The 57671-nt window shown below is 36.1% G+C and carries 47 protein-coding genes and 1 other RNA gene (2 of these 48 running past the window's edge); 17 read left to right on the top strand and 31 right to left on the bottom strand.

The annotated features are described in order from the left end of the window. The 3 genes from O4O04_RS06705 to O4O04_RS06695 all read left to right on the top strand — a co-directional run. Positions 1-1761: the 3' portion of a heavy metal translocating P-type ATPase gene (locus O4O04_RS06705; RefSeq protein WP_272535003.1), read on the top strand. Its footprint begins 705 nt before the window's first position; 1761 of the gene's 2466 nt are visible here — the last part of the coding sequence; its start codon lies off the left edge, out of view; its stop codon occupies positions 1759-1761. A 105-nt stretch (positions 1762-1866) separates the two neighbouring features. Further along, entirely contained in the window at positions 1867-2028 is a 162-nt protein-coding gene (ccoS, locus tag O4O04_RS06700) for a cbb3-type cytochrome oxidase assembly protein CcoS (protein WP_272535002.1), read from the top strand. Positions 2029-2036: 8 nt separating this feature from the next. Then, positions 2037-3704, top strand: a complete 1668-nt coding sequence (locus O4O04_RS06695) for a DUF342 domain-containing protein (protein ID WP_272535001.1) — start codon at positions 2037-2039, stop codon at positions 3702-3704. Between the two features lie 27 nt (positions 3705-3731). Here the strand turns inward: O4O04_RS06695 and O4O04_RS06690 are convergent, their stop codons facing one another. From O4O04_RS06690 to O4O04_RS06645, 10 genes are all read right to left on the bottom strand, one after another. After that, positions 3732-4310, bottom strand: coding sequence for an OmpA family protein (locus O4O04_RS06690; protein ID WP_272534999.1), 579 nt, complete (start codon positions 4308-4310; stop codon positions 3732-3734). A 37-nt stretch (positions 4311-4347) separates the two neighbouring features. Then, the gene (locus O4O04_RS06685; protein WP_272534997.1) at positions 4348-7194 is read right to left on the bottom strand and encodes a SpoIIE family protein phosphatase; all 2847 of its coding nucleotides are present in this window, start codon (positions 7192-7194) and stop codon (positions 4348-4350) included. Next, positions 7191-7613, bottom strand: coding sequence for an ATP-binding protein (locus O4O04_RS06680; RefSeq protein ID WP_272534996.1), 423 nt, complete (start codon positions 7611-7613; stop codon positions 7191-7193). Before O4O04_RS06680 ends, O4O04_RS06685 begins: the two co-directional genes overlap by 4 nt. A gap of 3 nt (positions 7614-7616) precedes the next feature. Continuing rightward, positions 7617-7964, bottom strand: coding sequence for an STAS domain-containing protein (locus O4O04_RS06675; protein ID WP_272534995.1), 348 nt, complete (start codon positions 7962-7964; stop codon positions 7617-7619). A 10-nt stretch (positions 7965-7974) separates the two neighbouring features. Continuing rightward, positions 7975-8886, bottom strand: a complete 912-nt coding sequence (locus tag O4O04_RS06670; protein WP_272534994.1) for a hypothetical protein — start codon at positions 8884-8886, stop codon at positions 7975-7977. Between the two features lies 1 nt (position 8887). Continuing rightward, on the bottom strand, positions 8888-9985 hold the full coding sequence (ychF, locus tag O4O04_RS06665) for a redox-regulated ATPase YchF (RefSeq protein ID WP_272534993.1): 1098 nt from the start codon (positions 9983-9985) through the stop codon (positions 8888-8890). Positions 9986-10338: 353 nt separating this feature from the next. After that, positions 10339-11004 (bottom strand): RluA family pseudouridine synthase, encoded by a 666-nt coding sequence (locus O4O04_RS06660; RefSeq protein WP_272534991.1) that lies wholly within the window; start codon positions 11002-11004, stop codon positions 10339-10341. A 9-nt stretch (positions 11005-11013) separates the two neighbouring features. Continuing rightward, entirely contained in the window at positions 11014-11952 is a 939-nt protein-coding gene (locus tag O4O04_RS06655) for a DUF2797 domain-containing protein (RefSeq protein WP_272534990.1), read from the bottom strand. Positions 11953-11999: 47 nt separating this feature from the next. Next, positions 12000-12650 (bottom strand): hypothetical protein, encoded by a 651-nt coding sequence (locus tag O4O04_RS06650; RefSeq protein WP_272534988.1) that lies wholly within the window; start codon positions 12648-12650, stop codon positions 12000-12002. A gap of 10 nt (positions 12651-12660) precedes the next feature. Continuing rightward, entirely contained in the window at positions 12661-13911 is a 1251-nt protein-coding gene (locus O4O04_RS06645; RefSeq protein ID WP_272534986.1) for an exo-beta-N-acetylmuramidase NamZ family protein, read from the bottom strand. Positions 13912-13933: 22 nt separating this feature from the next. Between O4O04_RS06645 and O4O04_RS06640 the strand changes: the two genes are divergently transcribed. Both O4O04_RS06640 and O4O04_RS06635 read left to right on the top strand, forming a co-directional pair. Continuing rightward, complete coding sequence (locus tag O4O04_RS06640) at positions 13934-15175, top strand: lipoprotein LipL46 (protein WP_442915950.1); 1242 nt, start codon at positions 13934-13936, stop codon at positions 15173-15175. 62 nt (positions 15176-15237) lie between these two features. Further along, positions 15238-15849: a hypothetical protein gene (locus tag O4O04_RS06635; protein ID WP_272534984.1), complete on the top strand. Its 612-nt coding sequence runs from the start codon at positions 15238-15240 to the stop codon at positions 15847-15849. 55 nt (positions 15850-15904) lie between these two features. On the opposite strand, the gene trpC is transcribed toward O4O04_RS06635, so the two are convergent. Next, on the bottom strand, positions 15905-16675 hold the full coding sequence (gene trpC / locus O4O04_RS06630) for an indole-3-glycerol phosphate synthase TrpC (protein WP_272536033.1): 771 nt from the start codon (positions 16673-16675) through the stop codon (positions 15905-15907). Beyond that, positions 16676-17008 (bottom strand): STAS domain-containing protein, encoded by a 333-nt coding sequence (locus O4O04_RS06625; protein WP_272534982.1) that lies wholly within the window; start codon positions 17006-17008, stop codon positions 16676-16678. 81 nt (positions 17009-17089) lie between these two features. On the opposite strand from O4O04_RS06625, the gene murD reads away from it, so the two are divergent. After that, complete coding sequence (murD, locus tag O4O04_RS06620; RefSeq protein ID WP_272534980.1) at positions 17090-18424, top strand: UDP-N-acetylmuramoyl-L-alanine--D-glutamate ligase; 1335 nt, start codon at positions 17090-17092, stop codon at positions 18422-18424. A gap of 96 nt (positions 18425-18520) precedes the next feature. Here murD and O4O04_RS06615 read toward each other — a convergent pair whose 3' ends face one another. Genes O4O04_RS06615 through O4O04_RS06590 form a run of 6 tightly spaced genes read right to left on the bottom strand, consistent with a single transcriptional unit; the run spans position 18521 to position 27045 of the window. Beyond that, positions 18521-19639: a hypothetical protein gene (locus O4O04_RS06615; protein WP_272534978.1), complete on the bottom strand. Its 1119-nt coding sequence runs from the start codon at positions 19637-19639 to the stop codon at positions 18521-18523. 2 nt (positions 19640-19641) lie between these two features. After that, positions 19642-22188, bottom strand: coding sequence for a tetratricopeptide repeat protein (locus tag O4O04_RS06610; protein ID WP_272534977.1), 2547 nt, complete (start codon positions 22186-22188; stop codon positions 19642-19644). 48 nt (positions 22189-22236) lie between these two features. Continuing rightward, entirely contained in the window at positions 22237-23631 is a 1395-nt protein-coding gene (flgE, locus tag O4O04_RS06605; RefSeq protein WP_272534975.1) for a flagellar hook protein FlgE, read from the bottom strand. A gap of 51 nt (positions 23632-23682) precedes the next feature. After that, on the bottom strand, positions 23683-24519 hold the full coding sequence (locus O4O04_RS20405) for a flagellar hook capping FlgD N-terminal domain-containing protein (protein ID WP_336297495.1): 837 nt from the start codon (positions 24517-24519) through the stop codon (positions 23683-23685). Between the two features lie 9 nt (positions 24520-24528). Continuing rightward, the gene (locus O4O04_RS06595; protein WP_272534974.1) at positions 24529-26334 is read right to left on the bottom strand and encodes a flagellar hook-length control protein FliK; all 1806 of its coding nucleotides are present in this window, start codon (positions 26332-26334) and stop codon (positions 24529-24531) included. Positions 26335-26394: 60 nt separating this feature from the next. Beyond that, entirely contained in the window at positions 26395-27045 is a 651-nt protein-coding gene (locus tag O4O04_RS06590) for a hypothetical protein (RefSeq protein WP_272534973.1), read from the bottom strand. 82 nt (positions 27046-27127) lie between these two features. Here O4O04_RS06590 and O4O04_RS06585 point away from each other — a divergent pair, with 82 nt between their 5' ends. After that, entirely contained in the window at positions 27128-28750 is a 1623-nt protein-coding gene (locus tag O4O04_RS06585; protein WP_272534972.1) for a nuclease-related domain-containing DEAD/DEAH box helicase, read from the top strand. A gap of 10 nt (positions 28751-28760) precedes the next feature. On the opposite strand, the gene rnpB is transcribed toward O4O04_RS06585, so the two are convergent. Then, an RNA gene (gene rnpB / locus O4O04_RS06580) (RNase P RNA component class A) lies at positions 28761-29232 on the bottom strand. A 68-nt stretch (positions 29233-29300) separates the two neighbouring features. On the opposite strand from rnpB, the gene O4O04_RS06575 reads away from it, so the two are divergent. After that, entirely contained in the window at positions 29301-29768 is a 468-nt protein-coding gene (locus O4O04_RS06575; RefSeq protein WP_272534971.1) for a hypothetical protein, read from the top strand. Here O4O04_RS06575 and O4O04_RS06570 read toward each other — a convergent pair. After that, complete coding sequence (locus O4O04_RS06570) at positions 29752-31338, bottom strand: glycoside hydrolase family 57 protein (RefSeq protein ID WP_272534970.1); 1587 nt, start codon at positions 31336-31338, stop codon at positions 29752-29754. The two genes, O4O04_RS06575 and O4O04_RS06570, sit on opposite strands and share 17 nt — an antisense overlap. Next, positions 31335-32207: a DUF4912 domain-containing protein gene (locus O4O04_RS06565; RefSeq protein WP_272534969.1), complete on the bottom strand. Its 873-nt coding sequence runs from the start codon at positions 32205-32207 to the stop codon at positions 31335-31337. Before O4O04_RS06565 ends, O4O04_RS06570 begins: the two co-directional genes overlap by 4 nt. A 234-nt stretch (positions 32208-32441) precedes the next feature. On the opposite strand from O4O04_RS06565, the gene O4O04_RS06560 reads away from it, so the two are divergent. Then, positions 32442-33365, top strand: coding sequence for a tetratricopeptide repeat protein (locus O4O04_RS06560; protein WP_272534968.1), 924 nt, complete (start codon positions 32442-32444; stop codon positions 33363-33365). Here the strand turns inward: O4O04_RS06560 and O4O04_RS06555 are convergent. The 4 genes from O4O04_RS06555 to O4O04_RS06540 form a co-directional block, all read right to left on the bottom strand. Continuing rightward, on the bottom strand, positions 33343-33900 hold the full coding sequence (locus O4O04_RS06555) for a hypothetical protein (protein WP_272534967.1): 558 nt from the start codon (positions 33898-33900) through the stop codon (positions 33343-33345). The genes O4O04_RS06560 and O4O04_RS06555 overlap by 23 nt on opposite strands. Further along, positions 33890-34498, bottom strand: coding sequence for an RNA polymerase sigma factor (locus O4O04_RS06550; RefSeq protein ID WP_272534966.1), 609 nt, complete (start codon positions 34496-34498; stop codon positions 33890-33892). The genes O4O04_RS06555 and O4O04_RS06550 overlap by 11 nt, the downstream gene beginning before the upstream one ends. Positions 34499-34592: 94 nt before the next feature. Continuing rightward, the gene (gene mutL, locus O4O04_RS06545; RefSeq protein WP_272534964.1) at positions 34593-36422 is read right to left on the bottom strand and encodes a DNA mismatch repair endonuclease MutL; all 1830 of its coding nucleotides are present in this window, start codon (positions 36420-36422) and stop codon (positions 34593-34595) included. Between the two features lie 47 nt (positions 36423-36469). After that, positions 36470-37585 (bottom strand): SGNH/GDSL hydrolase family protein, encoded by a 1116-nt coding sequence (locus O4O04_RS06540; protein ID WP_272534963.1) that lies wholly within the window; start codon positions 37583-37585, stop codon positions 36470-36472. Between the two features lie 162 nt (positions 37586-37747). Between O4O04_RS06540 and O4O04_RS06535 the strand changes: the two genes are divergently transcribed. After that, complete coding sequence (locus O4O04_RS06535; protein WP_272534962.1) at positions 37748-39316, top strand: hypothetical protein; 1569 nt, start codon at positions 37748-37750, stop codon at positions 39314-39316. A gap of 111 nt (positions 39317-39427) precedes the next feature. On the opposite strand, the gene O4O04_RS06530 is transcribed toward O4O04_RS06535, so the two are convergent. Continuing rightward, the gene (locus tag O4O04_RS06530) at positions 39428-39802 is read right to left on the bottom strand and encodes a Fur family transcriptional regulator (RefSeq protein WP_272534961.1); all 375 of its coding nucleotides are present in this window, start codon (positions 39800-39802) and stop codon (positions 39428-39430) included. Between the two features lie 342 nt (positions 39803-40144). Between O4O04_RS06530 and O4O04_RS06525 the strand changes: the two genes are divergently transcribed. The 7 genes from O4O04_RS06525 to O4O04_RS06495 all read left to right on the top strand — a co-directional run bounded on the left by O4O04_RS06525 (position 40145) and on the right by O4O04_RS06495 (position 51112). Further along, positions 40145-40633 (top strand): flavin reductase family protein, encoded by a 489-nt coding sequence (locus tag O4O04_RS06525; protein ID WP_272534960.1) that lies wholly within the window; start codon positions 40145-40147, stop codon positions 40631-40633. A gap of 18 nt (positions 40634-40651) precedes the next feature. Beyond that, positions 40652-42880, top strand: coding sequence for a phosphoribosylformylglycinamidine synthase subunit PurL (gene purL / locus O4O04_RS06520; protein WP_272534959.1), 2229 nt, complete (start codon positions 40652-40654; stop codon positions 42878-42880). A gap of 127 nt (positions 42881-43007) precedes the next feature. Next, positions 43008-44816: a sensor histidine kinase gene (locus O4O04_RS06515; RefSeq protein WP_272534958.1), complete on the top strand. Its 1809-nt coding sequence runs from the start codon at positions 43008-43010 to the stop codon at positions 44814-44816. A 112-nt stretch (positions 44817-44928) separates the two neighbouring features. Then, positions 44929-45384 carry a hypothetical protein gene (locus tag O4O04_RS06510; RefSeq protein ID WP_272534956.1) on the top strand — a complete coding sequence of 152 codons (456 nt, stop codon included), beginning with the start codon at positions 44929-44931 and terminating at the stop codon, positions 45382-45384. 51 nt (positions 45385-45435) lie between these two features. Beyond that, a complete protein-coding gene (locus O4O04_RS06505; protein ID WP_272534954.1) occupies positions 45436-46761 on the top strand; it encodes a TolC family protein in 1326 nt (441 codons plus the stop codon). After that, complete coding sequence (locus tag O4O04_RS06500; RefSeq protein WP_272534953.1) at positions 46758-47822, top strand: heavy metal-binding domain-containing protein; 1065 nt, start codon at positions 46758-46760, stop codon at positions 47820-47822. Before O4O04_RS06505 ends, O4O04_RS06500 begins: the two co-directional genes overlap by 4 nt. A 2-nt stretch (positions 47823-47824) precedes the next feature. Then, positions 47825-51112, top strand: coding sequence for an efflux RND transporter permease subunit (locus O4O04_RS06495; protein WP_272534952.1), 3288 nt, complete (start codon positions 47825-47827; stop codon positions 51110-51112). A gap of 76 nt (positions 51113-51188) precedes the next feature. Here the strand turns inward: O4O04_RS06495 and ahpC are convergent, their stop codons facing one another. The 5 genes from ahpC to O4O04_RS06470 form a co-directional block, all read right to left on the bottom strand. Beyond that, complete coding sequence (gene ahpC, locus O4O04_RS06490) at positions 51189-51752, bottom strand: alkyl hydroperoxide reductase subunit C (protein WP_272534951.1); 564 nt, start codon at positions 51750-51752, stop codon at positions 51189-51191. Between the two features lie 142 nt (positions 51753-51894). Then, positions 51895-54444 (bottom strand): methyl-accepting chemotaxis protein, encoded by a 2550-nt coding sequence (locus tag O4O04_RS06485; protein WP_272534950.1) that lies wholly within the window; start codon positions 54442-54444, stop codon positions 51895-51897. Positions 54445-54517: 73 nt separating this feature from the next. Next, positions 54518-55504, bottom strand: coding sequence for an alpha/beta fold hydrolase (locus O4O04_RS06480; protein WP_272534949.1), 987 nt, complete (start codon positions 55502-55504; stop codon positions 54518-54520). A gap of 23 nt (positions 55505-55527) precedes the next feature. After that, complete coding sequence (locus tag O4O04_RS06475; RefSeq protein WP_272534948.1) at positions 55528-56103, bottom strand: MXAN_6521/LA_1396 family lipoprotein; 576 nt, start codon at positions 56101-56103, stop codon at positions 55528-55530. A 40-nt stretch (positions 56104-56143) separates the two neighbouring features. Continuing rightward, positions 56144-57671, bottom strand: partial view of an efflux RND transporter permease subunit gene (locus O4O04_RS06470; protein ID WP_272534947.1) — the 3' portion only. The gene runs 1448 nt beyond the window's last position; only the last 1528 of its 2976 coding nucleotides appear in the window; its start codon lies off the right edge, out of view; it ends in the stop codon at positions 56144-56146.

Below are 57671 nucleotides of genomic sequence, written 5' to 3'. Positions count from 1 at the left end.
CCTGTTTACTTGTATTCTGGATATCCATTCTTGCGTGGAGCTTGGCAAGCGATTAAGCGCGGTAAATTCAGTATGGATTTTCTTCTGGTAACAGGTATCTCCCTCGCATATTTCTATAGCATCTTTGTTACACTGACGGACATAGGTGAAGTGTATTTTGATTCAGTCTGCATGATCTATTTTTTTATACTTTTAGGTAAATATTTAGAAGAAAATGCCAGAAGAAGAGCGAATGATAAACTCAATCAATTATTGACAAGTCTTCCCGAAGTTGCAACTGTATTAGGTGATAATGGAGAGATCAACTATATAAGAACCAGTGAAGTTATCAAGGGACAAAAACTCTTAATCAAAAATGGAGAACGTGTTCCTGTTGATGGAACTTTAATTAGTGACATCGGTGAACTGAATGAATCATTTCTTACAGGAGAATCTTCATCGATCCAAAAGAAAAAGGATGACTCAATACTTGCGGGGTCTATTGCAATCAATAGACCGATAGAAATATTAGCAGAATCAAATGCAAAGAATTCAACGCTTTCTCGATTAAAAATTATGATTGATCGAGCACTAGGACAGAAACCAAATTTAGAGAGGATCACTGATAAAATATCTGGATACTTTATAGCTGTGATTTTCTCAGTCGCGATAGCAACTTTTCTCTTCTGGTTTCTTTCAGATGCAGGAATCGAAACTGCGATCATCAATACAATTGCAGTATTGATTGTTGCTTGTCCTTGTGCCTTAGGGCTAGCAGTACCAACAGCACTTGTAATGAATCATATCAGGAATTCTAAAGATGGTATTGTAATAAAGAATCCAGATATTATTGAACCACTATCTAAACTTCAGACTATTTTTTTTGATAAGACTGGGACATTGACGCAGGGAAAACTAGAACTTTCCAGCCATAATTTTTCAAATCCAAATTTAGCGGGTGCAATAACTTATTGCATTGAATCAAAATCCAATCATCCAGTTGCCATTAACCTACGACGGACAATGGAAGAAAATCACTGGATCGATCCTGCAATTCAATTGATTGACGTAATCGAAAATCCTGGACTCGGAATGAGTGGCAAAATATCTATCTCTGATTCAATTCATAATTTCAAATTAGGATCAGCAAAATTCTTGGATATATCGGAAAATCCAAAACACACACGTGTTCATTTATCTTTGGATGAGAATTATCTTGGTTACTGGGAATTGTCAGACCAACTTAGAAATGATAGTCTTGATGCGATAAGATCACTCAAAAAAATTGTTAAAAATATTTTCATTCTTTCTGGAGATAATATTTCAGTCGTAAAAAATATTGCGAATAAACTGAATATTTCCCAATATCTAGGATCAGTCAGTCCAGAAAATAAATTGACCGCGATTAGTGAAGCGCAGAACCGCAATGAAGTTGTGGCAATGGTTGGAGATGGAATCAATGATAGTGCGGCAATGGCTAAGGCAGACATTGGAGTCTCAATGGGAGTCGCATCGGATATCAGCTTGGATCGCTCGGATATCATTTTGGTTAACAACAATATACGAGGAATTTATCTCGCGGCATGTTATGCAAAAGAAACATCCAGAAAAATTAAACAAAACATAGCTATTTCGTTTTTTTATAATTCACTAATGGTTCCTCTGGCTGCTATGGGTTTTATGGCTCCTGTACTATGTGCAGTATTTATGGCAACGTCATCGCTTACGGTTGTGGGAAATTCCTTATTATTGAGAAAGAAAATATTTGTTGATGAATCATAAATAATTTGGATAGAAATGTGGTTTTTGCGAAGCGCGAATCAACCACTAGTTATCTGCTTATTTTTATTCTTGAAAATCTCAAGACTCTAGGCAGTCTAAGTAAAGATGGAATTTCTCTATATTACTATACCAATTACCTTGCTGATTGCACTTGGCAGCTTGGCTGCTTTTCTTTGGTCTGCTAAATCAGGTCAATTGAACGATTTAGAAGGACCCAAATACAGAATGCTTTTTGAAGATAAAGACGACCTACCCAAGGAATCGTAATATAATCTATGAGTGATACCTTTACAGCAAAAGTATTAAAAGATCTAGAAGATATGGAAAACGGCTTTTTCCATATCGCCAACCAACATGGCAAAGCAATTTTAAAAGTAACCCCAGGGGGAAAACTAGGCTCATCTGTAGAACCAATTCAAGTAATAACGAGAGTTAAAATTTTTGGAGTGGAAGGTTTTGACGAAAGAGAAATTCGAAGAATTGTCAAAGAAGCAGATGGAAAAGAGCATATTATTGGAAAATGGACTGGCGGAGAACCAGAAGATTCACGTGCAGAAATCACCACAACAGAAGATCGGATGGAAGCAAATATTGTTATTAATCCTCCAAAACATGGAGGCAAATCTCTAGACGAAAGTGCAATTCGTACGGCTTTGGATCAATCGGGAATCAAATTTGGAATCATAGAAGAAATAATAAAAGAGCTAGCTTTAGATCCAGAATACTTTGTGCAATACACGATTGCGGAAGGAACACGCCCCTTATCTGGTGGAGACGGCGGAATTGAAATGGTATTCGATACCTCTGATAATCCAAACTTGAAAGAAAACGAGAAAGGTCAGATGGACTTTCGCGAGATTGGAATTATTAAGTCTATACCTGCGGGTCAGATACTTGCAAAGAAAATTGATCCAAAACCTGGAAAGAACGGGATGAATGTCTATGGCGATCCAATTCCATTTGAACCTGGGAAAGAAATGGAATGGAAACTTGGAAGCAATGTAAAGTTATCGGATGATAAAAAATCAGTAATTGCTATGATTACCGGCCGGCCCGTTATGGATCGATCTGGATTTATACGAGTCGATGAAGTTGTTCACTTAGAAAACGTAGACTTCTCTACTGGCAATGTCGATTTTCCGGGAACCATAATCGTAGAAGAAAAAATTGCCGATGGTTTTAGCTTAACAACTCAAGGTTCCTTGATTATAAAAAAATCAGTCGGAAAGGTTTTCTTAAAAGCTAAAGGCGACGTTGTATTGTCAGGTGGTTTTATGGGAAGGGGTGGTGGAACCATACAATCTGACGGTGAGATCTATGCTAAATTTGTTGAACAAGGCAAGATGATATCTGGTAAATCAGTCTATATCGAAGAAGCAGCAATGCATTCCGAAATTACAGCTGAACTCGATGTAGTAGTATCTGGCGGGCGAGGCGAAATCATCGGTGGAGATATCATTGCCGGACGTTCTGTAACATGCAATAAACTTGGTGCAGTTGTCGAGACTAAAACGACATTAACCGTTGGAACACCACCTGACTTTATTGAAGAACTCGAAAAAATGCGTGCTGATATCAATTCCAGAAAGGAAGTACTTCTCAAAGTTGAGCAGACCATGAATAGAATGGTTGAAGATGCATCCAAACGTGACTTAACGCAAGAAGAACAGAATATGCTAATAAAGCTCAAAGAAGTAGAAAGTAAATACAAAGGATTGCTCAACACTTCTATGACACAGTTTAACTCCGCTGTCAATTCTTATGAACCGACAAAAGACTCATTTGTTCTGGTTGAGCGCGAGATTCATCCTGGCGTAGAAATCAATTTGGGTAAAGGAAAATACTATAAAGTTGGACTCAATTCGATTGTTGGAAAAAGTAGAATCAGTCTTGGAGTTGATGGCAACGTTCACAATGAACGATCTCAACTTAAGAGAAGATAAACAGCTTTTCAAAAATCTGAAAGAATTTTATAGCTCAATCATAACTTGAACAGATCGAGCTTGCATCCTATCTTTTGAATCTCGACCAAATATAGATTCCATCGTTTCTATTTGGATCAACTCTTGTTTTCTGAAATATTTACTCTGAATGTACTTTGAGACAGTAGCAGCTCTCTCTTTGGCAAGTTTCCTATTTCTACTAGGATTTCCCGTATGATCTGATTTACCAATGATTCGAATCTTTTTTATTGAAGAAATTTCTAGATTATTAAAACTTGAATCGATTTTTGACTCTAGGTCATGCGATAGATCTGACTCACCGGCATCCCAATAGACTACAATCGAGATAATTGATTCACCTTTTTTTTGTTTGATTATTCTATCTTCAGTAGATTTGGAAATATTTAAAGATCTTGAAATGTCATATTTTTGATTTGAATCGGAAGAATCGGAAGAATCAGAAGAATCAGAAGATTTAGCGAATTGAGAAGACTTGGCAGATTTAGTACGATTTTGAATTTTGAACTTGGATTTCCGAATTCTTAGCGAGAGATAAACCAAAGACACGAATATAAAAAATAATATTCCATAAACAAAAAACATCATTGTTCTTTACTTGTATCAACTAGATAGAATTCGATAATTACAACCTTCGAATTCCAACCATTGCAATATCATCATTCAATTCACTTGGACCTTCACAGAAGATTTTTTTTCCGGAAAATTCTTCAACATCTCTTGCTATCTTTTCAATAAGATCTTGGGGTTTCAAATTTTGATTATTTTTAATTATATTATAAAGCTTTTCATTACCAAACTGTTCCCTTGAATCATTCATTGCTTCCGTCACACCATCGGTAAATTGAAAAAAGAAGTCGCCTAGTTCTAGAGTTGTCTTTCGAAGCTCGATCGTAGTTTCGAAAAATTCATTGTCATCCATGCCAAGTGGAAGCCCTCCCCCCTTGAGCAATTTGACACTATCATCTTTTTTTCTATAGATGATAGGTTTGTTATGACCAGCTGATGAATAAATTATATCATGATTTCTTTTGTCATACATAGCAAGAAAAAATGTAACAAAAATTGTATCAGGAGTATCAGCATACAAAAACGCATTGAGATCGAGCAGAATCTTCTTAGGATCTTGAATTCCTCTTCGGATAAGACTATGAAGTTGTGATCGAAGTAGCGCCATAACCAAAGCTGGCCCAACACCATGATTCGAAACATCGCCAACACAGAAATAAATTCTGTTGTTCAGTTCTATAAAATCATAATAATCTCCACCTACTCCATTCATGGCTTTATAAAAAGCACCAAATTCTAGTCCTTCAATGGCGGGCAATTTGTCCGGGAGTAAGCGCTTTTGGATCTCTTCTGCAGCTTCTAGCTCTCCACGTAATTCTTCTCTCTCACGAAGTCCTTTCACCATCGTGTTCAAGGTTCTTCCTAAACTTGCAATCTCATCCCAACCCTTTTGAGGAAAGTCCACCTCTAGATCGCCTTCACCGACTTTTTCTGTATTTTCTGTAATTTTTCTGATTCTCTTAACCGCATAATTTGAGGAGACTATAGCGATTATCAAAAATATAAATCCAAGTAGTCCACTAACTTGCATCAAACGAACTAGGCTGTCCTGAATTTGTTTAACATTCTCCGAACGATCAATCAATATAATGTTGTAACCAGCTAGGTTACGAGACAATAGAATATGAGATAGCGAACGACCCGTATCCGGATATGAATAGATTGGAGTTGAGTCTATAAACCATTGATATTCCTCAGCTTCCATTCTACTACGGGACAAAATTCCATTTTCTATAGTTTGAACTTTTTTTCGACCAGGCAAATACAAATCAGGAATAGATGTTTCTGATTGTCCGTCCATAATCCAATTTCTGATATGCTTCCAACGACGGTGTTCGCCATTGAATATTTCATTATCACGCAAGAACTTGTTGTATTCAAGGCTATCATTTTGATATGGAAGAACTATATAAGATTTAAGAGCAGCTTCTCGTAAATTCTGAAATGACTCTGCCAATTTTAAACGAGGATATTCATTCCAACTGGTAATTGTATATTGTAATTGAGCAATTTCTTCTCTAAGATTCTCAAGATCTGAGCCTAAATTCTCAGCTTCTTTTTCCAATCGAATAGATTGTTCTTCTTCATTTCTCTGTAATGCGAGTTTACTTTCATCAAGTAAGTTTCGAATATTCTTTTCTACTAAAATAGCTGAATCTTCCAATTTCTTGATAGATTCTTGGATATCTTCCCTTCTTTTTTTATTCTCATTAGGGTAAGGGTGAAGTCTCTGAAATGTAGATTCTCTTTTCTTTAGTAACTCACGATATTCTTTATATAAATCTTTATATACTTTGTCTTTATAAGGTGGAGTATTGGATGCAATCAATTCATCTCGCCTTTCTCTTATTCTATCAATCAATTCAGAAAAAGCAAAAGTTAATGTCTGATCGTCCCGAACTAGTTCTAGCCATTCTGAATCATCAGCAGCCATCTCTGATAGAATAATTGCTGATCTGGATGTAAGAACTGGATTTTTATAAAATGGACGAGAGATAACATCGAAAAAATTTCTTCCGATCTCATAAGATCTCGTTTTTTCTGGTTTCGATTGAACCAGTTCCTCATCGGAAAATTTAAATAGATCAGACTTTTCGGATTCATATTCGGGAAGAGTAAGCAATCTCCTTGATGAGAAAGAAGATCCTTGAATCAATCTACCAGTATCCAAGAAAAGATTTTGTTCTCTGTCATAAGATTGGATTCTAACATTCCTTGGATTGAATCCCAATTCTTCTATGTTATCTCTATTCCTATCTCGGAAGAAATTTTGAATTCTCTCTCTAAGATATTTATTTTGCCTAGATAATAAATTTCGATCACGAGAAAGAATATTCTCTTCTCTATTAGTCTTAGTAGATTTGGATTCTAAATTTTCAATTCGAGACTGAATGATCGCAACATTTCTAGCAATTGTAAGAATTGAGCCAAAAGTAGAATCATCGATTTCTACACCATTCTCATCTCGAAATTGATTTTTAATTTTTTCTGTAAGCTCAAGAATTTCTTTCTCGGATAGATACTGCGAGAAGTAACTATCTTTATACATGACTTTTCTGTCGCTGCTTGAGAAAATTCCAAATAGCGCAGAATTATTATTGCTTACTATTTTGGTTTTAAATTTTTGAAGTTCTTTCTCTTTAGATTTAATCCGGTTCTTCATATCTTCAACGAGCACAAGAGTATATGCCAAATTATCCATCTCAAGTGAAAGTGAATTTATATAACTGAGTGGTGCCTGGATTTCTTTTTCAAAAATTCCAGCAATCCATTCTCTCTGCTTAAAATTGAAATACAATACACTCAAAAAACCAAATATAAATAGTAAAATGACAGTAAACACAATGAGCTTGGCTCTAATTCCAGGCTTGAAAAATTGTTTTAATTTTTTTAGATTTTTCATTCCTTAGGATAGGATAGAAATAAACGATTTCCACCTTCCTTCCTCTCTTCATATATAACATTCATTAGCTTTCTATAATTATGTATCCCCATTCCACCATCCTTACCCGTTTCAATGAATTCATTGGGATCGGCAATTGGATTCTCTAAAGGATTGAATCTTGGACAATCATCGATAATTTCTGCAGTAAATTGATTTGGATTTTTATGTATGGAAATTTTGATTATCGCTTCACGATTCTCGGGATATCCATGCTCAACAATATTGGCAAGAGCCTCATCAACGGAGAGTACAATTCTATTAACTTCAATATTATCAAAACTTGTATCAGCAAGAAAACTCTTTAGTTCTTGTCGAAAGTTGGAAATGGATGAATAGTCATTTCCAATTGTATAAGTTTTTTCCACAAGGGAAGACATGGTTTAGCCTAAGGCTGCAATGGCCTCATCCACCGTTCCAAGTAAACGCACCTTTTTCGTAAAATACATCAACTCCATCGTATCACGAATTTCTTTTTGAACACCAACCAGTATCATCTCTCCGGATTTGCCCATCGCGTTCTTTTGGATCGCATTCATAACGCCAATTCCAGCTGAGGCAACATAAGTCAATTCTTGACATTCACACACAATCTTAACCGATCCAGCTGCTATTAGATTATCTAATGTTGTTCGAAAGTCGGGAGCGGTTTTTGCGTCCAATTCCCCAGATAAACTAAGTATTGTTATATTATTTTTCTTTGTTTCTGTGATTTTCAGTGTTGCTGCCATGATTATTCCCTTAAACCGATTTTTTCAATTCATCCATCAGACCTTTGTCTGATATTATTTTATACAGAGTTCTCTCCATCTTGTCAATCTCTAAAAAGTACGGAGTGGACGGATCTCCTTCAAATATATGTGCATATTTTCGAATCTGTATTATGGACCTTTTCAAATTTTTCTCTAGAATTGATTTGGTAAGTTGATAGTAAATTTCGATTGCCATACTATTTCTTAATTCTTCAATAAAACCGGCTTCTCTTTTCTCTAACGCTTGACAAAGTTTATCTACTTCATCCTCACTATAAGAATCTTGATCTCTGTATTTTATAATATAGGAAGAAAGTAACTTTTTGCAACGTTGGAGATTTCCCGATTTACTAGCTGCAAGAATTTGCTGGTACAACAAATGAACTTCAGATTCTAATTTTACTTTTTCTTGATGAGCATCTAAACGAATTGGTTTGAAAACTTCTTTTAATTCTTCTGGAGAAAAATTCTCTACACTTTCTTCAAAAAGTTTCTCACTTCGATTGGAATGAATATCTCGGAATTCTTTTAAAGGCTTTTCAATAATTTTTACAAAATCAATTGATTCTACCGAACTTGCAACAATGGGTTCTGCTTGCATCATATCTAAAAACAAAAGACAGGAATCTCCAAGCGCAGTGGGATTCTCTGTCATAGCTTGACAAATCATCTTTTTACAATGTGGTGCAATTCCATTCAATCGACTGATGTCTTTATGTTCTTCTCGAATCCTTTCCATATATTTTCGCGATGTCCAGGATTGTTTTGGACCTTCCCAGCTCGCATAAGAAATGGGTTGATATAAATATTTATGAAAAGCCTTTTTTCCTGTCATGGCAAGTAAACGTATAAGTCGTGCTAACTCGACCGCAGTAACCGCTGGGACAGGAAGATTTTTCATCTCAGGCGTTCACCTTGAAATAGATAACGTCGCCATCTTCGACAATATATTCCTTGCCTTCGATTCTCAGTTTTCCTTCTTCTTTTACTTTAGCTGGATCACCTAAACGATCAATATCGGAAAACTTCATTACTTCAGCTTTTATATATCCTTTTTCGAAGTCAGAGTGAATAACACTTGCAGCTTGAGGTCCGGTGCTTCCCTTCAGAGTTGTCCAAGCGCGAACTTCAACTTCGCCTGCCGTAAGAAATGTAACCAATCCAAGCAATTCATAAGATGCGCGAATCATTCGAGTAAGTCCGCTTTCTTTCTCACCAATTTCTTGCAAAAATTCAAGCTGCTCATCACGGTTTAGTCCAGAAATTTCTTCCTCGAACTTACCGCATAGGCTAACCATTTTCTCACCTTCTCTCTCAGCCAATTCCTTGATTCGAGGAAGATGTACGTTATTTCCTTTCTCCAAATCTTTATCTAGAACATTCGCTACATATAGCATTGGTTTGATGGTAATTAGATTGAAAGTCTTTGCAATTTTGGTTTGTTCAGGAGTGAGTTCAACCGATCTTGCCCTCTTACCGGATTGCAATGCAGGTAGAATTTTATCCATAACCTGAACGATTTCTATAGCTTCTTTATTGCCGGTTTTAGCTGATTTCGCAACACGCTGGTGTTGCTTTTCTAAACTTTCTAGATCAGCAAGGATCAATTCGTAATTTACAACTTCTGCATCTTCAACAGGGTCAACTTTATTGTGAACATGAGTAATATTTTCGTCTTCGAAAGCTCTCACAACATGGCAAATAGCATCTACCTCTCTGATATGCGAAAGAAATTGGTTACCCAATCCTTCCCCTTTACTTGCGCCCTTAACTAGACCTGCGATATCTACATATTCAATAGTTGTTGGAATGATTTTTTTTGGATTATATATCTGAGCCAATCGATCCAAACGTTCATCTGGAACTTCCACAACTCCAGTATTGGGTTCAATCGTACAGAAAGGATAATTCGCCATTTGCGCTCCGGCCTTAGTCAGAGCGTTAAAAAGAGTTGATTTGCCTACATTTGGTAAGCCTACTATACCACAATTCAATGCCATATTGCAAGACTGCTAAAGTCACGAAAAGAAACAAACTTTTTCTAAATTAGTTTATCAGTCCCAAGAAAAAGAAATAGATCATTATCGCTGATGCAACAGAATAAAAAGGTAATACATAATTCCAATTTTTTTCCAATGGATTCTCTCTTCTAATTCTAGCTTTCTTACTATAGCATCCTTACCCAACGATTGGAATTTTTCTGTTTCCATAAAAATCCGGAGTGCAGTAAAGAGAGGCTTTAAGACTTCAATGCGATGCTCACTTAATAATTCATAACAGCTTTTGACAATTTCTTGATTATTTGAAACTAAATTTAGAACCAGACGAGGAATTTGAAAGTAAGGAATGAGAATCAACTTTTATCTGCATTATTTCTCCAAAATTTTGCAAACGATTGCCAGATTTCTCCGACTGGCTCCGAAGTCAGATTTAGTGACTCGCGAGTATCCGTTTTTGGAAATTGAATTTTCCAAGCATGTAAATACATTCTGTCCGCATATTCGGCCTTGGCACCATAAGTTTTATCTCCAATAATGGGATGCCCCGATTCTGAAATGTGAATACGTATTTGATGCCTTCTTCCAGTTATCAGTTCAGCTTCAAGCAAACTTATATTTCTCTTCGGATCATAACCAAGTTTGCGAAAGATTGTGATCGCTTTCTTTCCGCCTGACCGAACAGTCTGAACCTTTTTATTTCCATCTTTTAAAAAAGATTCAATTCTCTGCTCGGATTGACCAAATTTACCTTGGACTAAAGTTAAATAAAACTTTGTAGAATTCATAAGAAGATGATCAACTTCAGAGTTCTTTTCTGGATCCAAACCAAACACAACAATTCCCGTTGTATTGAGATCGAGTCTATTGGCAGTCCGTAGGTAAGAAAGATTTAGCTCATCTTGTATCATTCGAGTAAAATCCAATCTTTCCGGATCTTTCGTCTCATGAACAGGAATTCCGTACGGTTTGTTCGCAATTAGAATTAGGTCATCACGATATACAATTTTCTGAGGATTCATTTTAAAAATCTAATCAACATCTAAACTAAATTCATAACCCTCATAGCTTCTAAGGTTGATTACACCCTGATCAAAAAGAAGGTATTGCCCTTTTACACCAATTAGCTTTGCTGAGATTGGATTGTCAGGATCAGCTTTTAAGGATTTAGCTTTGGGATATTCAAGGATCGGATAATTGAATAGAAATGATTCCTTCATTTTTGATGGTTTGATTGTGATAGGAATTTCTTTATTCTTCGCATCCATCATAACAAGATTCGCTTTTTCAATAGCTTTGAAGAATTTATCGCGCTCGAAAAGTAAATCTAAGTCGTCAACATCGGGATTTTCTGTTACCATTTTCTGCCAAGTGGTTCGATCAGAAAGAAATTGACTCATAAAAGTTTCAACAATTCCAGCTTCTCTTCTTGACTGCGTTTCAAGAATCTCGATTGCAATAACAGCCCCTTGGTCAATCCAACGATTTTCAATTTTCTTTTCTTTGGTGATTCCAATTTTTGGACCACTTGTATACGCAATATAAACAGAATGTTTCTGCAGACAATTTGACTCACCCCATGCAGGTTCCCGACACGTACCCAAATGATAATGACATCGCGTAGGCTGCATAATACAGAGATCATTACTTGCGAGTTTAATAAAACAGGAATAACAACTTCCCTGATTAAAACTTTTTTTAGTAAATTTGCCACAATCAACGCAACGAATTTTTCCTGTAAACTTAAGAGTTACTTTCTTTCCAAGAAGATTCTTCAAATCTTCTCCTTCTATGACAGACTCCTTGGCAACTTTCTTGCCTGCCTGATTATCTCCTTCATAGATAGCATAACGCAGTTTATAGTTTACATTGAGAATTTTTCTGTTGGATAACTTCTCCTTTGATTTTATCAATTTGGCATCCGATTTCAACTGATTGCCTTGCTCTAAAGTTGTTTCTTTTGCGAGCATGCGCATATATCCATTCAATTGCATTTTTGATACCATTCCGAAAAAAGTTATTTCGAGAAATCAATTTCCTTTGCTGTCTTAGCCCAATTGTCTGAATCCAATTGCACGACTAGAATTGATTTCAAAGTTTCATTGCCAGACTCTGTCTTCCAGGAAAATACGACAACCTCATCGCCAACTAAATAATGAGATATATAAGAATTGGTATGGTAGTAGGCCATAATATCCGATTGATTTTTTTTGGGAATAGAGTTCGGATCTCGGTTGGATAATAAAATTGATGATCCACCTAACAATGGAGTTCTGTCCGTTGATTCAAGAATAGTGACAACTCCGCCTTCTTTATATTCATATGAAGAATCTCCTATTGGTGGAGCATCTTCTAGATTCAAAAGACTGCAAGGGAATTGACCTGGAATCTCCGGAAACATTTCTGGGCATGCAATATATCGGATATCTCTTTCTTTTTTGTATTTCATTTTGAATTTTAAAGTAGTTCGCACTTTTGCAAATGCATAAGCTTTAAGCTTCGTTTTCATTTCTTTTTCTGAAAGTGAAACCCAATCCGGGTCATTCTTGGATTGTTGCTTAGTTGGCGAATCAAGGCTTCTTCCCTTTTCCTGAGAAACGACTTCAGTAGTTGCCGCGATTGATACAATCGCATAAAGAATGATAAATGAACAAAATTTAGCTGACATCCATGTCTCCTTATTTATACAACCAATACTTTTTTATTTTCTGATTGTATTCTTCTTCTTTAGACTTATAAGTTAAGTTAAAGCTATCATATTCAATAGATTTGTCAATACTATCTCTAAACTTTGTATTTCCCCAGAGATAATCAATGGAATATACTGTTGACCACCTTGTCCATTTGAACTCTTTCGGGTATATTTTTTTCATGCTCGATATTAAGTTGTAAGCAAGTTTGATTGGATCATATTTAACATTGATAAGATTCAATCGAAGTCCTTTACAAATTTTACCAGTGTGGGGACCAAAAGTTGGTTTAAAATAGACAACTGTAAAGTAGTAATCCTTGTTAGAATTTTTATCCATTTCTTCGGCGAGTTTGCTCGGATCAGTCATCCAAGGAGCTCCAAAGTAGACAAATGGAGCTTGCGTTCCCCGACCAACAGATACATTTACGCCTTCAAGAAAAACCAACGAGAAATAATTTCTAGCATTTTCGAGTAAAGGAAGATTGGGAGATGGAGTATGCCAAGGAACACCAACACTCTCCATAGATTGTCCTCTTTTGTATCCAGAAACTGGAACTACTTCTAATTTGATAGATTGATTCAAAAATTCCGCATTATAAAAGTTAGCCGCTTCACCAAGTGTCAATCCCGTAAAAACTGGACTTGGAAATTCTCCAGCAAAATTTAAGTATTTCTTTTCTACAAAATCTCCTCGTCCACCCAAATGTATACTTGGAGAGACATGATCTAGTACATAGAAGTTAATCTTTTTCTTAAGTGATGCATCCATTAGTCTTTTGAGAACTGTGAGGTAAGTATAACATCTCATCCCAACACCCTGGACATCAAAAACAATTACATCAGTCTCACCAACAATGGTATTCAAGTCGGCAGTTGATAATTTATATATGTGGTAGATTGGCAATCCAAAAATGCTATCAATCGTAACTGGGCTTTTGCTGAATTCTTCTTCAATTCCAAGAAAGCCATGTTCCAGTCCAATCAAATGGGAAATTGTTACATTATTGGAATTAAATTCTTTCCTAATTTTCTCAGGGTTGATACCAATGCCCGAAGGATTTGTAACCAACATAACTTTTTTACCTTTTAAACTTGGTAAAATCCGAGAATAAAAAACTTCTTCAGGGTTGACAATTTTTGAGTCAATAGGATGGATTCGAACCGATTCATCGGACTGAGAGCAAACTGATAGAGTCAAAAATAAATAGGTATACAATAGAAAAAAGTTCTTGGTCATATGGGTTTATTATTTTAAACCTATTCACAGGTTCAAGGAGATTACCATGCATTTTATCCAAGTCACATTGATTCTAAGTTTATTCGTTTTTAGTTGCGCTGGCACAGACAATAAATCTGAGTCCAATTCCAATTTACCTGCGAACGTTGCAATCGTACAAGGAGAGGCTCCCATTTATCAGGGAGATGCGGCACTTGCCAAGAACAACGCACTAAAAGATGCGAAATTGAATGCAGTCCGCAAAATCATTGGAGAACAGATCACTCAGAAAACAGGAGTATCGGATGGCCAGTCTTTGGGTTCCAAATTGTACGGCAAGACTGATGCTTTTGTTAAGAATTTCGAAATTCTTGGTCAGGAACAATTTTCTATCAATACTCAACCAATGCTACGCTTGACTGTAAGGTGTGAAGTTGAACCAACCAAAATTTCTACAGCGGTTGATCAACTATTGGACGATGTCGGCAATCCAAGAATGGTGATCCTAGTCGGTGGAACGATTGGTGGCAAGACTCTTAAGATGGGCGACTCAAGAAACCAAGCAGAAGCTGAACTCGCTGAAGCGCTAAGAACGAAAGGTAATAAAATTGTATCCTCAGCTCAGATCTCTGCTCTCATGAAAAAAAATTCCTCTTTGCAAAACATGACTTTAGATGACTTGGATACTGGCTCGCCATTGATTCAAATCGCACAAGAAGCTGGTGCTGAAGTTTTGGTAATGGGATATCTTTCTTCCAAAGACCAAGGTAAAGTGAAATTGCCAGACGGAAAAGTTATGGAGATCATGAGTTCTGCTGCAACAGGTCCGTACAAAATGGTACAACTCTGGGGCGATGGCAAAATCTTTGGATCAGGATCCGCTGAAGGTCGAGGAGCAGATCTTACCATGGAAGTTGCTCGTGAGAAAGCTATCCAAGACTGGGCGAAACTTGTCGGAACTAAAGCTGGAAAGCAAATCAAAGACGAATGGTTCAAACTTTCCGAAGAAAATACAGTGATTCTCAAATTTGCAGGATTGCCTGCTGAAGATGCGATTGCATTTCGTGATGACCTCATTGAATTCACAGCAGTGAAGAGTATCAACGAAAGAAAGTCTGATGTAAGTGGTTCAGAATGGGAATTAACCTATCCTGGCAAAGAATCCATGTTTAGCGAAGAATTGAGTTACAAAAAAGACCGCGGATTTCGCTATCTAGGACAACACAAGATGTCTATTGTAACATCTAAACGAGGAGAAGTTGTGATCAGCTTCTCTGGCAAATAACTGTAAAATAAAAATTCTCACACCGATTTGAAATCATATTGAATCGGTGTGCTTCCCTTAATATGTTCTGGAAAGAAATCCTCAGCTTTCTTGCTATCGCTATCACAGTCTATGCATTCTATCCATATATCCGCTCCATCCATCAAGGTGACGTTAAGCCACATGTCTTCTCTTGGGTTATCTGGGGGATTACAACTCTTATAGCTTTTTTTGCGAGCTTTGCCGATCGTGGGGGTGTAGGTTCCATTCCAATTGGAGTATCCAGCTGCATAACAATATACGTTGCAGCGCTCGCCTATACGAAAAAATCCGATCTCGAAATCACAAAGGTAGATTGGATCTTTTTTATTTCTGCGATATCGTCCATACCGATTTGGGTTTTTACAAGCAATCCTCTCGGGGCGATTGTAATTCTAACTTTTGTTGATCTTCTTGGATTCGGACCAACGGTTCGCAAAGCTTATGATCACCCGAGAGATGAAAATATTGGATTTTTTAGCTTATTTATGTTGAGAAATCTTATCTCAATAGGAGCTTTGGAAAATTACAGTTTAACAACAATTATGTTTCCAGCTTCAATTGCACTTTCTTGTTTCGGATTGATTGTACTTATTTTAATTCGTAGAAAATTTACTTTGAATAATCATTTGAATGCATATAAAAATTTAGAGTGATTCTGGATAGTTTGGTTTAATAAGAATGAATAGGATTTCTCGAAAGAAATTATCACTAAAGAAACAAATCTTTGTAAGCTTTTTCAATATCAGGTGATTTCATAAAATAAGATCCAACAAGAAATCCATCAACTTTACCTTGAAGGTTCTCCCAATCTGAACGATTGTGAATACCTGACTCACCAATACGAATTTTTTCTTTGGGTATAAGATCTGATAGTTCTTCAATCAATTTTGGATAAATTTTAAAATGATCCAGATCTCGGGTATTGATTCCTATCACATCTGCTCCAATTCGAAGAGCAGTCTCAACCTCTTCACGATTGTGAGTTTCGACGAGTACGCCCATACCAAGTGACATACTGTAATCGTAAAGTTCTTGCAATTGGGCTTCTGTCAAAATGCGTACAATCAAAAGAATTGCCGAAGCAGAGTAAGCTCGAGCTTCTAAGATCTGGCTTTTGTCAATGATGAAGTCTTTCCGAATTACCGGAAGATTTACAGCATTTGCGACGTCCTGCAGGTCTTGCAGTGACCCGCCAAAATACAAATTGTCCGTTAAAACTGAAATTGCACGAGCACCAGATTTTTCATAAATCTTCGCAATAGATACAGGATCATAATCCTCTCGAATGATTCCAGCCGAAGGACTCATTTTCTTGCATTCTGCAATAATCGCAGGGAATCCGCCTGTCCTAAGACTTTTTGAAAAATCGGAAATGGGTTTTGGGGCTAGTGGCAAATCTGAGATAGATATTCTCTGTATCTCAGATTTTTTCGTTTCTACAATCTTATGAAGTATAGGATTCGTTGTGGGTGAACCTATTTAGAAAGAAGAAATTGCTTCTTCTTCAGTTTCGGAAATATCAAATAAAGATGTCAGCTCGATTACATCAAATATTCTCTTAACAGCTGGCTTAATATTACAGATCTTTAAAGCCCCATCTTTGGAGTTGAGCTTACGAAGAGTGGAAATGCACGCTCTAAAACCAGAGGAAGACATGTAATCAACATCTTTCATGTTCAAAAGGACTTTGGTATGTCCACCATTGTCAATTAGATCCGCCAAGCCCTCTTCCACCTCGTTTGCAACCGAGACATCAAGCCTGCCTTCAAGGTAGACTACGAGAATTCCATTTGTTGTATTATGTTTCAGCAATTTATTAGGACCTTTAAGCTTATTTAGTTACATTTAAAAAAGATAGAATTCTGTAGTCAACAAGAGTTTTTGGAAATTTGCATGGAAACAGAAATTAAAAAATCGTTCGTTCTCGGTGGGGGAATCTCGGGACTTGCAGCACTCAATCTGCTGTCTCAAAAAGGATTTTCGGCAAGTCTAGTTGATCGATCCGCTGAAAACGCAGTCCTTGATACGGAAGAATTGGCAAGTAAGCTTCTAAAGCCCGAAGATGTGGACAAAATTGTAAAAAGCCCAGGAGTTTCCCCATCACATCCCTGGCTTGTCCTTGCAAGAGAGAGAGGAATTTCTATCATCTCAGAAATTGATTTGGCGAAATCATTTTATAAAAATCGAATATTAGGAATTACAGGCACCGATGGTAAATCTACAACAACAGCCCTCACAGCACATCTTCTAAAAACAAATTATCCGACTGTTGTACCTGGAGGAAATATTGGTAAAGCCTTCAGTGAAATATGCTTGAGCGATCATGAAATGGTAGTTTTGGAATTATCCAGCTATCAATTAGAAGACTCCCAATCCCTAAATCTAGAATCTTCTGCGATTCTAAATATTGCGCCTGATCATCTTGAAAGACATGGAAATTTGGAAAACTACATTCGAGCAAAGGTAAAAATTGTTGATCAGAATAATCCCGATCATCATTTAATAACGAAAAACGATACTTGGTTGCAGATATCTCCCTACTTAGAAAACTGCAAATGCAAAATATGGAAATTTGGTTTCGATCCAGATTCCGATGCTTTCATTTATTTAGAGAAAAAAATCATACGAACCCGAAATTATGAGTATTCTTTTCATGAATTTAGCTTAGAAGGAACTCATAATTATGAAAACTTAGCTGCAGCGATCCTGCTCGCCGAATCCATGTCAGCAGATCCAGAATCAATTGCTGATCAGATCAAAACTTTTCAAGGACTCAATCACCGATTTGAAAAAGTTCTAAAAGCCAATCAATGGAATTTTATCAACGATTCTAAATCAACAAACTTGCATAGTTTGCTTGCTTGGTTAGAAAATTATGATTTAAAAAATGGGAATTTGCATCTCTTATTAGGAGGTAGACCAAAAGGTGAGTCAATGGAACATCTTGTTTCCATTTTACAAAAAATCCCTGGACATTTTTATATTTATGGTGAAGCAAGAACCCAATGGAAAAAAGATTTTCAAATTCTCGGAAATAGAGTGAGCTATCCCGAAACAATGACAGAAGCATTAATACAAATCCGCAGTCTATGGACAAGAGATCCCGAATCGATGAACCAAGTGATTTTGAGTCCAGCATGTGCAAGCTTTGATCAATTCAAAAATTTTGAAGAAAGAGGTAACCATTTCAAATCACTGATAACTGCACTTTTTAGTGGCGTTGAGTAAAAGTAGGTTCGAGCATAATAAACTACAGATTAGATGAATTATATGTTTAAAAATTCAGAAATTTAGAAAAATATTTTTTGAATCCTACAAGCAAAGCTATGAATTTTTATGATCGATTCCAAATTGAAACTTATCGATAAGAATTCCGAGTCCGATTCCTATCCATGTTAAAATTGCAGAAACAAATATGATCAGAATAGAAACATATACTCGATCCATTACAAAAATCAATAATTCATAAGAACTTTGGTCTGGATTATTGATCAAAGGCAAACTCATAAACCCAATCATTCCACCTAAGAGCAAACTAATGACTTGAAAGCTAAGCAATGGATTTCCTAATTTTCTAAATACAATTGAATAGATTAAAGCAACAATCATTCCAATCAATATGCTAAAAAGAATTAAATACCAAATGGGAGCCTGCATAGGTAAGGAGCAGCCAACCACAAGTCCAGTGTTCGCACCTGTTATGATCGTCCAATCCAATTCATCGGATCTAGATTTGCCTTGGAAACAACCAACTATCCATGCAAAAAATGCAGAAGACAAGCTCATAATAAAGATCACACTCAAGGATCGGATATTTTCCATCCAACCAATCTCATAATTGTTATTATTATCAGCAAGACCCATCTGCAAAAAAACCAATGGAAGATAGCCATAAGAAAATAGAAAAATGGATGCGCTAGACAATTTGCTTACATTAAATGGAGAATCTATTTCTGCCTTGAGTCGCTGACTTTTATCTTCTGATGAATTTATTGAAATTGTTAGATTTGTCACAAAAGACTTGTATAAAAAAACAATTCCAACAACTAACATACTTCCTAGAGAAAAGAAGATTCTTGCAGTTCCAAATGAATCTATATCAACTAGTTTATCAAAAAATAAAGGCTGAGTTACAATGGAGATCAATATTAGAAATACAATTTGCACGGATAAATTTCGATCTGACAAAAATATTGTAGCAAAGACAAAAAATATTGTAAAGTTAATATTAGCATAAGCGAAAATAGGAAATAAATTTAAGTCTAGAATCTTATCATCGATAAGAATTGCCTTTATCATATGCAAGAAAATATTCATAATATAAAGCATGATCCAATTTCTTGGATAAGTGTTCGAGCGATTGATAAACTCAAGCCAATAAGTGTAAAAAACTACAGAACCAATCAATCCAAGAAGAATGTATAAACTTGATATTGGATCCATATTTAGAATCCTCCTTTGCCAAGGGCAGTTGAAGACAACCAATAAGGTGGATCACCTTGCCGATCCAAGCTCTGACTGTTGTGATAGAAACCACGAAGTGATTGAGAACCGACTATCATAAATCGGTTTAAATATTTAGGCTTAACCAGAATGGTTCTGTTAAAAAATAAAATTACAGTTTCATCCGAATAATCTTTTACAATCGATTCGAGAAAAGGATAAACCTTGGAGAATGGCTCATAAATATCGATCGAATTTGCAGCTCTTAGGATTATTAGTTTATTGGTTATTTTCGGAATGCTTCGATTCTCCAACACCCAACCTTTAGGAGATGCAAACCAATTCTTAAGAGGAGTTACACCATCACCCGATATGATTCGGATATTATCATATGCTAATAGATTGTCTCTTGCCGTTTGTTCCGTTTTTGTAAAAAAGAAATTGACTTCTTCTGGTAATTCGAGTAACACCATATTCATATTTGGAAACAATCGAGCAAGGCTTATTGATGTAATGGCAGGTTGAGTCAAGTTTCCTAAAGCAGGTCCAATATCTATAAATACAATATCTTCTCCGGTTCGGTGCTTAGGTTGGATTTTTAAAAGCTTTTTCAATTGAGTCATCTCAGGCGATGTTGATTGTTTCTTACCGAGAAGCATCGATAAAAATATATCATGGTCTTCTAGCCGATCTGAATAAGTTCTTGCACGAATTTCTTGAGTCTGCCCACCTATTCGATACTTCCCAGTAAACGAACGGAGAAGCGTCAATTCTGGTTCAGTCAATATATCTTGCGATGGTATTGAATAGGTATTTTTTGTCTCAAACGTTTCAGGTTCTAGGCTTTCCAGATTCAAAACTTCTTGAGAACCATTTAGTAGATTCGAATAGTTCACAAGATTTGCTATAGTTGAATATGGTCGAATTTTAGAATATGGTGTAATTTTAGAATAGCTATCGTAGTACAATTTTGCAGTTTCAGTCGCTTGCTTAATTCCATAACCCATTGCTAGGTTGTAGAGATTCTTAGAATCGTAATCCGACTTGTCTAGACCCAGTATCTTCAAATCAGTATCCAACTTAAGCCCGTTTAAAATCACCTGATTCCATAATCTCTGCTTTATATATGTTGCACCAAGATTCACTCGAGTAGCAAGCATCAAATCGGAGTTTGCTTGACCATTGTCTTGTAGTATTCCAATCAGTTTTAGAAAGCGAGATTCGGCTTCCTTCGCTCGATTGAGTTCTAGATTCAGAGTTCCAAGATTGTATAGCGCCTGTGCATAGATAAAGTAAGAATTTTGTATTTCACTATTTTGACTAATCTGTGAAGAATTGAGTGCATCTTCCAACTCGATGATTGCAAGTGCAGATTGTCCATTTTCCCTATACAATTGAGCCAACTGGAATTGGTTGCTGATATAATATGGATGATTTTTCTGTCCAAGTCTAGTATAGATTTCTTGAGCATTCAATAAATCAAGTCTTGCAGCCGTTGGGTTCTTTTCGATTAGAGAATACAGGCTTGAGATTCTTAGAAAATTTGCATATTCTAATGTATAGGTCTTCGCCGACGATAAGTAAAAACTTCTTGCAAGGTCTAATAATCCAACTACTTGGTAGCGGTTATTCTTTTTTAAACAAATTTCCGCATATTCACTGGAGATATTAGCTAATTGAAAGTGGAACTGTTTTGATCCTTTTTTACCTAAATTCTCAAGAAAATACTTCGCATCATATGATTCTTCTTTTCCAGCAAATCGAACCTTTATATAATACGACCATGGATTCCAAAAGAATGGTTCTCTTTTTGCTAGATCTTCCCAATCTGAAAGGGATTGAGATTTTGCATTTTCAATTTTTTGAAGCATTTTGAAATATAGAATCAAACTATCTGCGGACGGATTGTATCTTTCAAAAACAAGATCACCTGGTTCAATCGAAGTGATTGCGTTTTTGGTTTTTAGATTCGAAGATGTTAAGTTGTATAAACCAAATAAAGAATCGAGAATTGATTCATAGAGATTGTCTTCAGCAAGAAAAACTGTTTTGCCTTTTAGAATCAAATCATCCGCCCGGTCGTAAAGAATGGGTGTGATAAAAAGTTTACCGTCTACTAAATTGAGCTTTGCTGAGTACAAATAGTCAACATTCAAGCTCCTTGCAAAAATACGCATGGATGCTAAAGGCTTAGTAATTTCTTCTGCAATCGGATGAGATTTCGAATTGATGTAAACCAAAGATGGACTTGTCATCATCCAGGATGACCATATATCCTGAATTCCAATTGCGAATGCATCTAAAGGAATCGCTTGAATATCGATCGGGTAGATAGCTACTGTAATTGGTCTTTCTTTAAAAGAAAAATCGTTATCTAAAGAATCAGAAATTTCTTTCCTAGAAAAACTAGACTCATTAGAATTATAATTGATAAAACCAATTCGCTGAAAGGATTGATTGAAAGGATTCCCAAAAGCTAAGGGGAGAATGAAGATAAGAATCCCTAGAGCAAGGATTGTTATGAGAAAGATTTTTTTGCGAGTTTCCAACGCTTCCAGCTTCCTGGAAGCGTTTTAGGCATCAAGAATTTTTAAAGCTTACCTTTTGAGACCTAGAACTTCTTGAATCATCTGGTCAGATGTTACAATGGTTCTGGAATTGGCTTGAAAGCCTCTCTGGGTAACGATCATATCAGTGAATTGATCGGATAGATCCACATTCGACATTTCTAAAAGACCTGCATTGATTTTGCCTTTTCCTGCAAGTCCCGCTTCACCAATATTCGCTTCACCAGAGTTTAGAGAATAGCTGAACATTGTGTCCCCAACTTTATTCAAACCCGCTGGGTTAGTAAAAGTTGCCATTGCGATTGTCGCAAGAGGTTGACGCACGCCATTTGAGAATACTCCAGTCACAGTTCCAGTGTCGTCAATGGAGAAAGCTTCCATATAACCCATTGGATATCCATCTTGGTTCACAGCTTTCGTTGTAAAATCACTTGAGTACTGAGTTACTCCGTTCACAAGACCTGCATCACCAAAATTCATTGTAAAAGATTGAGGAGTTGGATTGCCATCAATTCTCATTGTTACTTGAGCATTCAACTTGCCTGCAGCCATACTATCGACTCCGTCAGAAACGGATACAATTCGTCCGTCTGGACTAAAGCCAAGCTCAAGTTCCACATTGCCAGGAATCTGAGTATTCTCGCCGCCAGTTCCCTTCACATCAATGGACAGTTGGCTTGAGTCAGAAACATTGAATTTTGCTTTCCAAGTATTTTCTCTAACTTTCCAAAGAGTTACTTCTAATTGACGTGTATTTCCTTGGTCATCATAAACTTTAATAGAAGTTAAATGACCTCTTCTCTTATTTGGATCAGGATCATTGATATACTTTTGAATTTCTTCATCCGTTGCATCCGGAGGAACTGCAAGTGCTGCTGCATTCAAGTTGGATTGAAAATCCACATTGGTTGTAGCTTTAGCAGGCTCTTTAGAATATAGAGGAATAACTATATCTTCAACAGAGGATGCTGTGTTAATGAATTTGTTTCCATCTTCATCACGTCTTGCATTCCAACCTTGTACTTTTACACCAGTTGCTGGGTTGACATAGTATCCGTTCTTGTCAACGTTGAAGGCGCCCGCTCTTGTATAGAATTCTTTATCACCGTTCTTAACGACAAAGAACCCTTCACCAGATATTGCAACATCCGTATTCTTGCCGGTTGTTTGTAGTGAACCCTGTGTCATGATTTTATCAATAGCTGCGATCAGCGATCCCAAACCTACTTGTTTAGGATTGATTCCACCAATATTATCTTTTGGCTCAGATGCGCCAGATAACTCTTGAGAGATCATATCTTGAAAGGTTACCCTTTCGGTCTTAAAACCATGTGTGTTAACATTGGAAATATTATTTCCAATCACATCCATGCGCACTTGATGGTTTTTCAATCCGGAAACTCCGGAATACAGTGACCTCATCATAATTTATACCCTCTTACTCTTAACATAAAAATCGTCATATTTACAAAAAACTTAATCTTGATAGGGAATATTTTTCCCAGCTAACGGTCGATAACCTGGTATACTTTCATCTCCTACATTACCTGCAGGAAAATTTTTATTTGTATTGGAATTTATAGAATTGCGGAGAAATTCTTCCGTTGTGCTATCTTGCTTTTTAGGATTCATTGGATTCAATTCTTGTTCGGACAAATTGTCCTGTGCAATAGAATTGGCTGGGCTAGATAGAGCTTCGCTCGATGATTGATTAGCAGGATTAGGATTCTGCATCTGATTAGATGGATTAACTGGAGCAGCTTGATTCGAAGGAATAACATTCGGTTCTTGATTGGATGGAATTCCTTGAGGCGCTTGCTTCTGTCCTCCATTCTCCATAAGAGTTGGATCACTAATAAGGTTTATTTTTTCTATATCAACTGTTCTTCCATTGACTCGAGCGTACGTTTTGCCCTCGCCATCAAAGAAAATTGCCGCAGCAATTCCTACAACATCATCACCTGTAACTAAGTCTGGGCCAGAAATCAATTTCCCAACAACGCTGTATGCTTGCTTAGCTTCCATTCGTGAAATTCCGGAAGAAATATTTTTCATCTGTTCGAGCGATGAAAATTGAGCCATCTGTGCAATAAAATCTTGGTCTTTCATTGGAGATGTAGGATCCTGAGAAGACAATTGGGTAATCAATAATTTCAGAAAATCATCCTTACCTAGTTGCTTGGCACTTTCACGGATTTCAATACCTTTGAGTCCAGATTTTTCTTCCTTTTCCAGTTTATTCAAATGGTCTTGAATATTGATATTTCTATCAGAATTTAGATATTGGTTTCTAGCTGATTCAACGTTTGGCATTTTAATATCCTAAGCTACTATATCCAGTAAAGAATTCGGGTCCACATAACGTGCATTTGGTTCATACAATTCAATCTTCTCTTCATTCGACTTACGAATCCATTCTTCTCCAAACTTCATGGCTTCTTTATTGCCACCAAAATCTGCTTGAGAACCCAAATCCACATCAATGCTAAGTGATAGTAAATTCAAACCTTGATTTCTCAATTCTTCTTTGAGACCGCTCATATCAGATTGAAGTGCGGCCTTCACTGCTTCCGAATCCACTAAGATTCTTCCTTCAACTTTATCTTGGTTCACATTGATTTTCAAAATCATTCTTCCCAAATCTTGAGGATTCATTCGAATTTCTGCCTGGCTTTTGCCTTGACTAATGATTTGGATTTTTGCTTTCTCAACCAATCGATTCATATTCTCTTTGATTTCATCTTTAGAGAACCTTTCCGCTAATGGATTCGATTCGTCCGCTTTTTTAGAAAGCATGGTTTTCATAAAATCAGATTTCTGTTGAAAATTAGAATCATCACGGTTACCATCACCTTTACTTGATGTCTGTGAATTTGTTATAGATTCCAAACCATCTTTTAAATTATTTGTGTTGGCTGAAGATTTCTCAGATTGAATGTTTTTTTCTTTTTGGATATCCCATTTGTTCACTTCTTTTGTGAACTCTAATCTCTCCGGACGATCTGCAATGTTCTTGTTATCTTTCTCATTGGTCAAAATGTTTCTTGCTTGCGATGATTTCCCGTCGGAGACATTTTTATCAGAATTTTCAGTTAGGTTCTCATTCTTGATTATAGAATTTGGATTCGATTGCGCATTCTTATCTTGTTTTATTTTTGAAGAATTTGTTTTCTCATCCAAGTCTTGGGACAAAATTTCTTTAGATTGCAAAGCTATAGAATCCTTGGAATCAACATCATTTTTTTCTGATTTGGATTTAGAAGATATCATCTCTTTGCTTCTTTGGATTTTTTCCATTAGATCACTGGATGTTAGAATCTTTTTCTCAAAAGATTTCAATTCGTTTGAGACTTCTTTATTGGTTGCGAGTTTTTCTTCTTGAGAATTTTTTTCCAAATTAGCATTTGATTTTTTTTGCGATTCGGAATCGAGTTTCGAAGTTTCGATTTTTATTTCAGAGTCAGAAGTAGTTTGTTTTTGCGAAGATTCGGACCCAGAATTTTTGATTCCCAATGAATTCAAAATCATCGACATCCAAGAAATGTCGGTATTTCCGCCTTGGACTTCCATTGCGCTCTCTTCATTGATTTCTTTATCAGAAGCACCAATGGTATTTTTTGTAGATTCAGATTTATCCTGAGTTGTAAAAGATTCTGAATCAGAATTTTCATCAACTTTTTCGTTCTCCAAGGAGGCATTCCAGTCTTCGGAATCAACTATCTCATTATTGGAATCACTGGACTTATATCCAGGGTAATCATTTGCAATATCGTTGGATAGAGTGGAATTATCTGCACTCTTGCCTATCGGTTCATAAGAAGAATAATTATTTCCGTACGATGTGTTCGCCGCTTGCCTTGCCTCAAAGGAATATGGATCATCGGATCCAGATGAAAGTGGCTTCCATGCGGTCTCTTGGTTTAATTGAGCCTTGGTTGCGTTCTTCAAGGTATCGAATTGTGAACTCAAAGGATCAAATGACTCTTTTCTATTGCTTGTAAGAATTTGAAGAAATGGAGATTCCTCACGTCGGAGGGGCAAATTCTCGATTTCCGCAGCTGCGGACACTTCGTTTAGGATTTTGTAATTATCCTCTTGATGTTTTGTTGAAATATGTCCCAGATTCATTTTCTCTACCTGTGTAGAAGATCGAAGAATCTGGATAAAACTTTAAACTTTATCTTCTTCCTAATTCGACTTATGTCTCACGGAAGAACAAACCTCATATGTGGAAAACTTTCTGCGACTGTTCAGAATATCAATTGCTGGGATTTTCAAGATTGCTTTACGCCCACTCTGGATCGAAATCCACCAATCGGGTCCTAAAGGTTCGTAGTCTTTTACCGAAATTATCTCACCCGGAAGCGATATCTCCCAGACAACATGATCGGTCAGATTATTGAAACGTGCAAGATCGTCACGACTCATCGCTTCATTTTGGAACTTCTTTAAACTAACAGAGGATATGTTGAAATATTTAAACCAAGCAGAATCCTTGGAAGTATCCAATGTAAAAAGTAGGCAATAGTGGTTTTTTCCATTTTCAAATTTCTCGATCCAAATAAAATCAGATCCATCCATTCCCAAATTTTGGATCTCCGAAAATTTTACATCTAGAGAGGTAATTTGAAAATCCAATTCTTCTCCCTTTCCACCTTTGATAAAATTAGGAGATATTGATTTACGATCGTTGATCTCCTTGCGAAGGAATTGAAGGCTTCCGCTACTGTTCTCTTCAATCTTTAGAAATAAATTTCCAGATGCACATGACATCGAAATAAAAACCATGCAAATGATTGGAATTAATTGATATTGAAAATTTTGAAAATTGCGATCCATAATCATATAATCAAAATGCTATGTGGATATAGACAGTCAATGAAAAGACTATTCAAATTAAGAAGGAATTTTATAAGTAGATATGATTTTTCCAGAATATTATCCCAAGAATACTAAGGACTTCTCAAATGAGTCCGTCTTTCATGCCAGATTCAAAAAAGAAATGGGTCGTGAAGCAATAGTCTATTATTCTGTAAAATTTATAACTCCAGATGTTCCTATGCGAGAAATTGACTTCATAGTCGTAACTCCCAAATTGATTCTTTGCATAGAATTGAAAAATGGAAAATGGAGATATCGAGATTCTACTTGGAAGTTTTACAACCGAAGAAGTAAGAATTGGGAAGAGCAAGAAAATAAACCCTATAAAGGCCCTGTTGATCAGATTCGATCAGGAAGAAAAATTCTTGGAGAATTTCTAAATAATCACAATTCGTTTGAAGATCCTGTTCCCGATGCCTATTTTAAATCTTGTATATTTTTTCTAAAGAATGATCCATCGGACTTTCCAGTTCCTGACAAAGAGAAGGAATTTTTTGTAGGTAAATCCAAATTAAAAAATAAAAACCTTACCATGCGAGAAATTATCAAAGATCTAGAAGATCCCAACCTACCTCCTCTCAGTCAAGAACAGATGAAAAATGTAAACGAGATAATCCAAGTCAACCTAAACTTTGTTGAAGACTTCGACTCACGTCTAAATTCCCAACAAAAGAAATTGATTGCACTTACACATGAACAATTTGAACTCTTGTCTCGGAGAAAAAAATTCTCTCGTACAATTGTTTTGGGAATTCCAGGCAGTGGTAAAACAATTGTAGCCTTAGAACAAGCTCGCCGTCTTGAATTGGAGCGAATCAAAACAGTTTTCATAACCGGCAACACTTACTTAGCCAATAGATTTTCTCGTTTCCGAGATTGGCGATTTGTACATTTTATAAATGAAAACAATTTTGATACACTGACCAAAAAATCCGAATTTTTAATTCTAGATTCCACTGAAGAGTATTTGAATCAAGACTTTATTTCTAAACTTGATTCAATCCTCAAGGGTGGAATGAGTGCAGGCAAATGGCTGTTATTTGGAGATTTTTATAAGTCGATCGATATTTTAAAATATAAAGAAGCCTTAACGCAACTCAAAGGAATTGCTGACCGTGAAGTTGTCTGGAAAGAAAATATTCGCACACCTAGAAAAGTATATGAGCAGGCCTGCATATTAGGACGTAAGGAAGTGATTCCGAGTCTTCTTCCGGATATAACAGGAATTCATTATGTTACGATTGAATCTGAAGAAGAAATCTTTCAAAAGTTGAGTTGGTCTATTCAATACGGACTCCGTGAATTGGATCTAGAACAAGAAGAAATTGTGATACTTTCTCTCAATCCCGATCTTACAAAAAAAATTATTGATTATTATGATTCCACCAAAAACGGACAGCCTCTCGTGATTGCTTATAATGGAAATCACCATATCAATAGAAGTCATTCTGGAAATAGTTCCGTGAGAATTGCCGACTTGCATGAATTTCATGGTCGCGAAGCAAGATTTGTCATTCTGATTGGCATTAGTGATTTCAATGACCCAGCGTATTTTGAATCTTACTATGATGCTTTAACTAGAACAACATCCGTATGTTCCATCATATTTCCCGAAAAACTTCGTGAACAACTTGTAACACTATTTAAGAAAAAAAATAATTAATAAAAAAAGCGGAAAGTCTCTACCTATAAGCCGGATTCTGTCGTGGGCGACCATTTATCTAGCTTGGAAATGAATTTCCAAGACATGCTCCCTACCCTAAGGCCTCGCGAAACCTGCTACAAACGGCCGTTTACTTGGGATTGCACTACAGTGGGTTTACCATGCCCTCTTTCTTACGATCGAAGCGGTGAGCTCTTACCTCGCCATTTCACCCTTACCCAGCACCATTTAGCTCGTTAACGGGGATACCGCTTGCGAGCGTAAAATGGTGCTTGAGCGGTATATTTTCTGTGGCACTTTCCTTCCTTGAGGGTCAATCAAAACCAGGTAAACCCAGAAGTGATTTTCCAACAAAGAACCAGGCATTACCTGGACTGATGGTTTCCTTGTGTCCGGACTTTCCTCCCGTTGCAATTCCAAGCCTTAAGACTTGCGTCCTATGGCAAATGGAGTATCCAACGAGCGGTCGCCCAGCAGAGACTTTCCAATACCATTGGACGAATTGGCACGATTTCTGCAATACTTAGAATAGATGAGTAAGGGGCAGTTTATGAAAAGATTTATTTTTTTAATTAGCATATTGATTATTTTCTCAGCAGAATTGGCTGCGAACGATTCGGTCGATGCCAAAATTCTAGCGAAATCAATCGTCATGAAAGAACGAGCTTCCAAAGCTATGGAAACTGCAAAAAATCATTTCCTATCTGGAATGAAATTGCAAGAAACTGGTAAATTTCGTGAATCCATTCAAGATCTTTCTGTCGCTTTAGGAATCCGTTACGAAATGGGAATGAGTCTGTCCGAAGAAACTGCAAGAAATCATCTTGCGATCGTAGGAAGTTTGATCCGGGTTTCAGAATATTGCAAAGCCAAAACACATTTTACCCAAGCGGCAAAGATCTACAGATACTTAGATAGAAATATCAATCCATCTATTGAGTTGTCTGCCAATTGGAAATCTTGTCCAAGCGATGAAAGATCTGTTGTTCAACTAACGAACCTTACAACCAGTCCTTAAAATCAATATCTGGAAATATATTATGCTCCAATTCTGTCCTCTCAAGAATTGGATCTTGCTCATCTTTTCGCATTAGCACAGCTTTGAGACTTTGAAAGCAGTTCACATGAACATTGGTTCGACGAACTGCATAGTCAACCATGGTTCCAGTCTTCATAATAAAAGCCCAATCTGAACTTTGCGCAAGCAATAGCTCTCGACCCATTTGCTTCAACACACGAATTTCCCAGGCATCTTCCGTTGATTTGTAAATGTTTGCCATCTCATGCATATCAATCGCACAGGACAATAAATGTGGATATATCCAATCGTTTGTTGGGTTGAGCCATACATCTCCATATCCATTTTCGCCCCAACTTGACATCGACATACCAACACTTTGAATCCTCGGAATTACTCCTGGAGTCTCCATCGCGTGAATCGGTTTTATAGAAGTCTGATCAAAATGGATTTTCTTGAATAAAAATTCAATAAATTGTGGACCTTCATACCACCAATGGCCAAACAATTCTGCATCATATGGACTAACGATTATGGCAGGTTGTCCAAATTCTGAATGGAATTGTTTTGCTTGTTCGATTCTTCTATTTAAAAAATCCGTAGCATGTAATCCACACGCTTCCATCGCAGCATCAGGGTTATAGTATTGTTTATCTTGTTTTTTGCCAGTAATCTGGTAATATTTAATTCCAGTATTGATTCGAATTCCATCGGAATTGAGAAAATGGTTTATATAATTATAATCTAAATCATGTCCAATATCTCGATAGTATTCACGATATCGGAAATCTCCAGGATAGCCATCTTGAGCACTCCAGACTTGTCTCGAACTTTCTTGATCTCGCCCAAAAGCAAATACACCTGAACCAACTTCAACTGGAGCATGAACTCCAAACAATGGTTTGGGTACAGAATGTTCGATTCCGTGCGAATCTACAAAGAAATATCGAATTCCTTCATCAGCTAAGAATTTTTCTAAACCTTTAAAATATCCACATTCAGAAAGCCATATTCCTTTTGGATCGCGACCCCAGACTCTACGGTGAGATCTTCTTCCATTCCTTATCTGCGCTCGAACAGCCGACGGTTCGCTTTCCATAAAAGGAAGAAATCCATGTGTTGCTGGGCAAGTAATGATTTCTAAACTTCCTTCTTCTAGAAATTTACGAAAAGCAATAGTTAAATCTCCACCGCACTCTTCGAAAATACGTTCTGTATCTACGAAATGCTCTAGATATCTTTTGGATAGATAGTTCAGATGAGGATCGTAATCTGTGCGACTTGCTTCCTTTTCTGCCAATTGAATTAAATTCCGAATAAAGGATCGAAATTTATCTTGGAGATAAGGATCTGTGAGCATAGAAGTAAGAGTAGGCGAAAAAGACATAGTCACTCGAAAGTAGACTCCGTCCTTTTTTAAATTCTCAAAAACTCTTAGAAGCGGAATATAGGTTTCCAAAATTGCCTCATTAAGCCAGTTCTCTTCTATAAATGGACGCTTGTATCCAGGATGACGAACGAACGGTAGATGGGCATGCAGAACAAAAAGTAAATTACCAATCGGTGTCATTTGGAAAATCCTTGGGAAGTTGAACTTCCAAATGAAGAACCAAAAGGAGAAGATCCACCTAATCTCTGCTCAAGGGCAGATCTCAGTTTCTCACGAGTCACTGGATCAATCTCACTCTGCTCACTCGCCATAGCAAATCGATATTTGCCATCTTGGCCTTTTATCAAAATTCCTGTTCTTACCCATTCCGGATTTACCCAATCTTCATCCCATACATCGGATGATTCATCTCTGGGTAAGCTAACAGGAGCACAATCAAATAAGTGAAAACCAATCCCTTCATGAATTGCTGAGAGATTTGCTGATAGATGAGTAACTGGTTTATCAAATCGAAATAAATAACTTTGTGACAGTGGATGTAATTGGATAGATTGAGATTGTTTTTTGCCTTGGCCCGAAAGATATTCAATATCAATCTTCAAGCCAATCTGATCTTCCGATGCATGAAAGAAATTTACAGCTCTTGCATAAGTAGATGGGAGTATATTCCAAAACACGAATGCTTCATGAGGGTTTCGTATAAGAATCTTTATGATGTCTCGATTCGGATTGGAAATAGGTTTTTGTAAATGATCATCTTCGTATATAAAGGAATCTTGTGCGAAACTTTGGGATTGTTCATTAGCTTTTTTTACTGAAAATGATTTGGATATCTTAGAATCCGAACTTTTAGGTATGGAGCTTTTCTCGGTCGCAGGAGTCGTTTTCGTAACTGTATCCTTCGACTGGATCGCTTTAGTCTTAGAAGCCGACTTAGTATTTTCTGCAGTTTTTTTCTTTGCTGCAACTTTTCCTTTAGAAGAAACATCTTGTTGCGAAGTAGCCTTCTTCTTAGATTGCGATTTTACAATTTTCTTCTTGGGAGTCATGATGCTTCTCCCATTTTGAATGCTGACTTATCGGGCTTCAATTCTTTTTTGTTTGACCTAGGTCCGAACAGGAAATAAACTATCTATAGCTAAAACAGGAACAACTCATTTAGAATGGTAATAAATTACAATTTGGATATGTATTTTTTTATTGGATCGTATCTGGAAACGGTAAGAATCCATTTTTTTGAACTGCTCAGGCAAGAATTCTAAACACTAGTCTTTATATTATACATGAATGGCAATCTGGATGAAGCTTATTTTTTTCTACGCGAAGGTGAATTCGAGAAAGCAAGGCATCTATTCTCCCAACTTCTAGATCAGAACCCCGACAATCTAGATTGGATCAACTCCTACTTTATCGCAAGTTATTGGGATAACAAAATCGATCATCTCATGAGTCTTAGAGAAGGCAAAGATCGAGGTAAGGCAATTCTTAGATATTTAGATGATTTTGAAAATGAGATTATCAACCGCAGAATTCCTCGAGAAGAAGCATACACTGCTACTCTACAATGTGTTCTTGAAGAAGCATCCCATCATCTCGGAATCAGCTTTCGTCTGGAAGGCTGGAACGGTGTCGATGGCGAGACTCTCCGCGGTCTAGTTATCTGCTTCATTCGATTGGGCAATTTTGCTAAGGCTTTAGAATTATTAGAATATTCAGGAAATCTAGACCACCAATCTTCAGATTTAAGTTTTCTGCGTGCTGAATGTCTCATCGGTGTTGGTCGCCTAGACGAAGGAAAAGAATTGTACAAGCGCGCATTTCTGGATGATCCAACTCGCTTTCGATCTGAGAATATTATTTGGGAACCGATAAAAATTCATTTAGAAAGACTTCGAAGATCAGGCGTAGATCAAGAATATATATCCCATCTTCTTCCAGTATCTTGTCAATTGGCTGGGGTATTTGCTAATTCCATTCCTGCGACCAACTCTGATCTAGACTATTATCTAAACCAATTGCAAAGACTTCAAGACTCGAAAAATAATATTCAAGGGAAATTTGCGAACAAATTGAACTTAAAAATTGTGATGATTGGTTCGGTTGTGTTGGAAAAATTTAGTGATAAAGTCTATCCCCAGGAAATTTCTTTTGTAAGAAAAATCCTGGCGGACTCAAAAGAGGCTATTAACGACTTGCTTCTTCTATGATCGTGCGAATCTCAGAGGCAACACTCTTTCTTCCAGTGGAGATATAATAGTTCTCCAACCGATTGAGTGTCTCTAAGCTTTTCGGATCTTGCTTCACTTGATCCAAAAATACTCTCTTGTGATAAGAGTCAGCATACTCGATCGAAGATGGTCTATCCAAGTAGGATGTGTTCTCAATGATCACACCAGCTGATTCAGCAATGGTTTCTGTAACAGGAGACGCGCTACGAGAAATCAAAACAACAGCCAATACTGACGCCATTGCAACAGACAGACCGTATTGCATTGGCTTATTTTCGAGCAAATACGGAAGAACTTTTTCCTTCCAAGAAGGATTGTCAATTTCTACGGTTTTTAGATGGGCAAGAACTCTCTCATCGAATGCAACCGATAATTTTGGAGCATTGCTGTCTTCCCATTTGCGAAGCTGGCTAAACAAGTCGACCAGTTTATGTTCCAAAACCAAATCTTCTGATTTCTCTTCTCGCGATATAAGCTCGCGCAAACGTGTTAGTATATTTAATTCAAGAGCCAAAGTATCCTTCTCCTTTCTCGTCCTGCAAAATAGAATGCTTCAAAAATTCCTTAGCTTTAAAGAGTCGGCTCTTAACCGTCCCGATGTTGCATTCTAGAACCTCGGCAATCTGCGAGTAGGACATCTCTTCGAAGTAACGAAGCTCTATGACCTGCTTGTAGATATCTTCCAAAGCATCAATCTTGTCCTTTAGATACTTGGATTCTTCAAAAAGTTCCAATTTTTTTTCGTAACCAAGACGTTCGTCAATAAATTGATTGTCTTGGTTGTCATCCATGGGCTTCTCTCGCCCTCTTTTCTTCTTGGCGAGTAGGTCTTTGGATTTATTTACAACGATTCTATAAAGCCAGGTATAAACACCAGCCTCCGCGCGAAAGTTTTGAATCGACTTATAACCAGAAATTAGGGCATCTTGCACAATGTCTTCAGCATCGTCTGAATCTTTTACCATGGAAACTGCCTTTCGGAACAGTCTCTCTCGGTATGGATTCACCAATATCATGTAAGCAGATTGATCCCCACTTTTGATTTTCTGAAGGAGAATGATTTCTTTCTCCCTCATCGTCATTCCTTTCTTAGCTAATATATTTTTGCTCATTCGGGTATCCGAGGACAGTATTAAATTTTATAATTGGAAGGATAGAAAATTTTTATCCAGATATTGGACATAGAATTCGGTTCAAAAAAAGGGATCACTTACGATGGAACATTCTTTCCAGGTCATCTCTTGTCATACGAACCAGAGTCGGTCGACCATGTGGGCAACGAGATGGGTTTTCACAATAACTCAATCGATTCAAAATCTCAGAAATGATCGTATCACTTACTTGATCCCCTTTGCGAATCGCCGAACGACAAGCAACACATTTAGCCATTAGATCATAGATTTCGGGCTCTGCTACATCAGGATGTAAATTCCGATTGAGAAAATCCAATATTGTATCCTTCTCGGAACCTGAATCCATATAACCAGGAACTTCTCGAACAACCAAACTTCCATCTCCGAAGTCTTCAATACTGATTCCCAATTCTTTGAAAGCATCAATACGACCTAGGATTTCTTCTGCTTCATCAACTGACAAGTCTAGGCGAATCGGTGTTAGGAGTGGTTGAATTCCAAAATTTTTCTGCTTGAGGCGATTCAAAACTTCTTCATAACGAATTCTTTCATGTGCTGTATGTTGATCGATGATATACAGTCCGTCCTCTGCTTCAGCCAATATAAATGTTTCAAATAGTATCCCATAATGCTTCTTGGGTATGAACTCAGAATGTTTTCTTGGATTCTCACTTAACTCATGCAAATTTACTCCGGCACCAGTCTGCGATAAATCAAATGATTCTCTCTTCAAAGCAGTTGGATATAAATCACGATGTAAAATATCTTGAGTAGACTGCGAAAACATTCCTTCATTCAAAGATGTGTTGGAGTTGAAGCTTGCGCCGATAGCACTGCCCTTCTGGAAAAAATTATAATTGGAATTGGAGCGGATCGGAGAAGAGAGCCTTTTCTTTAACTCAAGAAAACTTACAGGAGTTGATGACCTAAGTTGTTTCTGGATTGCATTGATAAAAAAAGCTGAGAAAAATTCTTCATCTAAAAAACGAATCTCTCTCTTCTGCGGATGGACATTGACATCAATGCGATCTGGTGCAATATCAAAATATAAAAAACACCAAGGATGGGCACCTGGCGGAAGCAATTCATCATAGCATTTTTTTATCAGAAATGATCCATGCTTAATATCAATTGGTCTGTTATTCACAAAGAAAAATTGTCCCGAACGATTCGAACGATAGAAATCTGGATCGCTAATAAATCCATTGACCTTTAAACCATTTTTCTCATGTTCTATGGGTATCAAATGATCTCGTAGGTTTTCTCCAAATATAGAAATGATTCTCTCATACAAAGACTCACTTACAAAACGGTAAACTTCCTTTTCATTTTGGACAAAACGAAAACAAACATCTGGTCTTGTTAATGCGGATACTTGAATTCTAGATTTATTCTTTCTGTCTTCGGATAGTTCTGATTTTAGGAACTTTCGCCTAACTGGCGTATTGTAAAATAAATCTCGAATCTCAATCTTGGTTCCTTGAAAATGTGGAATCGGAGTTTTGCTAATATTTGCTCCAAGATCCATTTCGATTCGATAAGCAAATCGTTCATTTGCAATTCCACTTTCAAGACTCATCTTGGATACGGATGCAATGGAGGCGAGTGCTTCTCCACGAAATCCGTAAGTTAATAGTGAATCTAAATCATTGAGTTCTACAATCTTTGACGTTGCATGTCTAGTTACAGCAAGTTCTAAATCAGATTCAGGAATTCCTGAGCCATTGTCTCGAATGAGAATGAGTTCTAATCCAGAACCTTTTGTCTCAACTACTACTTCTGTGGCTCCCGCATCTATTGCATTTTCCACGAGTTCCTTAATTACGGAATGAGAAGATTCAATGACCTCACCTGCAGCTATTTTGTTAATGAGGTCTGGACTGAGCTCTTGGATTCTTCCCATTCATCCAAGATTCCAGATTTTGCATATCGTGCAAGAAAGGATTGCAGCTAAAAATCAAGAAATGATGAATTGTAATCCAGTATAGAATTAGCAATAATTCTATGTGCCTGCGAATTCAAGTGGATGTCACCAGTCTGCAACAGATCAGATCTAAGATACATTTTGTTCTTAAGATTGAGAAAAGGAATATTCTCTTCTCGCATAAGTATCTCGAGATCTTCGAGCAAATCCGATTTCTCATATAGCCAACGATCCTCAACTGTAAACCCAATCTTTTTGTAGATTGCCAAGCGATTAGGGTCATACTCGACTTCGGACGGAATGTATACCACTTTGAGAGGAATACCTTGATCTTTGAGGTAGGAATGAAAACTAAGAAATAATTTCCTCCAACGCTGATATTCCGTCCGAGCATCAGATCTAGTATTCAATTGTTTTGCAAAATACCTCGGTTCATTCGCATAAATTATTCTTAAGCTCTCATTAATCTCTAAATCCGAAGACGCGTTTACTTGAAGCCGAGAGGTTTCTTCAATCGGATCTTTAGATTGAAATATATTTCTAAATTGCGAATTGTAAGACTCAAAATACTTAGCTCTCAATATTGAGTAACCCATTTCATTTGTAAAAATGTTCGCCATAAAAAACCAAAGTCGATTCTTACTCTCATAAATTCCAAAGTCGATTGTTTTGCCAGTTTCATAAATATCGTTCGCATAAACGAAAAGAATGACATTCTTCGTTTTAGTATATTTGATAATATTTAAATACAAAGATATTTGATTTTCGATTGTAAATCCAGGTATTGATGCATTGAGAAATAAACATTTATGAATAATTGATCTTTCCTTAAGTTCGTTCTCGATTATACTCGTGAACAATCTTTTACTGGGAATCCCGTATCCGAAAGATTGAGAATCGCCAAGAATTAAATTATTGCATTCTGAATATTCATCGCTCTCACTTCTAATTCCTAATTTATGAACTTTAATATTGTGATTGCCCTCTTCAGAATAAATGGGAATCAATACATTGGGTGGCAATATAAAGTGAGATGTTGATTCAATTTCTTTATAATAGAAAAATTCATATAAGTGAGTGACGCCCAATGCCAATAAGAACAGAATGAATATAATAAGAACAGATTTTTTTAATAATTGCAAATAGTGAATCATAGTTAGTGTTTTATGAATGTTTTTTCAAAATAAACGATTCGCAGTTTCCATTAAAATTATCAATTCTTGTAAGTCAGTTCTTTATTTACTTGATGACAGACGATCTACCATTGTTCCCTGTAAAATACTTAGTTATCACGTAGATTTTATATGAAAATATTCCAACTCTTTATTTCCCATAAGATGCATTTCGTTAGTTGCTTAATTTTATTAGGTCTTCTACCTTTAGTAATCATTTTATTGACTGCTCAGGACATTCCGTTTTCTGATTTTGCTATTCTCGAATGGCAATCTTATACTTTCTTTTCAAAAGACTTCTCTCAAGGACTCTACTTTTCTTACTCAGCCAATGACATGGATCCTGAGTTTAGGCTTTTTCCATTACCGGATCATTTCTTCCACATGGTAAATAATCAACCAATGTCTGTTTTTCCACCGATTCTGCCATTTCTCTATTCATTTTTGTATGGCGAATATTTTAATTATTTTTATAAATTTTTACAGCTAACTCTATTTATTGGGTCTATTTTATTGCTCCAAAAAATGAAGCCACGGATCGGAATAACTATTCTGACTATTTTTGGATCTCAGATATCAATTTATATATTTCTTCTCCATGAAACCATTCTGGTATTTTTCCTTCAGTCTGCGGGACTATTTCTATTATATAGAAATAAATATTTAACTTCTGGTCTGATCTCAGGACTGATCGTTCTCTTCCGACCGGAAGCCATTTTTGTTGGATTCCTTCCATTATTATTCCTGAAACATACGCGTTCACAAAAGATTTCAAAATCATCGAAACTTCAATTCCTCCTAGCATTCTCTATTGGGTTAGCGATCGTCGGTGGAACTCAATGGGCAATCTATAATAGTATTTTTGGTCTACGAATTGAAAAAAACATTTTATTCCATTTCGATCTAGAATTGCAGAAATCACTTTTATTTTTGGTTTTTTACAAACTTCCAATCTTTACGCTTTTCCTAATCCTTTCTCTTGCAAGTTTGATTTGGATAGTATTTAGAAACAAAGCAAAACATAAATCAACAAATCCATTGAAAGCAAAACCAAATCAGGACGCAAAATTCAATGAAGTGGAATTAGAATATAGAAATTTGCAAAAGCATTCATGGTTCATTTCAAAATTCAACTTCCCTTTCATTCTTCTAGTGTTTATTCTATTGGTTTTTTTCCTGAGTCCCAATCATGGCGGGCACAATACACCGAGATATTTTTTCGTTTTTCTTCCTTTTCTAATTTTGATCTGCAATCATTATTTAATATATTTAAAGAAGTCTTTTCGATACTTAATAATGGCTTCGATTCTATTCATAGGATCTATTAATTTGATTTTTACTTATACTGAATTGAAACAATTGTCAAATTTACAAAACAAGATTAAATCTCAGATTCAATCCATAGATTATGATACAATTGTTTTTACAAATCCTGATATTTCTTTTTGCTTTATTAATCTTTTCAAGGATAGAAATAATTATTTTTTATTGCGAGACAATAAAGACATGAAGATTTTATATAATGCCGCAACTAAGAAAAATTGGTCAAAAATCGCTGTGGTTGATATGGTTTACAACCAAGATCCTAAAGATCATTTTGCAAAAATATGTGACACCGAAGATTGTTCATTTCGTTTCGATAAAAGAATCTCCATTGATAATTCAGAGCTTCCTTGGGTTGTATATTATATTGAAAAATAAAATCTTATGACTTTTCTTTGCCAATATCCAACCCAAGGAAAATTCTATATTTATACAAAATATTTGTTACACGAGCACAACTTGTATTAGAACATTTTTTATGAATATTTACTATTTATTATCACAGTTTTTACAATATCCTATTATATTAACTATGACATCACTGATTTGAAAATCCTCAGATTGAATCGGTGACATATCTGCAAGTTGCATCGCGGGAATGTCTTTGATTGATCCGCAGGTTTGGCAGATTAAATGGGAATGTGGTTCTAGAACCGCATCATACCTTGCGGAATCAGAATTTATGTTTACCTTTTTTAACATCCCTTGGTTGACGAGATATTCAAGAGAATTATAAACAGTTGCGAAACTAATTTTGGATACATTGTTCTTAGCAGTATCAAAAACCATTTTGGCTGTAGGATGATCTCTTCTTATTTGTAGATCGTTGTAAATCAATTCTCTATGCTTAGTTAATGTCTTCATGTTTACTCCGTGTGATGTACTTGTCATCACCTAGTAGACAGAGTCGGTCAAGTTTATATCGATTTTAAAATTGCTCGAATATATTGATTTTTATCAATTCTTATTCTAATTATGAATATATGGTGTATTGATGAGGATTTTAAAAATTTTAAGATTTGGGACAGAATATACGGTTGGGTCTTTTTACAAATATTTAGATTTTTAAATGGAATAAAAATCACTTTGGAGTCATCAAATGAGTCATAAAAACCCTGATAGGCATCCTGGGTAAGTATTTGCGAAGAATGTATAGGTTTTCAATCATGGAATTATCAGGTTTTGAGAGGAAAACAGGGAAACTGCATGGGATTTTCACAAGATGAGTTCAAAAAAGCACTATCTAAATTCGCATCTGGAGTTACGATTGTAACCTACAAAAATCAGGGAATTCTATCAGGAATCACAGTGAGTTCGTTTACTTCACTTTCACTCACTCCACCATTGGTTCTTTTTTGTCTCAATGATTCAAGTCCAGCAAAGATCGCAATCCAAGAGTCCAAGGGTTTTTCTGTTCATATTCTCGGACATGACCAAGTTGAACTCTCGAATATGTTCGCACGCCCTGATGATTCACGGATCGATTTTCTTAAATCTCTAAGCTCCGGGCATGGAATTTCTGGTGCGCCACATATTCCTGGATGTCAGGCTATTATCGATTGCTCACTTGATTCCATGGTGGAATCGGGTGATCATCGAATTGTGATTGGTAAAGTAGAATCAACAATAGTCCAAGAAGATCACAACCCCCTTCTCTACTACAATAGAAATTATAGAACTTTGAAAGAATTATAAAAAGGAATTATTTACTAAATGGAAAAAGATACAATTGACTTACAAGATGTCAAGAGTCATGGACTTACTGAAGAAGAATTTGAAAATATAAAAAAGATTCTTGGACGAGTTCCCAATTCTACAGAGTTAGGAATTTTTTCCGCTATGTGGTCTGAGCATTGTTCCTATAAAAACTCTATACTCAAGCTCAAAACTCTTCCAACTGAGTCGGACAAACTTCTCGCTCAAGCCGGAGAAGAAAACGCGGGCGCAATGGACATCGGTGATGGCTTGGCAGTTGTTTTCAAAATTGAAAGCCATAATCATCCAACTGCAGTTGAACCCTATCAAGGTGCAGCAACGGGTGTTGGTGGAATTATGCGAGATATTTTTACAATGGGAGCAAGACCTATCGTATCTTTAAATTCTCTTCGCTTCGGGCCACCATCGGAAGATAGAAATCGATATTTATTATCAAGAGCTGTCAAAGGGATTGGTGATTATGGCAACTCATTAGGAATTGCCGTAGGCGGTGGTGAATTATTTATTGATAAATCTTTTACAAAGAATCCTCTCGTCAATGCAATGACTGTAGGAATTGCAGAGGTCGCCAAAACTGCAAGCGCGACTACCGGTGGAGTAATCGGTGCTAAAGTGTTTATTGTTGGCGCAACTACAGGACGAGATGGAATTCATGGCGCATCTTTTGCATCACAAGACCTCACTAAAGAAACAGAGGAAAAACGCTCTGCCGTTCAAGTCGGTGATCCATTTATGGAAAAGCTTCTTATGGAGGCAAGTCTTGAAGCAATTAACAGTGATGTGTTGATAGGAATTCAAGATATGGGAGCTGCAGGAATATCTTGTGCAACTTCTGAGATGAGTGCAAAAGGCAAAACTGGAATGGATATCAATTTAGATCTAGTTCCCTTCCGTGAAACCGGCATGAATGCTTATGAGGCAATGCTATCTGAGAGCCAAGAACGGATGTTAGTTGTTGCCAAACCAGGCAAAGAAGAGAAATTGATTGCGATCTTCGAGAAATGGGAACTCAATATTGTAGAAATAGGAAAAGTAACTGAAGGGGATCGGCTCATCATAAGAAAAGATGGCAAAATCAAAGCAGATATACCAGCAGCATCCCTTGTACTTGGTGGTGGCGCACCTCGATATGAGAGAGCAGTGAAAAGACCTGGCTATCTAGATGAAGTAAAAAATTTAGAAATAAATAGTTTACCTGACTTAGAAACAAAAAAACTAGAATCCATACTTGAAACTTTTCTATCTTCATGGAATATATCCTCAAGACTTCCTCTCTATAAACAATATGATCAGGAAGTGGGACTTGTAAAAGTGATTCCACCCGGAACTGACGGAGGACTTGTAAGAATCCCAGGAACCAAAAAAGGAATCGGTGTATCTACAGATTGCAATTCCAGATATACTTATTTAGATCCTTATAAAGGAGCAATCTGGGCAGTATGCGAGTCGGCAAGAAACGTTGCCGTTACCGGAGCTGATCCTTATGGCGTAACGAACAATTTGAACTTCGGCAATCCTTATATTCCAGAAAACTACTACGTATTTTCTGAATGTGTTCGAGGACTAGGAGATGCCTGCAGATTTCTCGGACTTCCTGTTACTGGTGGAAACGTATCCTTTTATAACGAATCGCCGGAAGGACCAGTCTACCCAACTCCAACAATTGGAATTGTTGGCTATATACCGGATGTCTCGAAAGCTTTACGCTCTGCCCCTAAAGCCAAAAGCACTAAACTTGCATTAGTTGGTAAATTTAGACCTACTTTAGGCGGATCAGAATATCTTTCTTTGTTCCATGATATGGTAAAAGGAGAAATTCCTGAACTGCATCTCCAAGAAGAAAAAGATTTAATTTTTTGGTTATACGAAAGCAATCAATCAGGATTATTGCAATCGGCAAAAGATATTTCCCTAGGTGGATTAGGAATAGCCTTGATCAAAATTGCATTCGAATCCAAAACTGGAATTCAAATTACCAATCTACCTTCTCATAATCGAAAAGACGTTGTATTCTTCGGCGAGACATCAGCCTCGGTAATCATTGGATACAATGAAGAAAATGAAATGGAAATATCTAATTCACTCAATGCTCTCAATTTGGATTTTCTGAAACTTGGAGAAACTATTGATGAACGCAAATTGATCCTAAAGTCATGGGATTTAGAACTTTCAATAGATGAACTCGAGAAAGAATGGAAAGAAGGATTGAATAGTGTTTTTGAATAAAGCGATATTCTAGCGAATGTTTTATAATATTTAGTGCTATGCTCATTCAATATTTAAAACTTGCAACGATGAGAATAAAACGATAATCTGGGATTTGACCTAGAAAGATTATTGGAAATTATTTATTTTGTTCTTCAATATATATTCGATACCACTTTTTCTCTCAAGTCTAGCTATGATAATTATAGCTCGGCTGGTCAAAGAAAACAAAAAATTCAATGGGCATATTTATTTTTCAATTACACTATTTTTTATAGCATGGTATAGTTTTTTCTATGCTTTGGAAATATCGACCACTCGACTTGAGTGGGCAATACTATTCTATAAAATTGAATTTCTAACTCTTAGTTATATTTCTCTATTATTTTTTCTTTTTGCTCTCAGCTATTCAGGAAGAATTAAAAAAATTCCAAATCTAATAATTCTCGTTTTATTTTTGGAACCCACTATTGCGATAATTTTCAATTGGAGTAATGAATTCCATAATCTCTTCTATACTGATGCTAAAATGGATGAACTTGGATCTTTCCCATTCTTTTCATTTGAACCAAATATTTTTTATCTAATTCATCAAGTTTATGATGCAATTATGATGATAGGAGCTTTTTTAATATTTGTTCAACTTCTCATTCAATCTCCACGCCAATTTAGAAATCAACATATCCTTCTTACATTAGGTTTAATTTTTCCTTTTATTGCATTTATTGTTCCGATGGTTGGAATTTTACCTTATGGCGTTGATGCCGTACCATTTGCGTTAACGCTTAATCTAATCGTAATGTATATCGGATTAAATTATTATAATCTATTTGACCTGGTTCCGCAAGCAAGAGCTTTACTCTTCGATCAAATGGCAGAAGGAATGTTTGTCATTGATACAGAAGGAAGAGTGATAGATTTCAATCAATCTATTTCGAAAATGATCCCAGAAATGAGAGATTGTATTGGAAGACAAGTCACAGAATTACTGGAAGACTGGGAAGAAATTATTGATACGATAAATATGAACTTAGTGGATACATCACTCGATTTCAGTCGAACAAAGAATCATACAATAATCTGGTATCAGATTGAAACTCAAAGCTTTTATAATATTCGGAATAACTCCTTGTTAGGAAAAATAGTTACAATTCGAAATATAACGGACGCTAAACTAGCGGAAGAGAGAATTCGGGACCAAAATTTAGAACTTGAGAAACTCAATCAAGAAAAGGATAAATTCTTTTCAATTATCGCTCACGATTTACGCTCTCCCTTCAACGGATTCCTCGGACTCACTCAAATCCTAGCCAATGAAATTGATGAATTGAATGTAGATGAGATCAAAGATATGGTATTAGGAATGCGTAAGGCATCAGTGAATCTTTATGAATTGCTTGAGAATCTTCTAGAATGGGCAACAATACAAAATAGCAATCGAAATCTAAAACGAGAAAAAGTTGATCTAAATTCACTCATCCAAGAAAGTCTGTATTCATTAGAATTAGTCTACACTTCCAAATCGATCAACATCGTTAACGAAGTGCCAGAAGGTATTAATATTCTAGTAGATAAGAAAATGATACTTTCTGTTCTTAGAAATATTATTTCTAATTCACTCAAATACACCAACCGTTTCGGGAGTGTTACAATTCAGAGTTTTGTAAAAAGCAATAATGAATCTACTTGTATTAGAAAAGATTTAAATACAAATAATTCTTTTATAGAAATCAAAATTACAGATACGGGTGTCGGAATGGATGAAAAATTGATTCCAAAACTCTTCTTAATTAATGAAAAAACAAGTAACCCAGGCACAGAGGGTGAACCAAGCACAGGACTTGGACTCATACTTTCGAAAGAATTTATAGATAAACACAATGGAAGAATCCATGTAGAATCCAAATTAGGAAAAGGTACAGAAATTACGATAAGCATTCCTTACGATGGGAGCTAAATCTATTCTAGTCGAAATCTTCTGAAAATTTTACTATTTCCGAAATAAAAGAATACAAATTATAGTATTTAAAATCTTTTCAATTTTGGAATTCGTCTATAGAGTATAAATTATGAAAAAAATCGCTTCGATTGCTCTATGTATAATCTTAGCCTTGGGAAATTGCAAAATTCTCATGAATGCGGGATATATATGCACAATTGAGAATGCGAATTCTAAAATAGGCACGAGACTCGATAATTACCTTTCAATGGGGACGGCTACAAACCAGAACGCAGAAAAGGCGTCATCCATGCCATGCCACCAATCTAAAGAAACGAAAAGTAAAACTGGGTCTCGTTCAACACACGATTGCAGTTGTGACCAAGAAAGACTTGGATTCACATTTGAGAACTTAGATGTTACAAAAAATATCCAATTTATAAAATTTTTTCCTGAATTGCATCCATTTTCGAATGATAGACGGATAGAAACCAGTAACACCATTCTATATAAGAAGTTCCAATACAGTATTCATCCGAAATTAACTACTCTATACACTGTCTCCACAACTCACCTAATTATATAGTTTCTAAATTAATAATCCAATTCTTTTGGTCTTATTATTTTTGGAGGCTGTATGCAGCATTTTTATTATATTATATTATTTATTTATATCTTTTCAACGAGTTTATCTGCAGATGATAGATCCAATTTGCAGGCACTCTTAACTGGACATCCTGAACTTGAATCTATTCGAAATGAGCTCATTAGCTTAAGGTTCGAATCTAACCATGCGGATGTCTATCCCGATCCTAAAATTGGCTACGCACTCGTAAATATGCCGAGAAGAGACGGATTCACTGCAACACCAAGAAATCAAAGAGATTCGCCCATGATGAGTGGACAAGAGTTTAGTATCAGTCAAGAAATTCCATATCCTGGAAAGCTTGATGCAGAAAGTAGACTGGCTCTGCGAAAATCGGAATCTTTTCAAATCTATATGCAAGTTGTAGAGAATCAATTCGTTGCTTCATTTATTCGTGAATGGATCAATCAGAAAAACCTACAAGAAGAATACAATCTAAGAATCAAAATTCACAATCTATACAAAACATTAGAAAATATTCTTAAGAGTTCGGATAATAAAAAAGAATTTCTTAAAGTTCGAAATGAATCTCTATCTTCCGAAAAGAAAATCTTAGAAATCAAGACTGAACTCGATAAGTCCAAAGATGCTATCGAATATTACAAATCGAATGATAAGTCAATATATCTAGAAATCAATCAGATCAATTTGTACGGCGTGTTAGATAATTTATATAATGAGTTAAGCTCTACAATAGAATCTGATATTAACAATCTAGCCGAACGGAGTCCTGACATTAGATTGAGCCAATCTGAAGTAAATGTTTCTAAACTAAGTCAGGAACTTGATGGAATTCGACACTATCCAGATATGGAAATTTTTCTATCCTATCTGAAAAGAAATATCAATCGTTTGCCAGAATTCAATCCAACCGATCCAGCAATGAATGAAATCTATCCTCAAGAATACAGAGGTGACTTGATAAGCTTTGGAGTGAGTTTTAGAATCCCTGTCTGGTCTCTTGCAAAACAGAAGGATCTGAATAATGCTTCAATGGCTAACTATCAGAAAAGTCAAAGCATCGCCGAGACCAAAAGAAAAAGAATTCATAATATTCTAAAGCTCAGCTTAAATGAGTTCAATAATCAATCAAAGCAGCTAGAATTTTATGATAAGAAATTGATCACAGGACTGAGAGGATCTTACTCTTCCTATCAGGCAAGTTACTCTGCAAGTCAAGGTGATATAGGGACTGCTATAGGCTTTCGAATACAAGAATTCGAAGCGATGGCGGATAGAACAAATACAGTTAGAAAAAAATATTTAGCACTCACAGGGATACTGGAAGCGGCTGATTCACTTCGGAGCTTATTATGATTAAGAATATACTACTTAAAATTTTATTATTATCGTTCATTCTAATTTTCTTAGATTGCAGCAACAAAACAAAAGAAGATTATTTCTGTCCAATGCATACTGACTACCATTCAGACGAACCTGGAACTTGTCCAATCTGCGGAATGAATTTGGTAATTAATGAAAATTCAAAAAGGGATGAATTGAATGATAATATTCTTGGTGAAGATTTCGATGATAACGAATCTTCGCAAAAAATTCACATTCCTCTTGAGAAACAAAGATCGATCGGAGTCAAAACACAAAAAGTTGTAAAAGATATATTAAAAAACGAATTCACTTTTCCAGGTCAAGTAGCCTATGATCCTGAATTGTATTCAGCCTTAGTAGAATACCGTGAATCCAGAAAAGCAGGATCCGATCTTGCAACACTCGCTCAATCAGCAAAAATCAAATTAATGAAACTTGGAATCAATGATGCTGAATTGAAATTCTGGACATCCCAAGATCCAAGCATCCTACTTACAGGAAGATCCAAAAATAAAGTTTTAATCTTCTATCAAATATATGAACGAGATATAAATAAAATCAAAATCGGCTCAAATATATTTATTGAGGATGAATCTGATACTGAATCAATTTCTGGAAAAGTGAATGGAATATTTAAATTAATTGCGAATGAATCTAGAACAGCAAAGGGTTGGTCATTTGTAAATGATCCAAAACAATTGCTTCATCCGGGTATGTTTATTAAAATACATATCCCAGTTGAATATGGAATTCGTTTGGTTGTCCCCAATGATGCAATTATAAATAACGGAACGGATTCTATCGTTTATAAGAAAATTAGTGATTACGACTTTATACCAGAAGTAATAAAAACAGGACTAGTTGCTAACGAATACACGGAAGTGATCTCTGGTCTCGCAGAAGGCGACGAAATAGCAACGGGAGCAACATTCTTCCTTGATTCAGAATCGAAAATGAATTATCGAAAGGAAACGAATACAAGCAAGAAGCCAGATTCGATACCTATAAATCCGATGGATCATTCCAATCATTCATTAGAAGGAGGAAAGTAATTATGATCCAATCCATAATACGATTTTCCGTTGATCATAAATGGAATGTTTTGATAATAACTTTTTTCTTGATTGTTCTCTCTATTTTTTCTATCAAAAACATTCCCATCGATGTCATTCCTGATTTGTCAGAGAAACAAGTAATTATCTACTCAAAGTGGGATAGGAATCCATCAATCATTGAAGATCAAGTTACCTATCCAATTATTTCTGCCATGCTTGGCACCCCTAAAGTAAAAACAGTTCGAGGAATTACAGACTATGGTTCTTCCTTTGTATATGTGATCTTTGAAGAGGATACAGATTTATATTGGGCTAGATCTAGAGTTCTAGAATATCTTTCCTCCATTCAATCTAAACTACCAAAAGATGTAGATACAAGTATTGGTCCTGATGCAACGGGTGTAGGTTGGATATATCAATACATTATCCATGATACAACAAGCAAACTTTCATTAGATGAAATGCGATCCATACAAGATTTTAAATTGAAATTTTTATTGCAGTCTGTACAGGGAGTATCCGAGGTCGCCTCTGTCGGAGGTTATAGAAAACAATACCAAATCCGAGTCGATCCAAACCAACTCATCTATTACAATATCAGCATGAAAGATATTATAGAAATAGTAAGGGAAAGTAATAATGAAGTAAGTGGAAGGCTATTGGAAGTTTCGGGAATTGAATTTATGGTTCAAGGTTATGGTTATATCAAGAGTCTTCAAGATTTAGAAAATATCGTAGTTAAGTTAAATAATAACGGAACCCCAGTTTATCTTAAGAATGTTGCGGAAGTGCGATTCGGACCAGAGTTTAGACGTGGAATCACAGATTACAATGGTAAAGGAGAAGTAACCGGCGGAATCATTGTGATGAGAAATAACGAAAATGCACTTGAAGTTATAGACTCAATCAAAGAAAAAATATCTTTAATAGCAGATCAACTTCCTAAAGGTATCGAAATTGTTCCGATCTATGATCGATCCATTTTTATTCGTGAGACAATTGATTCTATTTTTTTCAAATTGATAGAAGAGATTATAATTGTATCGATTATAATCATTATTTTTCTCTGGCATTTCCCATCGGCAATTGTTCCTGTTATCACCATTCCACTCGCGATTCTATTTGCTTTTATTCCATTGCATTTTTTTGGAATTGGATCCAATCTCATGACACTTGCTGGTATTGCAATATCAATTGGAGTCTTAGTGGATGGATCAATTGTAGAAGTAGAAAATGCATATAGGAAAATAGAAGATTGGGATCGCAACGGAAGAATTGAAAAATTTGAAAAGATACGCTTGGATGCTCTTCTTGAAGTGGGACCATCTGTATTCTTTTCTCTTCTTGTGATAGCAGTTGCCTTTATTCCAATTTTTGCCTTAGAAAACCAAGAAGGTAAAATGTTTATTCCTCTCGCTTGGAGTAAAAACATAACGATGTTTATTGCAGCAGTTCTTGCAATAACAGTAGATCCTGTTATTCGAATGAGCTTTTCTCGTATCGATCCATTTCACTTCAGATCTAAACTGTTGAGTAAATTTGCAAATACAGTACTGATAGGTAAATATAGACCGGAAGAAGACCATCCAATTACAAAAAGACTTTTGAAATTCTATTCACCTATCATAGATCAGGTTTTAAAAAGACCAAAAGCGATAATAGCATCTTCACTCGGTATTATACTATTAACAATACCTCTTGCTTCGAAGATTGGAACTGAATTTATGCCACCTTTATACGAAGGAAATATTCTCTATATGCCTACAACATTGCCAGGTCTTACAGCCGCAAATGCTGAGAGTTTACTTATGGAAATGGATCGTAGAATTATTGCATTCCCTGAAGTTGAGAAGGTTCTCGGCAAAGCAGGTAGAGCAGATACCGCAACAGATCCTTCTCCTTTAACAATGTTTGAAACTATCATCATTTTAAAACCAGTTCAAGAATGGAGAGACCGCACTCCAAATTGTGATACGATCCAACCATTTCCGAAGTTCATTTGTGATAGTTTACCGAATTTTATACCAAAATTCATTGGATTATTTATGCCGACAAAGATAAGCCAAGAAGAATTGGTAAGCTTACTCAATGCAGAATTGGATTTTCCTGGCGTATCCAATGCTTGGACTATGCCAATACGAGCAAGAATTGATATGTTGAATACTGGATTTAGAACTCCAATTGGAATCAAGATATTAGGAGATAATATTGAGAATATAGATCTAGTAGGTCAAGAAATTCAAAATCTTTTAGTTACTCATAGAGAGATAAGATCTGTTTTTGCAGAACGAACACTCGGAGGTAATTATATTGATATCATTCCAAATCGCATTCAGATGGCTCGGTATGGAATAAGTCTAAAAACTTTGCAAGAAATTATTTCATCAGCAATTGGTGGAGAGACCATCACTGAGAGCGTTGAAGGACGAAATCGTTTCAGTGTAAATATTCGATACCCATATGTTTACCGTGATAGTCCGAGAAAATTGGAAACAATTTTAATTCCATCATCTAACAATGGCCATATTCCACTTGGTGATGTAGCATCTATTCAGACTAGGAAAGGAGCTGCGATGATTCGAAACGACAATGGATTCATTGCAGGTTATGTTTATATCGATACAAATGTGAATGACATAGACGGCTTGGTAACAGACTTAAAAGCATTGATAACAGAAAATATAAGCTTACCCGAATCCGTTTTTTTGGAATGGAGCGGTCAATCTGAGAGTATAATTCGAGTTAGAAAAAGATTGATGATCATTGTTCCCTTCACTATTTTATTGATTCTTTTTCTTTTGTATAAGAATACTGGATCCATAGTAAAAACAGGAATCGTTTTCTTAGCTGTGCCCTTCTCTCTCGTTGGTGCAGTCTTCTTAATTTGGTTTCTCGGTTATCAATGGTCTGTTGCAGTCTTAGTTGGAATGATCGCATTGATTGGACTCGATGCAGAGACTGGAGTTTTCATGCTGATGTATTTGGATCTATCTCTTGAAGAATTCAAAAAGAATAAATCTCTTAACAATGTTGATGATTTAAAATCGGCGATTCATCACGGAGCAGTAAAAAGAATTCGACCAAAGATTATGACAGTTCTATCTGCTTTCTTGGGTCTACTGCCAATCATGTGGTCAATTGGTCCAGGATCAGATATGATGAAAAGGATTGCCGCTCCTTTGGTCGGAGGAATTTTTTCTAGTTTCTTCTTGGAGCTCTTAATATATCCTGCAATATACTACCTTTGGCATAAAAAGATTCTATTTGGCAATCATCAGTCCAATTAGTAAATTCGAATATAGAATTATGCAACAGAAGTCCTATAAAGTATTTCTACAAATAAGACTTCTGAATAGAATAAACTTATATTTTACCCACTAGATCTGGACCAGGTTTAAGTGTCTTGGTTCCAGGTGTCCATTTAGCTGGGCATACTTCTCCGTTGTGAGTTGCAACGTATTGAGCAGCTTGTACTTTTCGAACTAAGTCTGCAGCAGATCGACCAATCCCGAGATCATGAATCTCTGCAACTTTGATCAAACCTTCAGGGTTAACAACAAATGTTCCTCTCAACGCTAGACCATCCTCTTCAATCATAACATCAAAACCTCGAGTGATCTTACCGGTTGGGTCACCGATCATCGCGAATTTGATTTTCTTAATTGTCTCGCTTGCGTCATGCCATGCCATATGAGTGAAATGTGTATCTGTAGATACGGAGAAAACTTCAACGCCCATTTCTTTCAATTGAGCATGATGATCCGCTAAATCACCCAATTCTGTTGGACATACAAAAGTAAAATCTGCTGGATAGAAACAGAAAACACTCCATTTTCCAATGATATCTTTATCACTGATCTGGATGAATTTACCATCTTTGAATGCTTCTGCTTGAAATTCTGGAATTCTTTTATTGATTATCGCCATTGTAAAGTAACCTTCCTCGAGTTATTAAAATCTATGCACTTAATATACCCTCGAATTGAAGATTTGTCAAATAAATACTATAAATGATCTCATTTAGAAAAGCTATGACCGATCAAGATTTTTCTTGTTGAATCCTTGGAAGTCAGCTTGGCAATTTCCAGAATTGAATCTTAGAATTCAACTCATCTGCTAGATTAGACAGAGAATGCGAAGATGCTGTCAATTCTTCAAGTCCTGCCGCACTGGTCTGTGTAAGATCATTGATACTGTAGATAGCTTGGGCAACTTCCGAGATTGCAGCCTTCTGCTCTTCGAGTGAAGAGCGAATTGACCGAGAGATCTCATTAACGGATTCCACTTCTAAAGTTACTTGGCTATTGATCTTTAATTGTTCGTCGGCACTTGATTGGATTGCTTCAGTCATTGTCTCAAATGAACTAACACTTTGAATAATCTTCTGAATAAGATTTATAGTCTTACTTATGATATCAGTTCCTTTGAGAATTTCTCTTTCATTTGCATCTACTAATATACTAATGTCTTTAATTGATGAGGCTGTTTTACTAGCAAGCTTACCGATCTCGTCTGCAACCACTGCAAAACCTTTGCCGTAAATTCCAGCGCGAGCGGCTTCGATTGCTGCATTCAAAGCAAGTAAGTTGATCTGTTCGGAAATATTATTTATGATTTCAACAACTGAACTAATCTCTTGCGATGAATCACCGATTCTCGAAATACTCAAACGCATTTCATCCAGAGTTTCTTCACCAGCCTGAGTCTCGGTTGTGATAAGATGGACTTCTGTATTGGTTTTTTGGACTTGGTTACTCATCGTATGGATCATATCTGACAATTGATTCATCTTGGACTTAAGAAGATCAACCTTCTTGGTCTGAGACTGAGCTTGTGTATCCACACTATCTACAGCTGCTGTGATCTCTTCTATTGATGCAGATATTTCTTCTGCACTTGCAGCTTGGGTCTGAGCATTTGCCGAAAGATTGTTGAGAGTGGATGTGAATTCTTCAGATGAAGAAGATAGTTCTACTGCAATTTCTTGATTGTCTGACAGAACATTCTTAAGGTTACTAAGTGTCTGGTTGATTGCTTCGTTGAGTTTTCCTATCTCATCTGGATTTTTGAGTTTCAATTCATCTCGTAGATCACCTTGTCCAATCTTACTCAATATCTTTTCAGATTCAATAAGTGCGCCAAAACGATTTTTAAAATAATATAGAACAAAAATTGCAAGAATCAAGCTTCCCAGAATCGAAATTGCAGTAAGCAATGGAATGGATTTCTGTGCTTGCTCTTCGACTTCCCTCATTTTTATTGTAGAAAAAAATTGAAAATTATATTTCGGATTCTTATAATGATTCACTAAATAGAGTTCATTTTCGAATACTTCCGCAAATCCTTCGTATTCATTGGTCTTGGCGGCCTTAGATGCAAGCTCAGATCCAGTCCAATTGAACATGATCATTCTTGCTATTGGGCTCCAAACTACTCTTAAATCTTTATCAAGTAAAAAAGAATTTCCAGTATTTCCAATTTTAACCGTCTTAAGGAAGCCATCCACATATTCAGTCGGTAGAATCGATATCCCAAGCATTGCAATAATCTTACCTGAACTGTTTTTAATCGGCGCAGTTATTAGAATTTCGTTTTTACCAGATAGATCAGATTTGTAAATACTTGAATAAGAAATTTCCCCTTCCTTGGCTATATCAAAGTTATTCTGCAAATCGACATTTGAATACATTCTGTAACCTTTAAGTGAATCAAAATTTTTAGCCGATGACAAGATAGCATTGCCTGCAGACAAAGAAATTATATAAATATTTTCTATTCCCAAGGCTTGGTTTTTATAATAATTCTGTAAGTTGTTATTGAGAATTGAATAGTTTGCACTATTTACAGGTATTCGAATCAATGGATCTTCAGAAAATCTTAAAACTTCCGCTGTCATAAGATCGAAATAGTTTTCCAAATATGTATTGCTATTAGAATTAAAATTACGCAAGTGATCAAGGTAAACTCTCTGCAAACTTTCATAATTTGATTTGGCCGAAATGATGAGCAAAACATTTGATAGTGATAGTATGCATACTGAAATTACAACTGGGAATATATACAATATTTTTCGATAGATTTTGAGAGAAGCAGATTCCTTATTGAAAATTCGAACAAAATATCCTTCTCTCAATACTTGGGAGAAAACTTTCTCTAACATCAAATATGTATAGATGGATGAAAAACAAGCGGCGAATATAAGTATGCTTGCGAGAAAAAAGACTTGGGTCTGAGTTACATTTTCCGCCATAAGAAATAAAATAACAAGCGTAGTCGATGACGAAACCCACCGAAATACATTCAATGCAATCAATACCATTGGAATTCTAGTTAAGGAATTCCAAGCTAGCAAATATTCGTCATCAGAGAATGTGACTCCGTTCTGGAAATGATCCATATAGATTCTCAAAGGTTTGAAGAGTCGACCGGTGACAATGATATAAGGAATTGTAGAAATCACTATTGCAATTCCGATACCTACAACCAGATAAAGAATCTGGTTTTTATCTGGATCAACAAGATAGAAAACCAATGCGATAGCAAAAGGAACAATCGTTAAATAACTGAATAATTCAATCCAAAGAATATAACGAAGATGCAACTTTTTAAAACTAATCATTGATACAGACTTAATATTCCATTAACACTGGGTCAATGAAAATTAGGCAAATACCTAATAATCTAGCGATCGTTCAATTTTTATTGAGAATGGATTGTATTCTATTCAAATAAATAGGTTCGTAAAAGGAATCTTCAAAGAATCCATTGTGGCCACCAAACGACAATACTTCGAGATCGGTTAGACTTGCTTGTGAATGCGAACGATTGTATTCGTTAATTTTATTTTGCAATTCATAGAAATCGTCGATAGGAATCACGGGATCATCATTTGATGTAATCAAATGACAATTTGTTTTGCAACGAACCAATTCGTCTAAGTCAATAATATATCCCGAAAAGTAGTGATCTGTATCACGAAAATCGGAAGATTTTCCAATAACATAGTCCGTAACGGACATTACAGTTTTGTATTGGGATAATTTGGAAAAATCATAGTCATCCGGGAAACTTGATTCTTTATTTAGAAGAGAGTTTACCCAACGTTTGCGAAAATACCGTCCAAGCAATTTCGACTGATCCATACTCACAGTAGCCTTCTTCGGATTGAGAGCAGGACTGATTGCGATACTGTGTTTTAGATTTGGAATCTTTTTTCCTTTGTTGAACATAGCAAGCCTAAGAGCAAAATTTCCTCCCAGCGAGAAACCAATCATTGATACTGGGGCTAGTGGAGAAAATTTAGATGAAATCCATTCGATTGCTTCAAAATGTTCAACTAGTAAATTTCCATGAAAGATAGTTTTGTTGTCGCGAAATGTATTGCCATGATCTATAAAATTCAATCGAAAAACGGAATAGCCTGCTTTCTGCAAGAAAAGTCCAGTCTTCAGAATGTATGAAGACTGCGAACTTCCTTCCCATCCATGCAAAAGAATCACAAGCCCGCGAGGACTTGTTTCTTTGCCTTTCGAATAGTAACCAGTAAAATTATGGCCGAGCTTAGTTTTAAATTGGAAAACAATAGACCGCTTATGAAATTCTTTTTGCTCTTTTGAAATAATTCCTATACCAGCAAGTAGGGTTTGAACCATTCCGTTTTTATAAATTCTTTTGAGCATATAAAATTTCTATTCGGGCACGATCATCTAGCTTCGACTTCTATTTTTTCATCCTTTTCGTCTTCAGTTAAAATGGGACTCTCGATTCGCTCTAATAGCGCTTGCAATAGAACAAAATAAGGCGTCACTTTGTCTGCTATTTTTGGTCCAACCATTTGAGTATATGTTCTAACAAGAGATAGATTTTCCGATGGATTGGGTTTATATACATTCTGGGCAAATCCTTCCCATAACACTGACGAATCAGAACATTGAATCAACCTGCCAGTAACCCCGATATCAATTTTGCTTTCTTGCATTAACTCATTTACAGTAAGTAGCATGATATGTTTTACGGAAGGATCGGAATTGCCACAGATGTTTTTACTAGACTTTTCGAAAGGATAGATGATGAACTCTTTGTGATGCGACAAATAAGATTCGGACATGGATGCTACCATTGTCCTAGTATCAGAATCTATATTGCTTTCCTTCGATATATCAATAACCAATCTCTTAATATTTTGAATATCCGATTCCCAAGTTGGAGCAGTCTTGATATACTTGACCGTACAATTGGTAAAAAATAATACCATAATTATAAAATATATTTTTTTCATTTTTTGTAATATCTCATCCTTAATATTGATAGTATCTAAATTACGAATCCTTCTTTCGTTTGGAATCTCGATTCGTCTTTGCAACTTTTTTACTTGATGCTTTTTTATTTGCAGTTTTCTTCTTGGCATTAGGTTTCTTCTCTGCCTTCACCGAAGATGAATCGACTTTTTTATTCTTAGACCGACCTGCCTTTGTATCAACCACTTCTGTTGCAGCGTGCATCTCTTCTTCATCTTCCAATCCGAGAGGTGTTTCATCTTCTGAATCAAGCTTTTTGCCACCATACACAAATTGCAATGCTGTCGGAACTAACGTGAGAGCGATCAATAGTGAAGATCCGATTCCAATACTTGCAACAATTCCGATCGACTTCAAGCCTTTCTGATCTGCGATCAATAGAGAACTCCAGCCGACAAGAGTTGTGAGAGTGGATGCAATGATTGCCGAACCAACCTTCGACATAGCTTGTAGTACATCTCTATCTTCGCGAAAACGATAGTAGATATATATTCCATTCTGGATTCCATATCCAACGATTACAGGAAAAACCAAAACGTTCATAAAGTTCAATTGGATCTTGAACATCGCCATGATACCAAGTGTCCAGGCAATTCCCAAAACCAATGGAATCAACGAGATCAAAGCTGGTAAAATTCCTCGAAAGAAAACTACAAGAACTATAAGGACAAGTCCTAAAGTTATAAAGAAGGCAACTACTCCTTCTCTCTGAACAATCTTAATTAGATTCGCAAAAAGAATCAAACTTCCCGCTGTATTGGCAGTATAGGTATAAGACCTAGCTTTTTCTAATGTGTCAAAAGGTCGATTCTTCTGAATAAAATCTATAGTTCCAGGAAGAATTCCGAGTGATAGAAATTGTTCTCGCTGATAATTGTTGAGTGCAGAAAGTATATTCGCTTTCTCAGCCTCTGTCCATTTATCATTCACTGGATCAACGGATACGTTTCCGTTCCTATCATACAATAGAGTATTCAAAACTCTTCTAGATAACTTCGGATAGTTGAGCTCTCCCACAGAATCATAGAACTTCAGCAATTTTCTTCCATGCCAGAGGGCAACTTTGGGATAGATAAAAACTAAATGTCCAGTCTCCTTAGATCCAGGAACTTCACGAAATTGTTTTGTATAGTAGTCGGGAATGTCAGCAAGCTTATACTCTTTTACTTCCAGATATTTCTTGACAATCGGTAAATACTTTTTCTGCTCTGGCTTAAGAAAACTTGCTTTAACAGGTTTCATATCTGATTGCAATTGATTGATTACTTTTAAGTTGGCACGCTGTTGTCCGATAGAGGGAAGAAAATTCCATAGTGATACAACTTGATCAACTGAACCGGCAATCTCTTCTGGAACCGGAGTCATATAGTCGAATACAGCTTCGGACTCTTCTATAGTATCTACAACAATTACTTGAGGATCTGAACTTATATCGAACCGATCTGCTATCTCATCATATAGATTTACGGATTCCAAATTATCAACCATAAGATCGCGACCATTGTAGTTGAATTTTATATCAAAAATAAAAATTGAGCAAAGTATAATT

This window comes from Leptospira sp. GIMC2001, assembly GCF_028462125.1.
Taxonomy (GTDB): Bacteria; Spirochaetota; Leptospiria; order Leptospirales; family Leptospiraceae.
This window is presented reverse-complemented; position numbering and strand designations above follow the sequence as displayed.

Coding starts and splice junctions, on each gene's coding strand:
- ccoS (WP_272535002.1), top strand. CDS start 1,867: ATGGAATTTCTCTATATTACTATACCAATTACCTTGCTGATTGCACTT.
- O4O04_RS06695 (WP_272535001.1), top strand. CDS start 2,037: ATGAGTGATACCTTTACAGCAAAAGTATTAAAAGATCTAGAAGATATG.
- O4O04_RS06690 (WP_272534999.1), bottom strand. CDS start 4,310: ATGATGTTTTTTGTTTATGGAATATTATTTTTTATATTCGTGTCTTTG.
- O4O04_RS06685 (WP_272534997.1), bottom strand. CDS start 7,194: ATGAAAAATCTAAAAAAATTAAAACAATTTTTCAAGCCTGGAATTAGA.
- O4O04_RS06680 (WP_272534996.1), bottom strand. CDS start 7,613: ATGTCTTCCCTTGTGGAAAAAACTTATACAATTGGAAATGACTATTCA.
- O4O04_RS06675 (WP_272534995.1), bottom strand. CDS start 7,964: ATGGCAGCAACACTGAAAATCACAGAAACAAAGAAAAATAATATAACA.
- O4O04_RS06670 (WP_272534994.1), bottom strand. CDS start 8,886: ATGAAAAATCTTCCTGTCCCAGCGGTTACTGCGGTCGAGTTAGCACGA.
- ychF (WP_272534993.1), bottom strand. CDS start 9,985: ATGGCATTGAATTGTGGTATAGTAGGCTTACCAAATGTAGGCAAATCA.
- O4O04_RS06660 (WP_272534991.1), bottom strand. CDS start 11,004: ATGAATCCTCAGAAAATTGTATATCGTGATGACCTAATTCTAATTGCG.
- O4O04_RS06655 (WP_272534990.1), bottom strand. CDS start 11,952: ATGCTCGCAAAAGAAACAACTTTAGAGCAAGGCAATCAGTTGAAATCG.
- O4O04_RS06650 (WP_272534988.1), bottom strand. CDS start 12,650: ATGTCAGCTAAATTTTGTTCATTTATCATTCTTTATGCGATTGTATCA.
- O4O04_RS06645 (WP_272534986.1), bottom strand. CDS start 13,911: ATGACCAAGAACTTTTTTCTATTGTATACCTATTTATTTTTGACTCTA.
- O4O04_RS06635 (WP_272534984.1), top strand. CDS start 15,238: ATGTTCTGGAAAGAAATCCTCAGCTTTCTTGCTATCGCTATCACAGTC.
- murD (WP_272534980.1), top strand. CDS start 17,090: ATGGAAACAGAAATTAAAAAATCGTTCGTTCTCGGTGGGGGAATCTCG.
- O4O04_RS06615 (WP_272534978.1), bottom strand. CDS start 19,639: ATGGATCCAATATCAAGTTTATACATTCTTCTTGGATTGATTGGTTCT.
- flgE (WP_272534975.1), bottom strand. CDS start 23,631: ATGATGAGGTCACTGTATTCCGGAGTTTCCGGATTGAAAAACCATCAA.
- O4O04_RS20405 (WP_336297495.1), bottom strand. CDS start 24,519: ATGCCAAACGTTGAATCAGCTAGAAACCAATATCTAAATTCTGATAGA.
- O4O04_RS06595 (WP_272534974.1), bottom strand. CDS start 26,334: ATGAATCTGGGACATATTTCAACAAAACATCAAGAGGATAATTACAAA.
- O4O04_RS06590 (WP_272534973.1), bottom strand. CDS start 27,045: ATGGATCGCAATTTTCAAAATTTTCAATATCAATTAATTCCAATCATT.
- O4O04_RS06585 (WP_272534972.1), top strand. CDS start 27,128: ATGATTTTTCCAGAATATTATCCCAAGAATACTAAGGACTTCTCAAAT.
- O4O04_RS06575 (WP_272534971.1), top strand. CDS start 29,301: ATGAAAAGATTTATTTTTTTAATTAGCATATTGATTATTTTCTCAGCA.
- O4O04_RS06570 (WP_272534970.1), bottom strand. CDS start 31,338: ATGACACCGATTGGTAATTTACTTTTTGTTCTGCATGCCCATCTACCG.
- O4O04_RS06565 (WP_272534969.1), bottom strand. CDS start 32,207: ATGACTCCCAAGAAGAAAATTGTAAAATCGCAATCTAAGAAGAAGGCT.
- O4O04_RS06560 (WP_272534968.1), top strand. CDS start 32,442: ATGAATGGCAATCTGGATGAAGCTTATTTTTTTCTACGCGAAGGTGAA.
- O4O04_RS06550 (WP_272534966.1), bottom strand. CDS start 34,498: ATGAGCAAAAATATATTAGCTAAGAAAGGAATGACGATGAGGGAGAAA.
- mutL (WP_272534964.1), bottom strand. CDS start 36,422: ATGGGAAGAATCCAAGAGCTCAGTCCAGACCTCATTAACAAAATAGCT.
- O4O04_RS06535 (WP_272534962.1), top strand. CDS start 37,748: ATGAAAATATTCCAACTCTTTATTTCCCATAAGATGCATTTCGTTAGT.
- O4O04_RS06530 (WP_272534961.1), bottom strand. CDS start 39,802: ATGAAGACATTAACTAAGCATAGAGAATTGATTTACAACGATCTACAA.
- O4O04_RS06525 (WP_272534960.1), top strand. CDS start 40,145: ATGGGATTTTCACAAGATGAGTTCAAAAAAGCACTATCTAAATTCGCA.
- purL (WP_272534959.1), top strand. CDS start 40,652: ATGGAAAAAGATACAATTGACTTACAAGATGTCAAGAGTCATGGACTT.
- O4O04_RS06510 (WP_272534956.1), top strand. CDS start 44,929: ATGAAAAAAATCGCTTCGATTGCTCTATGTATAATCTTAGCCTTGGGA.
- O4O04_RS06505 (WP_272534954.1), top strand. CDS start 45,436: ATGCAGCATTTTTATTATATTATATTATTTATTTATATCTTTTCAACG.
- O4O04_RS06500 (WP_272534953.1), top strand. CDS start 46,758: ATGATTAAGAATATACTACTTAAAATTTTATTATTATCGTTCATTCTA.
- O4O04_RS06495 (WP_272534952.1), top strand. CDS start 47,825: ATGATCCAATCCATAATACGATTTTCCGTTGATCATAAATGGAATGTT.
- ahpC (WP_272534951.1), bottom strand. CDS start 51,752: ATGGCGATAATCAATAAAAGAATTCCAGAATTTCAAGCAGAAGCATTC.
- O4O04_RS06485 (WP_272534950.1), bottom strand. CDS start 54,444: ATGATTAGTTTTAAAAAGTTGCATCTTCGTTATATTCTTTGGATTGAA.
- O4O04_RS06480 (WP_272534949.1), bottom strand. CDS start 55,504: ATGCTCAAAAGAATTTATAAAAACGGAATGGTTCAAACCCTACTTGCT.
- O4O04_RS06475 (WP_272534948.1), bottom strand. CDS start 56,103: ATGAAAAAAATATATTTTATAATTATGGTATTATTTTTTACCAATTGT.